57 protein-coding genes and 1 tRNA gene are annotated in these 56,731 nt (G+C 72.0%); 11 read left to right on the forward strand and 47 right to left on the reverse strand.

What is annotated here, in order from left to right; genetic code table 11:
• Positions 1-529 precede the first annotated feature (529 nt).
• From rlmN to JOD95_RS15545, 5 genes are all read right to left on the reverse strand, one after another.
• On the reverse strand, positions 530-1,774 hold the full coding sequence (rlmN, locus tag JOD95_RS15525) for a 23S rRNA (adenine(2503)-C(2))-methyltransferase RlmN (RefSeq protein ID WP_066653440.1): 1,245 nt from the start codon (positions 1,772-1,774) through the stop codon (positions 530-532).
• 41 nt (positions 1,775-1,815) lie between these two features.
• A complete protein-coding gene (locus JOD95_RS15530) occupies positions 1,816-2,766 on the reverse strand; it encodes a C40 family peptidase (RefSeq protein WP_066653438.1) in 951 nt (316 codons plus the stop codon).
• A gap of 182 nt (positions 2,767-2,948) precedes the next feature.
• Entirely contained in the window at positions 2,949-3,821 is an 873-nt protein-coding gene (locus JOD95_RS15535) for an alpha/beta fold hydrolase (RefSeq protein ID WP_209685978.1), read from the reverse strand.
• Positions 3,822-3,931: 110 nt separating this feature from the next.
• The gene (locus tag JOD95_RS17030) at positions 3,932-4,981 is read right to left on the reverse strand and encodes a helix-turn-helix domain-containing protein (RefSeq protein ID WP_209685980.1); all 1,050 of its coding nucleotides are present in this window, start codon (positions 4,979-4,981) and stop codon (positions 3,932-3,934) included.
• Complete coding sequence (locus JOD95_RS15545) at positions 4,978-5,145, reverse strand: hypothetical protein (RefSeq protein ID WP_158407739.1); 168 nt, start codon at positions 5,143-5,145, stop codon at positions 4,978-4,980. Before JOD95_RS15545 ends, JOD95_RS17030 begins: the two co-directional genes overlap by 4 nt.
• Before the next feature lie 385 nt (positions 5,146-5,530).
• Between JOD95_RS15545 and JOD95_RS15550 the strand changes: the two genes are divergently transcribed.
• From JOD95_RS15550 to JOD95_RS15560, 3 genes are read left to right on the forward strand one after another with little or no spacing between them, the layout of a single operon-like run.
• Entirely contained in the window at positions 5,531-6,256 is a 726-nt protein-coding gene (locus tag JOD95_RS15550; RefSeq protein ID WP_209685982.1) for a class I SAM-dependent methyltransferase, read from the forward strand.
• A 10-nt stretch (positions 6,257-6,266) separates the two neighbouring features.
• On the forward strand, positions 6,267-7,088 hold the full coding sequence (locus tag JOD95_RS15555; RefSeq protein WP_209685984.1) for a PmoA family protein: 822 nt from the start codon (positions 6,267-6,269) through the stop codon (positions 7,086-7,088).
• Between the two features lie 34 nt (positions 7,089-7,122).
• Positions 7,123-7,377 (forward strand): zinc-ribbon domain-containing protein, encoded by a 255-nt coding sequence (locus JOD95_RS15560; protein WP_209685986.1) that lies wholly within the window; start codon positions 7,123-7,125, stop codon positions 7,375-7,377.
• Positions 7,378-7,383: 6 nt separating this feature from the next.
• On the opposite strand, the gene JOD95_RS15565 is transcribed toward JOD95_RS15560, so the two are convergent.
• Entirely contained in the window at positions 7,384-8,811 is a 1,428-nt protein-coding gene (locus tag JOD95_RS15565; protein ID WP_209685988.1) for a GAF domain-containing serine/threonine-protein kinase, read from the reverse strand.
• A gap of 121 nt (positions 8,812-8,932) precedes the next feature.
• On the opposite strand from JOD95_RS15565, the gene JOD95_RS15570 reads away from it, so the two are divergent.
• From JOD95_RS15570 to JOD95_RS15580, 3 genes are all read left to right on the forward strand, one after another.
• The gene (locus JOD95_RS15570) at positions 8,933-9,451 is read left to right on the forward strand and encodes a tetratricopeptide repeat protein (protein WP_307810468.1); all 519 of its coding nucleotides are present in this window, start codon (positions 8,933-8,935) and stop codon (positions 9,449-9,451) included.
• Positions 9,452-9,578: 127 nt separating this feature from the next.
• A complete protein-coding gene (locus JOD95_RS15575; RefSeq protein WP_209685990.1) occupies positions 9,579-10,196 on the forward strand; it encodes a hypothetical protein in 618 nt (205 codons plus the stop codon).
• A 19-nt stretch (positions 10,197-10,215) separates the two neighbouring features.
• On the forward strand, positions 10,216-10,422 hold the full coding sequence (locus JOD95_RS15580; protein ID WP_209685992.1) for a hypothetical protein: 207 nt from the start codon (positions 10,216-10,218) through the stop codon (positions 10,420-10,422).
• A 60-nt stretch (positions 10,423-10,482) separates the two neighbouring features.
• Here JOD95_RS15580 and JOD95_RS15585 read toward each other — a convergent pair whose 3' ends face one another.
• From JOD95_RS15585 to JOD95_RS15625, 9 genes are all read right to left on the reverse strand, one after another.
• A complete protein-coding gene (locus JOD95_RS15585) occupies positions 10,483-10,671 on the reverse strand; it encodes a hypothetical protein (protein WP_066653419.1) in 189 nt (62 codons plus the stop codon).
• Positions 10,672-10,707: 36 nt separating this feature from the next.
• Positions 10,708-11,502, reverse strand: a complete 795-nt coding sequence (gene aqpZ, locus JOD95_RS15590) for an aquaporin Z (protein ID WP_081984767.1) — start codon at positions 11,500-11,502, stop codon at positions 10,708-10,710.
• A gap of 174 nt (positions 11,503-11,676) precedes the next feature.
• Positions 11,677-12,240 (reverse strand): hypothetical protein, encoded by a 564-nt coding sequence (locus tag JOD95_RS15595; protein ID WP_209685994.1) that lies wholly within the window; start codon positions 12,238-12,240, stop codon positions 11,677-11,679.
• Entirely contained in the window at positions 12,237-12,812 is a 576-nt protein-coding gene (locus JOD95_RS15600) for a DUF6286 domain-containing protein (protein WP_066653411.1), read from the reverse strand. Before JOD95_RS15600 ends, JOD95_RS15595 begins: the two co-directional genes overlap by 4 nt.
• A gap of 12 nt (positions 12,813-12,824) precedes the next feature.
• On the reverse strand, positions 12,825-13,157 hold the full coding sequence (locus JOD95_RS15605; protein WP_066653408.1) for a hypothetical protein: 333 nt from the start codon (positions 13,155-13,157) through the stop codon (positions 12,825-12,827).
• Entirely contained in the window at positions 13,154-13,345 is a 192-nt protein-coding gene (locus tag JOD95_RS15610) for a DUF2273 domain-containing protein (RefSeq protein ID WP_066656066.1), read from the reverse strand. Before JOD95_RS15610 ends, JOD95_RS15605 begins: the two co-directional genes overlap by 4 nt.
• Positions 13,338-13,802: an Asp23/Gls24 family envelope stress response protein gene (locus JOD95_RS15615; RefSeq protein ID WP_066656064.1), complete on the reverse strand. Its 465-nt coding sequence runs from the start codon at positions 13,800-13,802 to the stop codon at positions 13,338-13,340. Before JOD95_RS15615 ends, JOD95_RS15610 begins: the two co-directional genes overlap by 8 nt.
• Before the next feature lie 288 nt (positions 13,803-14,090).
• Positions 14,091-16,874 (reverse strand): non-ribosomal peptide synthetase, encoded by a 2,784-nt coding sequence (locus tag JOD95_RS15620; RefSeq protein ID WP_209685996.1) that lies wholly within the window; start codon positions 16,872-16,874, stop codon positions 14,091-14,093.
• A gap of 132 nt (positions 16,875-17,006) precedes the next feature.
• Complete coding sequence (locus JOD95_RS15625; protein ID WP_209685998.1) at positions 17,007-18,116, reverse strand: acyl-CoA desaturase; 1,110 nt, start codon at positions 18,114-18,116, stop codon at positions 17,007-17,009.
• A gap of 306 nt (positions 18,117-18,422) precedes the next feature.
• On the opposite strand from JOD95_RS15625, the gene JOD95_RS15630 reads away from it, so the two are divergent.
• The gene (locus tag JOD95_RS15630) at positions 18,423-18,671 is read left to right on the forward strand and encodes a hypothetical protein (RefSeq protein ID WP_209686000.1); all 249 of its coding nucleotides are present in this window, start codon (positions 18,423-18,425) and stop codon (positions 18,669-18,671) included.
• A gap of 12 nt (positions 18,672-18,683) precedes the next feature.
• Here JOD95_RS15630 and JOD95_RS15635 read toward each other — a convergent pair whose 3' ends face one another.
• From JOD95_RS15635 to JOD95_RS15665, 7 genes are all read right to left on the reverse strand, one after another.
• Positions 18,684-19,355, reverse strand: coding sequence for a DUF4166 domain-containing protein (locus JOD95_RS15635; protein ID WP_209686002.1), 672 nt, complete (start codon positions 19,353-19,355; stop codon positions 18,684-18,686).
• Positions 19,352-19,981, reverse strand: coding sequence for an SRPBCC family protein (locus JOD95_RS15640; protein WP_209686004.1), 630 nt, complete (start codon positions 19,979-19,981; stop codon positions 19,352-19,354). The genes JOD95_RS15635 and JOD95_RS15640 overlap by 4 nt, the downstream gene beginning before the upstream one ends.
• Before the next feature lie 80 nt (positions 19,982-20,061).
• Complete coding sequence (locus tag JOD95_RS15645) at positions 20,062-21,534, reverse strand: hypothetical protein (RefSeq protein WP_209686006.1); 1,473 nt, start codon at positions 21,532-21,534, stop codon at positions 20,062-20,064.
• A gap of 89 nt (positions 21,535-21,623) precedes the next feature.
• Positions 21,624-22,604 (reverse strand): GNAT family N-acetyltransferase, encoded by a 981-nt coding sequence (locus tag JOD95_RS15650; RefSeq protein WP_209686008.1) that lies wholly within the window; start codon positions 22,602-22,604, stop codon positions 21,624-21,626.
• Positions 22,605-22,726: 122 nt separating this feature from the next.
• Positions 22,727-22,800, reverse strand: a tRNA-Pro gene (locus tag JOD95_RS15655).
• 170 nt (positions 22,801-22,970) lie between these two features.
• Positions 22,971-23,579 (reverse strand): hypothetical protein, encoded by a 609-nt coding sequence (locus JOD95_RS15660; RefSeq protein WP_209686010.1) that lies wholly within the window; start codon positions 23,577-23,579, stop codon positions 22,971-22,973.
• Positions 23,567-24,397: an endonuclease/exonuclease/phosphatase family protein gene (locus JOD95_RS15665; RefSeq protein WP_209686012.1), complete on the reverse strand. Its 831-nt coding sequence runs from the start codon at positions 24,395-24,397 to the stop codon at positions 23,567-23,569. The genes JOD95_RS15660 and JOD95_RS15665 overlap by 13 nt, the downstream gene beginning before the upstream one ends.
• A 71-nt stretch (positions 24,398-24,468) precedes the next feature.
• Here JOD95_RS15665 and JOD95_RS15670 point away from each other — a divergent pair, with 71 nt between their 5' ends.
• Positions 24,469-25,983 carry a hypothetical protein gene (locus tag JOD95_RS15670; protein WP_209686014.1) on the forward strand — a complete coding sequence of 505 codons (1,515 nt, stop codon included), beginning with the start codon at positions 24,469-24,471 and terminating at the stop codon, positions 25,981-25,983.
• Between the two features lie 89 nt (positions 25,984-26,072).
• The gene (locus tag JOD95_RS15675; RefSeq protein WP_245172537.1) at positions 26,073-28,241 is read left to right on the forward strand and encodes an ATP-dependent DNA helicase RecQ; all 2,169 of its coding nucleotides are present in this window, start codon (positions 26,073-26,075) and stop codon (positions 28,239-28,241) included.
• Positions 28,242-28,497: 256 nt separating this feature from the next.
• On the opposite strand, the gene JOD95_RS15680 is transcribed toward JOD95_RS15675, so the two are convergent.
• From JOD95_RS15680 to JOD95_RS15795, 24 genes are all read right to left on the reverse strand, one after another.
• Complete coding sequence (locus tag JOD95_RS15680) at positions 28,498-29,367, reverse strand: oxidoreductase (protein WP_280916176.1); 870 nt, start codon at positions 29,365-29,367, stop codon at positions 28,498-28,500.
• A gap of 108 nt (positions 29,368-29,475) precedes the next feature.
• A complete protein-coding gene (locus JOD95_RS15685) occupies positions 29,476-29,724 on the reverse strand; it encodes a hypothetical protein (protein WP_209686016.1) in 249 nt (82 codons plus the stop codon).
• A 103-nt stretch (positions 29,725-29,827) separates the two neighbouring features.
• The gene (locus JOD95_RS15690; RefSeq protein ID WP_209686018.1) at positions 29,828-30,199 is read right to left on the reverse strand and encodes a hypothetical protein; all 372 of its coding nucleotides are present in this window, start codon (positions 30,197-30,199) and stop codon (positions 29,828-29,830) included.
• A gap of 308 nt (positions 30,200-30,507) precedes the next feature.
• Positions 30,508-30,975: a hypothetical protein gene (locus tag JOD95_RS15695; RefSeq protein ID WP_209686020.1), complete on the reverse strand. Its 468-nt coding sequence runs from the start codon at positions 30,973-30,975 to the stop codon at positions 30,508-30,510.
• Between the two features lie 631 nt (positions 30,976-31,606).
• Positions 31,607-33,106 carry a hypothetical protein gene (locus JOD95_RS15700; RefSeq protein ID WP_209686022.1) on the reverse strand — a complete coding sequence of 500 codons (1,500 nt, stop codon included), beginning with the start codon at positions 33,104-33,106 and terminating at the stop codon, positions 31,607-31,609.
• Positions 33,099-33,953, reverse strand: coding sequence for a hypothetical protein (locus JOD95_RS15705; RefSeq protein WP_209686024.1), 855 nt, complete (start codon positions 33,951-33,953; stop codon positions 33,099-33,101). The genes JOD95_RS15700 and JOD95_RS15705 overlap by 8 nt, the downstream gene beginning before the upstream one ends.
• A complete protein-coding gene (locus tag JOD95_RS15710; protein WP_209686025.1) occupies positions 33,950-34,378 on the reverse strand; it encodes a hypothetical protein in 429 nt (142 codons plus the stop codon). The genes JOD95_RS15705 and JOD95_RS15710 overlap by 4 nt, the downstream gene beginning before the upstream one ends.
• Positions 34,379-34,581: 203 nt before the next feature.
• The gene (locus JOD95_RS15715) at positions 34,582-34,878 is read right to left on the reverse strand and encodes a WXG100 family type VII secretion target (protein WP_058728075.1); all 297 of its coding nucleotides are present in this window, start codon (positions 34,876-34,878) and stop codon (positions 34,582-34,584) included.
• Between the two features lie 129 nt (positions 34,879-35,007).
• The gene (locus tag JOD95_RS15720) at positions 35,008-39,471 is read right to left on the reverse strand and encodes an FtsK/SpoIIIE domain-containing protein (protein WP_209686027.1); all 4,464 of its coding nucleotides are present in this window, start codon (positions 39,469-39,471) and stop codon (positions 35,008-35,010) included.
• Positions 39,472-39,529: 58 nt separating this feature from the next.
• Complete coding sequence (locus JOD95_RS15725) at positions 39,530-40,060, reverse strand: hypothetical protein (protein ID WP_209686029.1); 531 nt, start codon at positions 40,058-40,060, stop codon at positions 39,530-39,532.
• A 70-nt stretch (positions 40,061-40,130) separates the two neighbouring features.
• On the reverse strand, positions 40,131-40,730 hold the full coding sequence (locus JOD95_RS15730; RefSeq protein WP_066653329.1) for a hypothetical protein: 600 nt from the start codon (positions 40,728-40,730) through the stop codon (positions 40,131-40,133).
• A gap of 15 nt (positions 40,731-40,745) precedes the next feature.
• Complete coding sequence (der, locus tag JOD95_RS15735) at positions 40,746-42,269, reverse strand: ribosome biogenesis GTPase Der (protein ID WP_066653326.1); 1,524 nt, start codon at positions 42,267-42,269, stop codon at positions 40,746-40,748.
• Between the two features lie 122 nt (positions 42,270-42,391).
• On the reverse strand, positions 42,392-43,075 hold the full coding sequence (gene cmk, locus JOD95_RS15740) for a (d)CMP kinase (RefSeq protein WP_245172547.1): 684 nt from the start codon (positions 43,073-43,075) through the stop codon (positions 42,392-42,394).
• Between the two features lie 200 nt (positions 43,076-43,275).
• Positions 43,276-44,400 carry a prephenate dehydrogenase gene (locus JOD95_RS15745; RefSeq protein WP_144411261.1) on the reverse strand — a complete coding sequence of 375 codons (1,125 nt, stop codon included), beginning with the start codon at positions 44,398-44,400 and terminating at the stop codon, positions 43,276-43,278.
• 20 nt (positions 44,401-44,420) lie between these two features.
• Positions 44,421-45,176, reverse strand: coding sequence for a pseudouridine synthase (locus JOD95_RS16550; RefSeq protein WP_245172551.1), 756 nt, complete (start codon positions 45,174-45,176; stop codon positions 44,421-44,423).
• Positions 45,177-46,371: 1,195 nt separating this feature from the next.
• Positions 46,372-47,058, reverse strand: a complete 687-nt coding sequence (scpB, locus tag JOD95_RS15755) for an SMC-Scp complex subunit ScpB (protein WP_209686035.1) — start codon at positions 47,056-47,058, stop codon at positions 46,372-46,374.
• Positions 47,048-47,944 (reverse strand): ScpA family protein, encoded by an 897-nt coding sequence (locus JOD95_RS15760; RefSeq protein ID WP_209686037.1) that lies wholly within the window; start codon positions 47,942-47,944, stop codon positions 47,048-47,050. The genes scpB and JOD95_RS15760 overlap by 11 nt, the downstream gene beginning before the upstream one ends.
• The gene (locus JOD95_RS15765) at positions 47,928-48,806 is read right to left on the reverse strand and encodes a ParA family protein (protein ID WP_066653324.1); all 879 of its coding nucleotides are present in this window, start codon (positions 48,804-48,806) and stop codon (positions 47,928-47,930) included. The genes JOD95_RS15760 and JOD95_RS15765 overlap by 17 nt, the downstream gene beginning before the upstream one ends.
• A 110-nt stretch (positions 48,807-48,916) precedes the next feature.
• Entirely contained in the window at positions 48,917-49,750 is an 834-nt protein-coding gene (locus tag JOD95_RS15770) for an SseB family protein (RefSeq protein ID WP_209686039.1), read from the reverse strand.
• Positions 49,751-49,755: 5 nt separating this feature from the next.
• Positions 49,756-50,502 (reverse strand): bifunctional 1-(5-phosphoribosyl)-5-((5-phosphoribosylamino)methylideneamino)imidazole-4-carboxamide isomerase/phosphoribosylanthranilate isomerase PriA, encoded by a 747-nt coding sequence (priA, locus tag JOD95_RS15775; RefSeq protein ID WP_066653322.1) that lies wholly within the window; start codon positions 50,500-50,502, stop codon positions 49,756-49,758.
• Positions 50,503-50,611: 109 nt separating this feature from the next.
• Positions 50,612-51,247, reverse strand: coding sequence for an imidazole glycerol phosphate synthase subunit HisH (gene hisH / locus JOD95_RS15780; RefSeq protein ID WP_066653320.1), 636 nt, complete (start codon positions 51,245-51,247; stop codon positions 50,612-50,614).
• Complete coding sequence (gene hisB / locus JOD95_RS15785; protein ID WP_066653318.1) at positions 51,244-51,846, reverse strand: imidazoleglycerol-phosphate dehydratase HisB; 603 nt, start codon at positions 51,844-51,846, stop codon at positions 51,244-51,246. The genes hisH and hisB overlap by 4 nt, the downstream gene beginning before the upstream one ends.
• Positions 51,843-52,967, reverse strand: coding sequence for a histidinol-phosphate transaminase (locus tag JOD95_RS15790; protein WP_209686041.1), 1,125 nt, complete (start codon positions 52,965-52,967; stop codon positions 51,843-51,845). The genes hisB and JOD95_RS15790 overlap by 4 nt, the downstream gene beginning before the upstream one ends.
• Positions 52,968-53,065: 98 nt before the next feature.
• Positions 53,066-53,440, reverse strand: coding sequence for a LysM peptidoglycan-binding domain-containing protein (locus JOD95_RS15795; protein WP_066653310.1), 375 nt, complete (start codon positions 53,438-53,440; stop codon positions 53,066-53,068).
• Between the two features lie 235 nt (positions 53,441-53,675).
• Here JOD95_RS15795 and lexA point away from each other — a divergent pair, with 235 nt between their 5' ends.
• Positions 53,676-54,320, forward strand: coding sequence for a transcriptional repressor LexA (gene lexA / locus JOD95_RS15800; RefSeq protein ID WP_066653301.1), 645 nt, complete (start codon positions 53,676-53,678; stop codon positions 54,318-54,320).
• Positions 54,321-54,515: 195 nt separating this feature from the next.
• Here the strand turns inward: lexA and hflX are convergent, their stop codons facing one another.
• Complete coding sequence (gene hflX / locus JOD95_RS15805; RefSeq protein ID WP_209686043.1) at positions 54,516-56,054, reverse strand: GTPase HflX; 1,539 nt, start codon at positions 56,052-56,054, stop codon at positions 54,516-54,518.
• 61 nt (positions 56,055-56,115) lie between these two features.
• Here hflX and JOD95_RS15810 point away from each other — a divergent pair, with 61 nt between their 5' ends.
• On the forward strand, positions 56,116-56,730 hold the full coding sequence (locus tag JOD95_RS15810; protein WP_209686045.1) for a class I SAM-dependent methyltransferase: 615 nt from the start codon (positions 56,116-56,118) through the stop codon (positions 56,728-56,730).
• Position 56,731: the final 1 nt, after the last annotated feature.

Genomic DNA, 56,731 nt, shown 5'->3' on the forward strand with positions numbered 1-56,731 from the left:
CGACACCCGAAAGCGCCGAACCGAGTTGATTCTGACTGTTGACTGTCTACTGACAATCTTCAATCCAAAAGGAATTGTCTCCGACGACCACAACCGAAGCTGCGATCGCACGGGGTCAAAATAATTGGCATTGACAATGTGCACGCTGTTGAGTTCTCAAGGACCAGACGCACCCCCCACTCAGCACCACCACAGTGGCACCTCATCAGAGGGGCTGGAAGTTCGTTGCCGGGGAAGAACCGCGGCGGACAAGATCCCCAGGTGAACCCGGTGACCGTCTCGGCCGTTCCGTTCTCCGCCTCAGCGGCAACGAGTGATTACTCTACGCACGGCTCGACCACACCACCAACACCACCCACATCCCGGGCGTGTCGTCCCCCGACTTCCCCGAGGACTCGCGGGAGGAGGGGTACCGAGCCGCGGACCGACGGGTGCCGGACGGCGGTGGCACGCGTGCCGACGCGACCCGGGAACGACGGAAGGCACGGTGCGGACCCGCACCGTGCCTCCCGTCCGACCGATCGTCGACTCAGACGTCCGTCTCGTCCGCCGCGGCCAACTGGCCGCACGCGCCGTCGATCTCCTTGCCGCGGGTGTCGCGCAGGGTCGTCGGGACGCCCGCGGCGTTCAGCCGGCGGACGAACTCGTCCTGCACGTGGGGCTCCGACGAGGTCCAGACCGAACCGGGCGTCGGGTTGAGCGGGATCGGGTTGACGTGCACCCAGCCCTTGCCACGCGCGTTGAGCTTCTCGGCGAGCAGGTCGGCGCGCCAAGCGTGGTCGTTCATGTCCTTGATGAGGGCGTACTCGATCGAGACCCGTCGACCGGTCTTCGCGTAGTACTCGTACGCGGCGTCGATCGCCTCGTCGGCCTTCCACCGCGAGTTCACCGGGATGAGCTCGTCGCGGAGCTCGTCGTCCGGCGCGTGCAGCGACAGGGCGAAGGTGAGCGGGATGTCCTCGTCCGCGAGCTTCTTGATCGCCGGCACCAGGCCGACGGTGGAGACGGTGATGCCGCGCGCGCTCATCCCGAGACCGTGCGGCTGCGGGGCGATCATCGTGCGCACCGCCTCGATGACCCGCTTGTAGTTGGCGAGCGGCTCGCCCATCCCCATGAAGACGATGTTCGTGACGCGCTCGGCGTCGACGCGGTCCTGCCCGCCCTTCCGTGGGTCGCCCCCGAGTTCACCGGCGGCGATCGCGGCGTTCGCCCGGACGATCTGCTCGATGATCTCGGCGGTCGACATGTTGCGCGTCAGCCCTGCCTGGCCGGTCGCGCAGAACGGGCAGTTCATGCCGCAGCCCGCCTGCGACGAGACGCAGAGCGTGATGCGACCGGGGTAGCGCATCAGCACCGACTCGACCAGGGCGCCGTCGTGCAGCTTCCAGAGGAACTTGATCGTGTCGCCCTTGTCCGTCGCCAGACGCCGGGTCTCCGTGAGGAGCGGCGGCAGCATCCCGGCCACGAGTTCCTCGCGCTGGGCTGCCGGCAGGTCGGTCATCGTCGCCGGGTCGGACGACCAGTGCGTGAAGTAGTGCGTCGACAGCTGCTTGGCGCGGAAGCCGGGCAGGCCGAGCTCCTTGACCTTCGCGACGCGCTCCTCGATGGTCATGTCGGCGAGGTGCACCGGCGGCTTGCCGCGCTTCGGCGACGCGAACTGCAGGAGGGGTCGCCCCTCGGAGTCCTGCGCCTGGGTCCACCCCTCGGTGCGCGGGCGCACCTGCGGACGCGTGGAGCGCTGCTCCTCGAACGGGGTGCGGGTCTCGGTGGCCATCACTCCAGTTTACGGGAGGTGCGCAACTCCCCGTCGACGCGTCACTCCCCCGCGGGCAGCAGACGCGCGAAGTGGTGGGCGTTCGGGTACAGCGGCACGATGTCGACCGGGTCGCCGGGGTGCGGCGCCTGCAGCACGATGCCGTCGCCGAGGTAGATGCCGACGTGGTCCTCGTTGTCGAACACCACGAGGTCGCCCGGCAGGGCCTCGGACTGCGGGATCGTCGTGGCGACCGCGTCCTGCGACGGCACGTAGTGGACGAGCGGGATGCCGACGGCCGCGTACGCCACCATCGTCAGTCCCGAGCAGTCGATGCCGGAGTGGCTCGCGCCGCCCTCGACGTACGGGTCCCCCATGTACTGCAGCGCCGTCGAGACGATCGTGGCGCGCTTGCCGCCCGCCGACAGCACCTTCGAGATGGCCGCCTCGGCCTGCTGCGTGGTGACGCCGTACTTCGTGACGATCGTCGGGTAGGACACGATCGTCGTGGTGGTCGTCATGCCGTCCGTCTGCACGACGGGGACCTCGACGTCGCGGGCGACGGTGAAGGACTGCGCGTCGTCCGCAGCCGTGACGGTGGACGACGAGCTGCTCGTCGTGGTCGCCGGGGCCGCGTCCGCAGGGACCGCGAGCGTCAGCGTCGACGTCACGGCGAGCGCCGGTGCGAGCAGGATCGCCGCACGCTTGGCGTTCGCGGCGCGGCGGACGTGCCGCGGGTCGGCAGCCCGCTCGGCGCGGAGTGCTGCGGAGCGTGAGAGCACCGCGGCGCCGGCGACGGCGGTCGACGCGACCGGGCGCGGTGCGGCGAGCGCGACCGTGCGCGCGGGCTTCGCGGGCTGCACGAAGGAGGAACGGGCGACCGCGGGGCCGAGGGCGGCGCGACGGCCGCGGGGACGCCGCAGCTCCGCGGGTCCCGACGATCCGGGTGCGGTCGGCTCGGGTGCTGCCGACCGTGCGCCGTCGTGGGCTGCGGGCAGTGCGTGTCGTCCCATGGTTCCTTCCGCGATCGGGCGACGGGTGGTCGACCGGCTCAGGGAGATAACGTATTGGTCACGAAGCTGTGACCGCCAGGGCTGGAGCGTCCGGTTCCTGCGGTTCGTCTCAGCCTGCCGGGTCGGGCGCAGCCCTCCCCGAGCGAGCGGAGCCGGTACGCAGCGGTCAGGCGCGGCAGCGGTCAGGCGCGCTCGAGGTGGCTCCGGACGCGCTCCTGCACGCGGGCCGCGTCGTGGTGGTCCCAGAGCCCGAAGTGGGTGCCGCCGGGCAGTGTGAGGAGCTCGGCTCCGGGCACGGTCGCAGCGGCCCGGGCACTGTGCTCCATCGGGACCTCGGTGTCCGCGTCGCCGTGCACCAGGAGCGTCGGTGCCCGGACGGCCCCGAGCTCGAGGTCGTCCACCGCTCCGAGCACCCGCACGTCGTTGTCCCACCCCGGACGGTTGCGCCCGCCCGCGTTGCCGCTCGAGGACAGGTCGAGCAGGACCCGGCGCCGGGGCCGGTCGTGCAGGACGTCCGCGACGTGTGCGGTGAGTGCCCGCCCGCGCAGGGAGCTGACGCCGGCCTCGGCGGTGCGGACGACGACGGACGGCAGCAGTCGCGCGGCGGACGCGGCGAGCGCCGCACCGACCCGGGTGTACGCGACGACCCACTCGGCGAAGGACGGCTTCGGCGGGACCCACCGCGCGGACAGCCCGGCGACGACGACGAGCGTCCGGATCCGGTCCGGGTGGCGGACCGAGAACCGGTAGGCAGCCGGGCCGCCGCCGGACCACGCCAGCACGGCGACACGGTCGATGCCGAGCCCGTCGAGGAGCGCCGCGTACCGGTCGGCCTCGTCGTCGAGCGAGGGGTGGTCCGGCTCGAGGGTCGTCCCCGCGTAGCCCGGTCGTGCGAGGGTCACGACGCGGAAGCGGTCGGAGGGCAGGAAGCGGGCCATCGCCTCGGCGGAGGAGATCCCGCCGGGGGTGCCGTGCAGGACGAGGACCGGGGCGCCGGTGCCGCGCACGGCGACCGCGATCCCGTCGGTCCCGGTGCTCGGTGACGTCCGCTGCATCCCTGCACGCTACCCAGCGCAGCATGGGGCGGACCGGGGCTGCGCGGTGGACGCGCCGGGTGCCTCCCGACCGACCTGCGGATCCGGACAGGCGAGGGAGACGGGCGGGCTCAGCCCGGCTGGGACCCCCGCGTGCGACCGGGGGTCCCGGCGACCGCGATCATCCGTCGCTGCCCTCGCAGCGTCTCCCCCGGGTGCTCCCCGTAGCGCGCGGAGTACGCGCCGGAGAAACGCCCCATGTGCCGGAAGCCGCAGGAGGACGCCACGGCTCCCACCGAGGTCTCCCGTGCGTCGGCGAGCTGCAGCGCGATCCGGGCCTTGTCGAGCCGGAGGTCCCGGAGGAACGCGGTCGGCGTCGATGCCTCGTGCCGTTGGAAGGTCTCCTGCAGCGTCCGGACGCTGGACTCGGCGCCGGCGGCGATCTCCGCGGTGCTGAGCGGGCGGGCGAAGTGCGCGTACATGTACGCCTTCGCCCGCTCGAGCGTGGCGACGGAGCCGTCGGGGACACCGCCGTCGGGGTCGGGGCGGAACGCCTCGAGGACGGCCTCGGCGAGTCGCAGGTCCAGCACCGCCCGCTCTCCGTCGACCACGTCGACGTCGAGCATCGCACCGGCGAGCTCGCGGAGCGTGCGCTGCAACGGCGCGAGGCGGGCGGACGGCACGGCGGCCGGGAACGCCAGCGGCACGGGGACGGCCGCACCGCCGACGACCGCGACGGCCTCGAGGAAGTCCGCGTCGAAGTGCACCAGGTGCACGGTGCCGGGCGGCGCCGCCACCGAGAAGGGACGACCCGCCGGGCACATCACCGGGACGCCCGGGCGGAGCGTGACGCCGTCCTCGCGGTCCGGGTCGAGCACGACACCGCCCTCGACCGACCACGCGAGCAGGTACTGCCGACCGGGGTCGAGCACACCGCCGTGGTGCGCCGAGACCGACGAGGTCCGCAGGCTCACCCGCCCGTCCCCGGTGGCACGGTACCGGTAGCTGAAGGGGGCGTCCCCGTCGGGACGGCACCACAGGTCGTGGGCGTCGTACACGTCCTCGTGGAGTAGGCGGGCCCCGCCGGGTTCCGTGCCGCTGTGCACGACCTGTCGGACCGAGGTCCGGCGCTGCTCGGTCGACCGGTCCTCCGCGGGCGGGTCGACGGTCGCGGTGATCACGTGCGGTCGCCGCGGCTGGGTCCGCGGACCCGCCCCAGGTCCGCGAGCGACGGCGCCGGGGTGCCCTCGGGCACCGCCCAACCCCGTCGCGCGGCGCGGCGGAGGTGCCGGTAGGTGATGACGCGGACCGGTTCGACCCGCTCGTCCGTCTGGTACGTCGACATGTCGTGCTCCCTGCATCACGACCGCCTGGCGTCCTGCGCCGTCCGGAGTCCGGCCGGCAGGGTCGCGGGGTGGCGTGGTGTCCACCCTGGCGGCCCCCGCATGGCGTGGCCGCCGGACGATCTCGTCGTGCCGGCGACGGTACGCGCCGCCGGACGGCACCGCGGACACCGGACACCCAGGCCGCGCACTCCGGACGGAACGTCGTCGGCCGTCCGTCCGGTGTGCGACGGACGGGAGGCGCGTGGCGGGCGGCCGTGTGCCTCCCGTCCGGCGGCCACTCGCGACAGGCTGCCGTCGCCGGTCCGGGCCTGATCGCGGCGGGCCGCCGTTGCCGGTCCGGCAAGGATCCTTGCGGTGCGCTCCGGTGCGCGGTCGACTGGGTGGATGCGCACGCACGACGATCCCTCCGCCCCCGCCGACGCACACACCCCGGCCCGCCCCGACGGCACTCCGGGTGGGGGCGGCACGGCGCGCGACTGGTGGGAGGCCCGGTACGCCGAACGGGACGGGATCTGGTCGGGCCGGGTGAACGCGGTGCTCGCCGACGTGGTCGCCGGACTGCCGTCGGGTGGCGGCCGGGCACTCGACCTCGGGTGCGGTGAGGGCGGCGACGTCGTCTGGCTCGCGGAGCAGGGCTGGACGGTGACCGGTGTCGACCTGTCGCAGACCGCCGTCGACCGCGCCGACCGTGCGGCGCGGTCGGCCGGGGTGGCCGGACGGACCCGGTTCGTCGCCGCCGACCTGGCGACCTGGAGCCCGGCTCCCGACGAGCGGTTCGACCTGGTCACGGCGTCCTTCCTGCAGTCGTGGCCGGTCGGCATCCCCCGCGACGCGATCCTGCACCGGGCGACCACGGCGGTCGCTCCCGGCGGGCACCTGCTCGTCACCGCCCACGCCGCTCCGCCGCACCGCGACGTGCCCGAAGAGATGCGGTCCTACCGCTTCCCGACGCCCGAGCAGGACCTGGCGGCGCTGCGGCTCGACGACGGGTGGGACGTCCTGGTCGCCGAGGGCCGACCGCGATCGGCGACCGGACCGGACGGCGAGCGACACGAGACGGTGGACAGCGTGGTGCTCGTGCGGCGGCGACCCGCGGAGGTCGGCGCGTAGCGTCGGCGACGTGGGGACGGACAGCACGGAGGGCACGGGCGTGACGCACGGCGTCGTGGTACCGCTCGACGTCGCCGGGGTCCGGGTGGGCGAGCTGCACGACGGCGCGGACGTCCCGCCGGCCTGGGTGCCGCGGCCCTTCCTCCACCCGGTGCGGACGCTCGGCGGCGTGGTGCTCACCGACCGTCACCCCGAGGACCACCCCTGGCACTGCGGCCTCGGCGTCGCGTTCCCGGACCTCGACGGCGTCAACTGCTGGGGTGGACCGACGTACGTGGACGGTCCCGGCTACCGGTGGCAGGACGACCACGGCACCGCGACCGTCGGCCCCTCCGAGACGGACGGCGCCCGGGTGCGGCTCGGCACCGAATGGCGCGACCCGGCCGGCGCGCTGCTGCTCCACGAGGACCGCACGCTCGGCTGGCGTGCGACGCCGGACGGCTGGCAGCTCGAGTGGACGTCCACGCTCCGCGCGCCCGGTGCCCGACCTGTCGCGCTCGGCAGTCCGGCCAGCCACGGTCGCGCCGGTGCCGGCTACGGCGGCTGGTTCCTGCGGTTCGCCGCTTGCACGGACGTCGTGGTCCGCACCCCCGACGGCGCGGGCGAGCACCGCGTGCACGGTTCCGTCGCACCGTGGGTGGCCTGGACCGGTTCCTTCGCCGACGGACGGGCGCACGTGCTCGTCGAGGCGCTGGACCACCGCGATCCGTGGTTCGTCCGTGTCGCGGAGTACCCCGCGGTCGGTTCGGCGCTCGCCTGGCGCTCCCCCGTCGTCGTCCAGCCGGACGAGCCGCTCGTGCGGTCCTTCCGCGTGACGGCCTCCGACGGCTGACGATCCGTCTGCGCCGTCCGCGTAGCCTCGCGGTGTGTTCCTGATCTTCGGCACCCGCGGCTCCGACACCCTGCTCACCGTGGTCCGCTTCGTCTGCGGGGGGTGCGGCGTCCTGGCGGCGCAGCGGGTGGTGCGCCGCACGACGAAGCTCAGCCTGTTCTTCGTCCCGCTCGTCCCGCTGTCGCGCTCGCACCGCAACGAGTGCACCAACTGCGGTGCGGTGACCCGGATCACGGCCGAGCAGGCGGACCGGGCGATGACCTGGTCGGACGGCCGACCCGGCGCCTGACGCGGGTCAGCGCGCGCCGTCGAGCGGCAGTGCGTCGCTCGTCGTGCGCAGGGACTCCTGGCGGAGCTCCAGCTGCGTGGTGGCCAGCGCGGCGAGGTCGCGCAGGTTCGCCAGGTCGCCCTCGGACGCCTCACGCGGACGGACGTCGAGCACGGCGAGGGTCCCCACCGCGGTGCCGTCGTGCCGCAGCAGGGGCACGCTCACGTAGAACCGGATGCCGAGCGGCCCGGTGACGAGCGGACTCTGCCGCATCTCCGGGTGCACGGACCCGTCCGGGATCACCACGGGGACGGGTACCGGCGCGAAGCCGCTGCGGAAGCTGATGCTGCGCGCTGCCTCGTCGACCCCCTCGGCGATCCACGACTGCGACCACTCACGGTCCTCGTCGAGCACGTCGACCAGGGCGATCGGAGCGTCGAAGAGCCGTGCGGCCATCGCCACGGTGCGCTGCAGCGACTCCTCGGGCAGCGAGTCGAGCGTGGCAGGGCGGGCGTCCGCCGGGGCGGCTGGGGTCGACTCGGCGGGGCCTGCGTCGGCGGTCGCGGTCGCAGCGGGGGCGGCATCGGACCGGGCGCCGGTGGCCGCGGGGTCGGCTGCAGCGCTCTCGGTGATGACGACGTCGCGCAGCATCGCGACGAGGCGCGCGCCGAGGGGCCGTTCCGTCGGGTCCTGCGCCGTCATCGCGCGGAGCAGGTGCTTCCAGTGCTCCGGCAGCGGCTCCGGCACGACCGGGTCGCGCGACAGCCGGGCGATGGCGGACTCGACGAGCGACCCCGGGAACTCGCGGCGTCGCGTGAAGCACTGGAGCAGCACGAGACCGAGCGAGTACACGTCGCTCGCGGGACCGACGTCCGCACCCCGGGCCTGCTCCGGGCTGAGGTAGGCAGCCGTGCCCGTCGTGACACCGTCAGCGGTGAGCCGTTCGACCCCCGCGGCCAGGGCGATCCCGAAGTCGGTCAGCCGTGCCCGGGCCCGGTCGGAGCCGGTGCCGTAGTCCACGAGCAGGATGTTGGACGGCTTGATGTCGCGGTGCACGACGCCGTGCGGGTGGATGTACTCGAGCGCCTCGGCCATGTCGTAGCCGATCTCGGCGATGTGCTTCGCGGAGAGCGGTCCGACCTCGAGCCGCGCCTCCAGGTCCTGTCCGACGACGAGCGACATGACGAGGAAGCGTCGCGGACCGCTGCCGACGACGTCGACCACACCCGCGTCGAGCAACCCGACCAGCCCGTGGTGCTCGAGCGCAGCGAGGACGCCGAGCTCTGCCTCCTGCCGTGCCAGGTCGACGGAGCCCGGGTGGAAGAGCTTCACGGCGACGGGACGGTGCAGCACCTCGTCGGTGGCGCGGTACACGACGGACATGCCGCCACGTCCGATCTCCTGCTCGAGTCGGTAGCGCCCGTCGAGGAGCGGCGCGGCGTCGTCGTGTCCCATGGGTTCCTCGTCGTCCTGTCGGTGGGCAACGATGCATCTTCGCATCCCGGTGCCCCGGATGCGCGCAGGGGCACGTCCACCGGATGGTCGCGCGTCGCAGCGGTGCCGCTAGCGTGACCGTGTGAGCGACACCACGACCCCGCAGCCACGACCCTCCGACCCCCACTGGGAAGCACGCGTCGCGGCGCTGTGGGCGGACGACACCGTGGACGACGCTGCCCGGATCGACCGGATGCGCGAGCTCGCAGCGGTCGCACCCCACCCCGCGCTCGGCTCGTTCGAGCTCGGTGGCGCACACGACTCCGGCGGGCAGGAGGCCGCCGCGCACGAGCAGTACGCCGCGGCGACCGAGGCGGGGCTCGGCACCGTCGACCCCGATCGTGCCGCACGGCTGGTCGTGCAGCACGCGTCGACCCTCCGGAACCTCGGCCGGATCGACGATGCGATCGCGATGCTCCGCGACGCCCCACCGCACCCCGCGACCGGAGCGGCCCCTCGCGTCTTCCTCGCGCTCGCGCTGCACAGCGCGGGGCAGGTGGACGAGGCGCTCCGGGTGGCGATCGAGGCCGTCGAGCCGACACTCCCCCGCTACAACCGATCGGTGCGGGCCTACGCGGCCGCGCTCACGGGCGCGGACTGATCCGCCCTCGCCCAGCAAGCTGACTAGTTGCACGCTGGTCAATTGATATTAACACCTGATGTTTGACATCGACCGGCTCAGGATGGACAGTGGTCGGACCGCAGACGGCGGTACGAACGGGGAAGTCATGGCCAGATCGATCATCACCACTTGTGCACGATGGAAGCGCCTCGGCGTCGCGACGCTCATGGTCGCGCTCGTCGCCTCGGTCGCGTCGGTGTCACCGGCCCACGCTGCACCATCCGACCCTTCGGCTGCTTCCCTCGGGGCCGCCTTGTCGAGTGCGATCGGCAGCGACGGCGTCTTCGATGGAGATCGTGCGCGCGCAATCGGCGTGTCCACCGAGGCAGTCGATGCGTTCGCGACCGGACGGTCGCTGGTCGGTCTCGCCAGTCGGCACGCTGCGGTCGACCGCCAGCTCGTTGACGAGGTGGAACGGTCGACCGCCGTCGTGCGCGCCTGCGCCGGGAAGAATCGGTGGGACCACACCGGGATCCAGCTGAACGTCTACCTCAACTCTTGCAACACCACGAGACTGCTCGGCGTGCTCGGAGCTTCTGCGGGAGTCGCGACCGCCATCGGGATCATCACCGCCGCGACCGGTCTCGGAGGAGCTGCGGCAGGCATCATCGCTGCCGGTCTCGCAGTCGCCGGCGGCGTGCTGACCGCATGCTCGTCTCGCGGGCGAGGCACCGTCATCCACAACATCCCGCCGGGATCCGTGGTCTGGTGCAACAACCAATGACCAACGGCAGGAGAAGACCGTGTCCGGAGATCGCCTGAGGACCAGCTTGCTGTGCATCGCTGCACTCCTGTCGGGTGCAGGAACGACGCTGGCGCTCGTCGGCGCGTTCGTGATCCCTGCGGATCAACCGACCGCGACGTGGCTCACCGTCACGGCCCTGCCGTTGGTGCTGCTCGGAGTGGCCGCGCTGCTCGCCGCAGTGTTGCTCGGCCGTCGGCCCAGGTGAAGCAACGGACGGGAGGCGCGGTGCCAGCTGGCACCGCGCCTCCCGTCCGTGGTCACCCCGTCAGTGCGAGGCGGCCTTCTCGATCTTCTTGCGGAGCTTCGCGCGCTGCTTCCGCGCGTGCGGGTCGTTCCAGGCCTTGCGGATGGTCTCGGCCGTGCTCGTCTTCTTCACGACGGGCCGGTTCGACCGGGACCCGATCCAGATGCCGACCAGGGCGATGAGCCCGATGACGATGATGCGGTTGCGCATGCTGTTCTCCTTCTCTCGGTGGGTGACCTCGTGGGGTCAGCCGGTGATGCGGCGGCGACCGCCGACGCGGACGATCAGGCCGGCGACGACCGCACCGAGGACCGGCGCGACGATGAAGACCCAGAGCTGGGCGAGCGGCGTGGCCCCACCGTAGACCGCGGCAGCGACGGAGCGTGCGGGGTTCACGGAGGTGTTGCTCACCGGGATGCTCACCAGGTGGATGAGGGTCAGGGTGAGGCCGATGCCGATCGGGGCGAGGGCCTGGTACTCCTGCTTGGCGGTGATCGAGAGGATCACCGCGAGGAAGACCCCGGTGAGGACCGCCTCGGTCAGGAAGACGGCGCCGAGGCCGTACCCGCCCGGGCTGGCACTGCCGAAGCCGTTCGAGGCGAAGCCCGCGTCGTGCGCGGCCCGGAAGGCGCCGGCCTTCCCGGAGAGCACGATCGCGATGATGCTGGTCGCGGCGAGGCCGCCGAGGACCTGCGACACGATGTAGCCGGCCACGTGCCGCAGGTCCGTGCGCCCGGCGGCGAGGAGGCCGAGGGTGACGGCCGGGTTGAAGTGGCCGCCGGAGATGTGCCCGACGGCGGCGATGCCGGCGACGAGCGTCAGACCGAAGGCCAGTGCGACGCCGAGGAAGCCGACGCCGGACTGGTTGTCGGTGTCGCTCGGGAAGTTCGCGGCGAAGAGTGCCGTACCGACGCCGCCGAGCACGAGCAGGAAGGTGCCGAAGAACTCGGACAGGTAGCGGGCCAGCGGGCTCCACTCGGCAGCGTCCTCGCGACGCTGTTCCGAGGTCGATGCGCTGACGGCTCCGTGGTTGCGTGCCATGTGGGGTCTCCTCCTGGGTCTGCGGACGGGAGGCTCGGGTCGCCTCCCGGGTTCGGCTGCGGCTGTGTGGACGGCCGGTTCCGGGCACGGAACGGCCGGGGGACGTCGGGCGTCCCCCGGCCTGTGGGTGGTGCTGCGTGGTGCTGGTGGTGCTGCGTGGTGCTGGTGGTGCTGTTACTGGACGCGGGTGGTGCGTGCCAGTGCGGTGCGGGTGCCGCCGGTGAGGTGGACCAGGACCGGGATCTGTCGGCCGAGGGTCTGGTCGAGGGTGGTCAGGGCGTGGTCGACGGCGTCGAGGACGGTGACCGCGTCGCCGCCGCGGCGGACGTGGACCCGGATGCGTGCGGCGCGGGTCTTCTTGACCAGGTACGTGTCGACCTTCGCGGCGACGATGTCGTGGACACCGGTGAGTTCGTGGTCGATGACGTCTCGCACGAGGGCGACGTTCACGGTGACCTGGTCCTCGCCGGAGCGTTCCCGGACCGCGACGCTGGTGCCGCCGCCACCGCGAGTGAACACCACGATCACGGCGAGGACGACGACCACCGCGCAGACCGCGGCGATGATCCACAGCGCCTGGTCGGGCACGGTGACCTGCTGCGGCAGCGTCAGGTACGGCTGGAGGGCGTCGCGGACGGGTTGCAGGACCCCGGCGCCGATGGCGACACCGACGATGATGCTGATCAGGCCGATCAGGAGCAGCAGGACCCGGTTGACGCCGCGGTTGGTGGTGGTCATGCCAGGGTTCCCTTCTGTTCCACGGTGACCTGCACCGACGAGCCGTGCTTGCCGCCGAGGCGACCGAGCCGGTCCCCGACGGCGTGCTCGACGGCGCTGGCGTCGACGGGGATGCCGGACAGGGGCACCACGTGCACCTGGGTGCGGTGCCCACGCGCGGACGCGGTCGTGTTGGCTTCCGGGACGCCTGCTGCGTGGGCGGCGGCGTTCGCGGCGGTGGAGGCCAGGATGCGGGTGTCGATCACGACCGCACCACGGTCACGGTCGATCCCGGAGCGGGGCTGCCGGCCGGGCTTGAGGGCCAGCACGACCAGGACGATGCCGAGGATCACCAGGGCGGCGGCGATGACCTCGATGATGGTGGTGAACGCGGCGTCGGGCGTGAGGGCGGTGTCGACCACGGTCTGCGGGTCCGCCAGCAGCGGCTGCTGCCCGATGGCCTTCAGGACCGCTTCGGTGCCGATCCACGCCGCGACCAGTGCGACGACGACCAGGGTGATCGCGACCGCGGTGGACCGGGACCGGTGGATGCTGCGACGACGCAGCCGCTTCTCGAGCTGTTCGGTGCTCATGTGCTCTGTCTCCTACCGGACCCGGCCCTCGTGCGCACGCACGATCCCGGTCAGTTCGATGTGGGTCCGACCCACGTGACGGCCCGCCAACTCGCCCACCCTGCGACCCACCGCGTCAGCGGCGGCAGCGGCCGCGGCGACGATGTCGGCTTGTTCGCGCACGGGACCCGTGACGTCGAGGACGATGGACCCCCGGTCGTCGTCGAGTCCCACGCGCAGACGCTTCGCGGGCACGCCGAGCTGTTCGGCTGCGGCTGCCCGCGCCAGCGCCGTGAGCGCTCGTGCGGTGATCTCGACGCGGCCCGGGACGGCAGTCGCGTCGACTCCTACCGGGCCGGCGCTCACCGGGAGCTCCGGCGTCCGGTCAGCACGTCGGTCAGGGCACCGCGGTCGATCTTCCCGGTCGTGATCGCGGCCACGAGGGCACCGACCAGACCGAACACGATCACCAGGACGAAGCCCCAGAACCCGAACTGCAGTGCCACGACGGCGAGGATGGCGCCGATCAGCGCGCCGACGAGTGTGTTACTCAACGCGGGACTCCTTCTTGTCGTCGTTGTCGTCGTCATCACCCGGGATGAAGACGTCCTGGACGGTCACGTTCACCTCGGCGACCTCCATGCCCACGATCTGCTCCAGCGCACGGGCGACCGACGAACGGACACCGTCAGCGACCTGCTGCAGCGACACCGGGTACTCCGCGACGATCACGACGTCCGCGGCGACCTGCTTCTCGCCGACCTCGACCTTGACGCCCTGACCGTGGTCACGCTGCCCGATCGCGTCACGGATCGCGCCGATCGCACGGGCAGCGCCGCCGCCCAGCGAGTGCACCCCGTTGACCTCACGAGCGGCGATGCCGGCGACCTTCGACACGACGGTGTCGTCGATCGTGGTCTTGCCCGCAGTACCCGAACCGTTCTGGACGGCCGAGCGCGACGCCGCCGAAGCGGTCGCCGGAGTGGTCGAGGTGGTGGTGGTGTCAGCCATTGGTGTCTCCCTTCGAGGACCCGCCGGGACTCGTTCCCAGCGGTTGCTGTTCACGGATGAGACGGGCTGACACCGAGATTCGTCACGTCCCCCGTTCCGTGTCGGGCATTTCCCCAGGAAACGGACTTCGAGGGCCGTTCCTGTACCCCGATCTGCCACCGGAGTGCTCGTTGTGGTGCGCAACCGGACAGTGTCGGTGCGCTCCGGTCGGAAGACGCACGTCGACGACGGACGGGAGGCGCGACACCGGTCCGGTGCCGCGCCTCCCGTCCGTCCGTCCGCGCTCGCTCAGGGCGTCCCGCTCTGCCGGGCGACGAGCGCCGCCACCTCGGCGACGTGTGGTTCCCGCAGCACCGAGCTGTGCTCGGCGTGCACGCGCACCGCGTCCACCGGTCCCCGGAGGTACCGGGCCCACCGGGCCGGACCCGAGTCGTTGCCGTCGGCGACGACGAGCGTGACGGGGCCCGCGTACGGGCGCGGCTCCCACCGGCGGGACACGAGGAGCGCCTGGTCGAAGAAGGCCCGGAAGTGGCGCTGGCCCTGCCAGCGGACCACCCCGGCGCCGACGCCCCGGGCCCGGCGGCCGATGCGCGCGAACGGGGTGGCGGAGCGACTGCGGAGCGCACTCGTGCGCACGGCGAGCGGCCGGAGCACGCCGGGCACCGGACGCGCTGCCGGCCGGCCGAGGTCGAGCTGCCCGAACTCGACGGTGTCGGCCCGCTCGGAGGCCTGCTCGGGCAGGTGGGTGTCGAGCAGGACGACCCGGGCGACCTCGTGACCGGCACCGGCGAGCACCGAGGCCATCTCCAGGGCGACGAGGCCACCGAACGAGTGCCCGACGAGGGTGTACGGGCCGGAGGGCTGTACGACCCGCAGGAGCTCGATGTAGCGGCGGGCCATGGCCGGGATGCTCCAGTCCGGCACCGAGCGCCGCTCCAGACCGTGCTGCTGGAAGGCGAACACCGGACGGTCACCCAGGCGCCGGGCGAGCGGGACGAACGTCAGTGCCAGGGCTCCGGCACCCGCGACGCAGAACAGGGGGTCGGCGTCGCCCGGTGCACGCGCCGTCAGCGTCACGACGTCCGGGTGACCGGGGACCGCGGCGGCGCCGAGGCGGATCCGCGCGGTGAAGCTGCGCAGCGTCGGGTGCCGGAGGAGTTCCGACGAGGGGACGTCCACGCCGAGCCGGTCGGAGACGGCGGCGAGCATCTCCTCCGCCGAGAGCGAGTCGCCACCGAGTGCGGAGAAGTCGTTGTCGAGCCCGACCGCCGGCAGCTCGAGCGGCCCGACGGCGGGCAGCCCGAGCACCTCGGCCCAGATCTGCCCGACCGCGAGCTGCCACTGGTCGTAGGTGTCCTCGCCGAACGCCGCGCCGTCTCCGCCCACCGTGGTGCTGAGCGCGGGTGCCTCGGGCAGGCGGGTCCGGTCGACCTTGCCGCGCTCGTTCCGGGGCAGCGTCGTCACCGGGACGATCGTGGTCGGCACCATGTGGTCGGGCAGCAGGTCGCGGAGGGCCCTGCGGATCGCGGCCGGTGACGGCGAGCGGCGACCCGGGCGGCTCACGACGTAGGCGACGAGCCGGGTCGGCGCGGGTGGGGCCTGCACCGCGACGACCGCCGCTTCCTGCACCGCGTCGACGGTGCGGAGCGCCGCCTCGACCTCGCTCGGCTCGACCAGGTGCCCGCGCACCTTCGCCGCGTCGTCGGCGCGGCCGAGCAGCGTGAGCCGGCCCTGGTCGTCGAAGCGTCCGAGGTCACCGACCGTCCACGTCGGCGTGCCGTCCGCGGCGGTGCCCGCCCGGTCTGCGGTCGCGTCCGGCGCGCCCCAGTACCCGCTCGTCATGGCGTCGGAGACGCAGACGACCGCACCGCTCTCGCCGACGTCGGCCACGGAGCCGTCGGGTCGGCGGACCTCGATGCGCTTGCCCGTGACGATCCTGCCGGCGGGCACGCTGCGCTCGGGCACCGGGTCCCCCGCGCGGATTTCGTGCACGGCGTACACGGCGGTCTCGCTCGACCCGGTCTGGTTGCAGAACGACGCGCCGGGGCCGAGCAGCGGCCGCAGCGCCGTGACGTCCGTGCCCGTCACCGCCTCGCCGAGGGTGGCGACGACGCGGAGCGCACGCAACCGGTCGTCGGAGGGGTCGAGGGCGCCGGTGATCGACCGCAGCAGGTGCGGGGTGGTGTGCAGTGTCGTCAGGCGTGCGTCGCGGACCCAGGTGACGAGGCGGTCGACGCCGGTGCGACGCGGATCGGCGACGTGCAGGGAGGCACCGGCGTGCAGGGCCGACAGCACGAGCGTCAGCCCGGCGGCGAACCCGTGCGGGAGCACCGAGGCCACGCGGTCCGTCGGGACGAGCCGGAAGGCCTCCCGTTGGGCGACGCTGTCGACGACGAGCTGCCGGTGGGTCATCGTGACGCCCTTCGGCACCCCGGTCGACCCCGACGTGAAGACGACGACCGCCGGGTCGCGACCACCGCGTTCCCGGGCTCCCGGGACGACGGCGAGGTCGCCCTCGGTCGCGGCGGCGGTCCGGGCGTCTCCGAGCAGGTCGTCGAGGGACAGCACCCGGCCGTGCTCGGGGACGAGGGCCGCGGCGCGGTCGGCGTGCTCCGCGTCCGCGAGGACGTCGACGATGCCGGCGAGCGCCACCACGTGCTGCAGCCGGGCCCCGGGGAGGGACGGGTCGAGCGCGACGACGACACGGCCCGCGTGCAGGAGTCCGAGGAGGGCGACGACCGACCCGGCACCGTGCGCGACCATCGCGCCGACGGGGACGGGTGCACGGCCCTGCTCGACGTCGACCCCGCGGCCGGTGTGGTCGTCGGGGGTGAGCTGTGCGTCCAGGAGCAGGCCGAGGGCGCGGGCGGTGCGGTCGAGGGCACCGTGGGTGGTCTCGCCGTGCTCGTCGACCAGGGCGAGGGCGTGCGGGTCGCGGTCGGCGACGAGGGCCAGACCGTCGAGGACGGACGGCTCCGTCCCCGCGTGCGGCGCTGCCGCTCCGGGGTCCGCCGTCGGCTGCCGCGTCGTCGTCCCGTCGGTCGTCGCCGTCGTGTCGGTCGCCGTGGTCACGAGGCCCCCTTCACCGTGCGCGCGGACTGTGGTCGCCCGACGGTACCTCGGGGGTGCGCTCCGCAGTGGGGGCTGTGCGGCAACCCGCGCAGACCTGCGAGGTCCCGCAGCCCGCCGGCGCGGAGGACCGCGTCAGTGGATGCGGAGCTCGGCGACCATCGGGCAGGCGAATGGGTCGCGTGCGGCGAGACCGACCCGGTTCAGGTAGCGGACGACGATGCCGTACGACCGCAGCAGCGTCGTCTCGGTGTACGGCACGTCGAGCGTCTCGCAGTGGTCGCGGACCAGCAGGCGGGCCTGCTTCAGCGCCGGTCGCGGCATCGACGGGAACAGGTGGTGCTCGACCTGGTAGTTCAGGCCACCCATCAGGAACGACACCCACCAGCCACCGCGGATGTTCCGCGAGGTCCGGACCTGCCGGGAGAAGAAGTCGACCTTGGCGCCGTGCGCGATGGTCGGCATGCCCTTGTGGTTCGGGGCGAACGAGGCGCCCATCATCACGCCGAACACGGCGAGCTGCACACCGAGGAACGCGCACGCCATGCCGAACGGCAGGAACCAGAACACGACCGTCAGGTAGATGCCGAACCGGGCGACGAGCATGCTGCCCTCGAGCCACCGGTGCCGTGCGTCGGCCTTCGTCCCGGAGCCCGTCACGATCGACGTCACGGCGTAGCGGTGCAGGTTGAGACCCTCGAGCGTGAGCAGCGGGAAGAACAGCCAGCCCTGGAAGCGCAGGAAGGTCCGCATCAGCGGGCCCTTCGCCGCGGCGGCGTCCTCGGGCAGGAAGCGGATGCCGTCGGGCGCGATGTCGGGGTCCTTCCCGACGGTGTTCGGGTTGCCGTGGTGGCGGGTGTGCTTGTTCATCCACCACGAGTAGCTCAGGCCGACCATGAACGTGCCGAGCCACCGGCCCGCGTGGTCGTTCCACTTCTGCGACGCGAACACCTGACGGTGCGCGGCCTCGTGCGACAGGAACGCGAACTGCGTGAAGATGACCCCGAGCGCTCCCGCGACGATCAGCTGGAACCACGAGTCACCGAGGAACGCGAACGCCACCCAGGCCAGCGCGAGACCCGCGACCAGGCTGCCGAACAGGGACCAGTAGAAACCGGTGCGCCGACGGAGCAGGCCGTTCTCCTTCACCTGCGCCAGGAGCGCGGAGTAGGTGGACGTACCGTTGCGGCTGCCCGGACCGGGTCGGGTCCGGGTGTAACCGGGGGCGAGCGGGGTGGTCGTCATCGAGGACCGACCTTCTGTGGTGAGCGATCCTTCGACCGATCCGGAGAGTTCACGCATCCGCGCTTCCGGTGACAGTAGGTCACGGAACCGGGAGAACGCCTGGACGGCGCGCGCACGTCCGGGAAACGCAACCCGTGGCGGACGGGAGGCGCGGGACGACGCCGCCACGCGCCTCCCGTCCGGCGGCCGGTGGCGGTCCGCCGGGCACCCACGCGCGGCGACCATCGTTGCGGGATCGAGACGGCCCGTCACCCCGGTGCGTGCGAGCCTGGTCGCACCTGACCACGGGAGCGGACGGAGCACGCTGTGGACCGAGCGATCGCGTGGGTCGTGCTGGCACTCGTCACGGCCGTGCCGGCACTGCTCCTCGCCGTCACGCGGGTGAGCTCGTGTGCCGATGCGGCGCCGGGTGCGGGCGCGAGCCGGTGCACGAGCGGACCCGTGCTCGGGGTCGCCGGGTCGTGGGCCGCCGGTGCGGTCGCCGTCGTGGTCGTCGCGATCGCGGTCGTTCAGGTCGTGCTGGCGGTCCGTTCCGGCCGAGCGGCGACGGACTGACGCCCGGCCGTCTCAGGTCCGCGCTTCGGTGCGGACCGGCTTCAACCGGTCCGGTGCGTCGGTGGCGGGGGTCCACTCGCACGTGAACGTCCCGCGGTACCCGAACAGGAAGCCGAACACGCGGTTGTGCACCTCGAGGTCGACGTGGAACGCCTGGTCGTCCTCCGACCACCACTCGTGCAGGGTGGCGCGACCGCTCAGGAGCATCGGGAACCGGAACGAGACCGGCCCCTCGTGGAACCGCTGTGCGTCGGACGTCAGTACGAGCCCGCCCCGCTCGTCCACCGCCAGGTCGAGGTCGACCGCCAGGTGCTGGTGCGTGCCGAGGTAGTCGAGCACCCTGCCGTCGACGAGCACCATCGTCGCGTCGAAGCGCGCCGTGCGACCGGGCTTGGTCTCGTACGTCCGCACGAACGTCACCGTCTCGCGGCCGAGCTCGTCGCGGTACGGGTGGTTCTCGATCGTGAACGGCACGTCCTCCCCGACGTCGGGGACCAGGATGTTCCGGAGCCGTCCGATCTGCAGGAAGGGGACGGTCCACCACGGGCCGCGTCGGATCGACGACATGACGCCACGTCCGGTGCAGGCCTCGCCGGCGTCGAGGCCGACTCCGAAGCGTCGTCGCATCATCGGGTGGAGTCGCTGGAAGTCGGCGCCGAGCGCCTCCTCGAACACGGACGTCATCGGTCGTTCCTCGGGTCGGGCAGCGTCGCCAGCGTCGCCGGCGCGTCGTGCAGGTGGTCGGTGCGTCGGGCGCTGCCTGCGGGTGCCCGCAGCGTCCTGGAGGCTCGTGGCCGGTCCCGGCGCCAGGGCTGCAGGACCGATGTGAGCGGCCACGCCTCCGGTGCGGGTCCGCCCTCGAGCCAGATCCGGAGGCGGTCGAAGCTCCACGCGGTCGCCCAGCCGAGGAGCGGCCGGACGACCAGGTCCAGCGGCCCCCATCCGCCGTCGTAGTCGTAGCCGGTGATGAACCGCGTGCGCCCGTCGTCGGTCGGGACGTAGCGCCAGTAGCCCCGGCCCGTGCGGATCGGCGAGAGGCGGTCGGCGGTCCCGAAGCGCAGCGCCGACGTGCGCGATCCGTCCGGGCGGCGGCGTTCCCCGATGCTCACGCCGGTGCCGTGCACGTCGTGCAGCGGCGAGCGTCGGACGTAGCGGAAGTGCGTCGGTGCCCCGTCCTCCGCGCCCGCGGGCACGATCTCCGAGAACCGGACGTCCCAGCGCACGTGCTGCTCGGGGTCCTGCGTCGCGGCCCACACGCGGTCGAGGTCCGCATCGATGACGGTCTCGACGTAGATGCCCCTGGTCCCCACGTGCTGACAGTAGCGCCTGCGCGGCGGAGACCGGCGTCACGCCGGGGACGGGTCGTCGCGGCGGTGCCGTCGGTCGTGTATCAGCCGTTCCAGGCGTCCCGCAGCGCGCGTTCCAGGTCGGTGCGGTCCGATCCCCGCTCTTCCCCGTCACGGAGCGGTTCGGCCGTCAGCTCCCCGTCGCGGAGCGTCAACTCCGTCGTGCTGTCGGTGCCGCGGTCGCCGAGACTCACGTGCAGCCCGGTGCCGTCCGGCAGCACCGGTCGCAGGGCAGCGACGAACGCCGGCACCTGACCTGCGTCGGACAGCGTGGCCGCGACCGACTGGTTCGTGTCGAACTGCTCTGACGACGCCGGGAGGAAGCCCCGCAGCTCCGTGCCGACGTCGATCGACCGGCCCAACATCGCCGGGGAGCCGCTCACGGACAGACGGTCCGTGTCGTCCGCAGCGTCCCGGTCAGCAGCGTCGTCGTTGCCGTCAGCGGGATCGGCCTGCGGACCGACGTGGATCGACCCCACCGGATCGGCCGGAGCAGCGGCGGCGAGCGCTGTCGCCGTCGCGAGGACCTCGTCCGGGTCGTCGACCGTCACCCGCACCCAGGACGGCGTGAGCTCGACGGCAGCGACCCCCGGCCGCGCCGCGACCGCAGCGAGCCGGTCCGCCTCGGCGTAGTCGGCGGCGTCGGGCAGGTCGTCGTCGCCTCGGGGCTGGTCCTTCGTGACGATGCCGCCGTCCACGATGACCTGCGCGTCCGGTGCGGCCTGCTGTGCGAGCGCCGTCGCGTCCCCGACGTCGTCGAGGTCCGCGAGGTGCATCTGGAGACGACCCGGCGTGACGGAGGCGCGGGTCACCTCGTGCGCGGCACGCACACGCTCGTACGCGGTGATCTCGGGCGTCGGGTCACCGACGGTGTCGTCCGTCCCGGCGATGTCGTTCGCGATCCGCAGGTCCGGCACGTCGTCGGAGCGGATGACGTCCTGCTGCGCCGACGACCAGGACGCCGACGTCGACGCCGTGTCCCAGTCGGACGACGTGACGATCCGCCGGACCGACTCCCAGCCGGCCACCAGGTCATCGGCATCGCGGACGGTGAGTGCGATGCGACCTCCGCCGGTGCTGGAGGCGGTCGGAGCGTCGACGTCGCCACCGAGCCAGCGGTCGTCGCCGCGGAGCCGATCGACGACGGCGAGCAGTCGGTCGGTCTCGGAGGCGCGTTCCTCCAGGAAGAACCCGAACCCGTCGGCCTCCATCGAGCCGCGGTACGTCGTACCCGGGCCGGAGGCATCGCGGATCCAGCGTCCGACCTCGTGGGTCACGCGTCGGAGGTCGGCGTCGGACAGGTCGTCCTCGGTGGTCACGGTGACGGACGCTTCGCCGGCGAACGGCAGGTTGTTCGTGCCCGAACCGCGCACGGACCGCACACCGTCGACTGCCGACAGCTCGCGCTCGGCCTTCTCGGCACCCGCACTCCCCGCGTTGACGTTGCCGGAGCACCCGGTGAGCAGCAGGACCCCGGTCAGCGCGGCGGACCCCGTGCGTCGTCTCCCCCAGAGCATGGCGGGAGCGTACCGCAGCGGTCTGCGCCGGCCCTGTCGCCCTCCGTCCGGCGTCAGCAGCGGCTCCAGCGAACCGGGTCGGTCCTCGGTCACCTGACGGGCCGCGACCCCGGCATCCCGGGCCAGCCGTCCGGCGTCACCCAGGCCAACGTGGCGCAGACCGCCCGACCGCTGGCGAGGGCGCCACGCAACGAGGGGGTGTTGTCGGCGTGGACGTGTCCCCAGAGCACGTCGGCCTCCGTCGCCGGGAGCCGCCGTGCCAAGGCCCGGAGGACCGCCGGCCCGAGTCCCTGTCCGCGGTGGTCGTCGTCGAGCGCGATCTCCTCGACGACGAACCCGGTGAACCCGTACGCGTCGTCCCGAGCGGCGGCGACGACACCGGCGGCCCGTCCGTCGACCACGACCTCGATCAGCAGTCCCTGTTCGTCGGCGTCGCCGAGCCCGTCCTCGTCGGCGGGCGCCGCCCACTCGTCCAGGTCGGGCGTGACGCGACGGACGGTCTCGTAGATCGCGGCGACCCTCGGCGCCGCAGCCTCGGGCGTGGTCGGGACGAGTTCGACGGCGGGGGCTCCCGGCGTCTGCTCACGACCGGCGATCACCGACACCGGCCCCGCGACCAGGAGTTGGTCGGGTGCCACCGAGGACCCGTGTCCGGCCAGCGCGCGGACGCGCAGGAGGTCCCCGGGGAGTCGGACGCGGAAGCAGAGCGGCGAGAAGGCACGGGCGTCCTCGAGCACGGAGCCGAGCTCCGCCAGACCGGCTGCGTCGGGGCGCACGCTGGTCGCGATCACGTCGACGAACGGCTTCGACACGTCGCGGCCACGGAAGCGGATCCCGGTGAGGGCCCATCCGCCGGAAGACAGCTCGACGACCCGGTTCGCCCAGTCGAGCGGGTCCGGGACGGCGAGTCCGACGGCGTCGCGGACCGCCGCTCCCCACGAGGTGTCCCCCACCAGTGCGAGGTCGGGTCCGACCGTCCGCAGCAGGTCCGATCGCCAGTGCTCGTTCCAGCGGGCCAGGTGCTCCGGCGCCCACGGCACGAGGGCGGTGAGCAGATCGTCGTCGTCCATCCCGGTCGACGCTAGGAGGCCGAGCAGCGGCGGCGCAAGAGCGGCTGGCACCGCTCCCCCGTGCGGAACGCGGAGAAGCCCCCGGCGAGAACGTGTCTCGCCGGGGGCTTCATCGGTTTCGGTCGGGCTGACAGGATTTGAACCTGCGACCCCTTGACCCCCAGTCAAGTGCGCTACCAAGCTGCGCCACAGCCCGTGAGCTCTCACGAGCTCTGAGCCCCGAGAGGCTCGGAACTCCGTCTCCGGCGTTCCACCGCCCGCGTCCGACCGGAGCGCGAGCAGCCCGTCAAGCATAGCGGACGCCGGACCCTGCTCGTGCCACGGCGCGTCGCCGCCTCCACGGGAGCGATCGGTCGGGCCGGGCCGTCAGCCCTGCGGCGAGCGCGCTGGCTGCTGCACCACGTCCCGCTCGGCCGCCAGCCACGGCAGCGCGAGCCCGACCAGCAGCCCGCCGAGCCCGTCCGCGGCCAGGTCGCCGATCGTGTCGTCGTACCCGACGTAGATCGCCGAGTCGACGAAGTTGTGCCCGAGCCATTCGCACATCTCCCACACGGACCCGATCGCGAGCCCGAGGGTGAACACCAGGAGCGACACGGTCACGCGTCCGGCGTCCGGGGCGTGCGGCACGAGCCGGAGGTCTGCGGCGATCACCGCGAGCAGCGCCGCGAGCAGTCCGGTCAGGACGACGTGGATCAGCTTGTCCCAGAGGAACACCGACGTGTACCACTCGAGAGCGCTCGACCACCCGGCGACGAGCACGAGCACGCAGACGGCCAGGTCGAACGCCGGTCGGAGTCCGAGCATCCGCGGCAGGACCACCCCGAACAACGCGAGCGACATCACCGCGAACGACGTGCTCCCCCAGCCGATCGTGGCCACGGGGATGCTGAGGAGCGTCAGGACCCGCACCACGTCGGCCGGCAGGAACCGCCGGCGCAGGAAGGTCAGCCCGAGCGACCGCATCACGAGGTCCACCGCACGACGGCGTGCACGGCCGCGTGGTCGGACGGCCAGACACCGCCCGGTCGGCGCACGTTCACCGCGACCCGGTCGACGACGGCGTCCTCGGTCACGAGCACCCCGTCGATCCGCCGGCCGCCGACACGCGGCTCCCGGTAGTGCGGGTACGTCCCGTAGGCCTCCCCCACCTGCCGGGAGGCTCGTCCCCAGCTGTCGACGACCCCCGCTTCGGCCAGTGCTCGCCAGGGTGCCGACCCGGCCGGGCAGTTCCAGTCGGCCATCACGACGGCCGGCAGGCCGCGCTCGCGGACGATGCGCCCGAGCAGCTGCGCGCCGCGCAGCCGTGCCCAGGACGAGGCGACGTCGAGGTGCGTCGCGATCGCGGTGAACTCCCGCCCGGTGGTGCGGTCCGCGACGACGGCGCCGACGGCGTGCCGCGGGAAGGCCGTCGCCCAGGACCGTGAGCCCGGGCGCGACGGCGTCCGGGACAGCGCCCACGTGCGCCGCTCGACGACGTCGAGGCGCTCCCGGTCGAGGAACAGGCCGACCGCCTCGCCACCGCCACGCGCACCGCGACCGACGACCACGGGTTCCCAGCGTGACCCGAGACGGGCCGTGAGGTCCGCGGTCTGGGCGGGCAGTGCCTCCTGGACGGCCAGCACCGTCGGCTGCTCGCTGGCGACGAGCGCGACGACGGCGTCGCGGCGACGTTCCCACGCGTCGGCGTGACCGGGCGCGTGCGGCACCCGACGTCTGACGTTGAGGGTGGCGCAGTGCACCTCGGGGGCCACCACCGCCCCGATCGTCGGGTGGTCGTCCGGCGCGGATGGCATGCACCCTGTCTACGAGACGACACCTGTTGCGCTCACAGGGTGTCGTGACGGTCCCTCGTAGGGTGGCTCGGATGCGTTGCGCTCGTCCCACCCGTACCCTGCTCGCACTGTCGGTCGCCGGGCTCCTGCTCGGCGCTGCCGGCTGCACCTCCCACGACGACGCGCCGACGGTCGCGCAGCTGGCACGGTCCTCCGCCGACTCGGTGGACGTCGTGGCCCAGCAGGACCCGTCGGCGCGCTCCGTCGCCGCGAGCCGAGCGCTGTTCGCGTCGGCTCCCGGTGCGGTCGTGGCGTCGGCCTCCGACGCGGGTGCGGTGCGCGACGCGGCGAGCGCCGCGCGTGCGGCGCACGTCCCACTGCTGCTGACGTCCGACGGCGGCACGCCCTCGTCGACACCGTCCGCCGACGCAGGCGACGACGGTGACCGGGTGGCAGCCGAGCTCCGCCGGCTCGGGGCCGACTGGTACCAGGCCGAGGGCAGCGTGGCGGTCGACACCGACGTCCCGGAGCAGGACGCGCCGGAACGGGGCGACGTGCCCGAGGCGAGCGATGCCTCCCGTGCGGCGACCGTGGTCGTGTCCGACCGTCGGTCGGAGGCCGCAGCCGTGGCCACGGCGGAGGCTGCCGGCGCCCGTGTGGTCGCGATGCCGGACGGCGTGACCGACCCGGCTGCCGCCCCGGACGTCGTGTCGGCCCTCCACGACCGCGCGGAGCACCCGACCGTGCTGGTCGGCTCGGCGTTCGGCGACCTGCCGGACCCGCAGTGGACGGTCCGGGCGGCGGAGAGCGGTTGGCAGCTGCCGCACGGCGGGCAGCGGCCCTTCGACGGACACCGCTACGTGGCGCTGTACGGCGCTCCCGGCGCGCCGGTGCTCGGGGTGCTGGGCGAGCAGGACCCGGCGGCGACCGTGCGCCGCGCCGAGGGGACGGCGAAGGAGTACGACGGGCTCGGCGACGAGCCGGTGACGCCCGCGATGGAGGTCATCGCGACCGTCGCCGCCGGGGACGCCGGGGCCGACGGCGACTACTCGACCGAGCTGCCGGCGTCGACGCTGGAGCCCTACATCGACGCGGCGAGCGACGCCGGGATGCCGGTCATCCTCGACCTGCAGCCGGGGCGGTCCGACTTCCTGTCGCAGGCGAAGCGGTACGAGTCGCTGCTCGCGAAGCCGAACGTCTGGCTCGCACTCGACCCGGAGTGGCGACTGACCGCCGACCAGGTGCCCCTGCAGCAGATCGGCAGCGTCTCGGCGTCCGAGGTGAACGAGGTCTCGTCGTGGCTCGCCGACCTGGTGCGGTCGAAGGGGCTACCGCCGAAGGCGTTCGTCCTGCACCAGTTCCGGCTGTCGATGATCCAGGACCGGTCGTCGCTCGCGTCGCACCCGGAGCTCGACGTCCTCATCCACGTGGACGGGCAGGGCTCGCAGCCCGACAAGCAGGCGACCTGGAAGGCGCTGCACCAGGGCGCCCCGGAGGGCGTGCACTGGGGCTGGAAGAACTTCTACGACGAGGACACGCCGATGCTGTCGCCGCAGCAGACGATGGCCGACGTGCAGCCGACGCCGTCGCTCATCACGTACCAGTAGCGGGTCGCGTCTCGTCGCGTCCCGTCGTGGTGTCCACAGCCTGGAGGGCCGGGGCACGGTGCGTCGGCGGGTGCTGACAGCATGGGGTCATGTCTGGTCTCGGTGTCGGTTCGTCCGTCGGCTCACCTGCTCCTGCGGCGGCTCCGCCGTCCGCCGAGATCGCTGCGGAGGCACAGGAGGCCCTGGCCGCCCTGACCGGGCGACCGGACGCGGTCTTCCACCCCGGGCAGCTCGAGGCCATCTCGGCGCTCGTCGAACACCGGCAGCGTGCCCTCGTGGTGCAGCGCACCGGGTGGGGCAAGTCGGCCGTGTACTTCCTCGCGACCCTGCTGCTGCGGCGACGTGGCGGCGGCCCGACCGTGCTCGTCTCGCCGCTGCTCGCCCTCATGCGCGACCAGGTCGCAGCGGCCGCGCGGGCCGGCGTCCGCGCGGTGTCGATCAACTCGGCGAACGCGCACGAGTGGGCGGACACGCAGGCGGCCCTCGCGCGTGACGAGGTCGACGTGCTCCTCGTCTCCCCCGAGCGCCTCAACAACCCGCGATTCCGCGACGAGCAGCTGCCGACGCTGATCGCCCGGATGGGCATGCTCGTCGTCGACGAAGCGCACTGCATCTCCGACTGGGGACACGACTTCCGCCCCGACTACCGCCGGCTCGCCGAGCTCATCCGCTCACTCCCCCAGGGTGTCCCCGTGCTCGCGACCACGGCGACCGCGAACGAGCGCGTGGTCGAGGACGTCGCGGAGCAGCTCACCGCGGGCCCGAACGCTCCCGTCTTCACGATCCGCGGTTCCCTGGCGCGGGCGTCGCTCCGGCTCGGCGTCCTGACGCTGCCGGACGCCCGACAGCGCCTCGGGTGGCTGCTCGCGCACCTCGGCGACCTGCCCGGCAGCGGCATCATCTACACGCTGACCGTGTCCGGGGCCGAGGACATCGCCCGACTCCTGCGCGAGAACGGGTACGCCGTCCGCGCCTACACCGGGCGGACCGACACCGAGGAACGCGAGCAGCTCGAGCAGCAGCTCAAGGGCAACGAGCTCAAGGCGCTCGTCGCGACGAGTGCGCTCGGGATGGGCTTCGACAAGCCGGACCTCGGGTTCGTCGTGCACGTCGGCGCTCCCTCGTCGCCCGTCGCCTACTACCAGCAGATCGGCCGCGCCGGGCGTGCGACCGACAACGCCGACGTGCTTCTCCTGCCCGGACGCGAGGATCGCGAGATCTGGCAGTACTTCGCGAGTGCGTCGATGCCGACCGAGGCCCGCGCCTCCGCCGTCCTCGGCGCGCTCTCCACCGACACGGCGATGTCGACCGTCGCGCTCGAGGGCCTCGTCGACATCAAGCGATCGACACTCGAGCTCCTGCTCAAGGTGCTCGACGTCGACGGCGCCGTGCACCGTGTCGCCGGCGGCTGGGTCTCGACCGGGCAGCCGTGGCAGTACGACGCCGCCCGCTACGAGCGGGTCGCCGCCGCCCGCGAGGCCGAGGCCGCGTCGATGCTCGCGTACGAGTCCACCTCGGCGTGCCGCATGCAGCTGTTGCAGCAGGACCTGGACGACCCGTCCGCTGAGCCCTGCGGGCGCTGCGACAACTGTGACGGTGTCTGGTACCCGACGTCGATCTCGGAGTCGGACACCTCCGGTGCGGCTGCCGCGCTCGACCGGGTCGGCGTCGAGATCGCGCCGCGCGCGCAGTGGCCGTCCGGCATGGCCTCGCTCGGCGTGCCCGTGAAGGGCAGGATCCCGGCCAGCGAGCTCGTCGAACCGGGCCGCGCCGTCGCCCGGCTCACCGATCTCGGCTGGGGCGGGCCGCTCCGCGCGCTGTTCTCGGCCACCACTCCGGACGGACCCGTGTCCCGCGAGCTGGTCGACGGGTGCATTCGAGCCCTCAAGGACTGGCCCTGGGCCGAACGGCCGACCGGCGTCGTGGCGATGTCGTCGCGGTCGCGGCCGGAGCTCGTCGGGTCGTTGGCGCAGGCGCTGTCGTCCATCGGGCGGCTGCAGTTCCTCGGGACCCTCGGACGGAGCGGCGGGGAGCCCCGCGGAGACGGTGCGACGAACAGCGCCTACCGGCTGGCCGGGGTGTGGGACACCTTCGTGGTGGACCCGGAGCTGGCTGCGGCGTTGGCGTCGCACCAGGGGCCGGTGCTGCTCGTCGACGACCTGGTGGACAGCCGGTGGACGGTCACCGTCGCCGGGCGGGAGCTCCGGCGTGCGGGGGCGTCGGCCGTGCTGCCGTTCGCGCTCGCGACCGTGGCCTGACGCCGGCGGGGTCCGGCCGACCGTCCGTGGTCCGTCCGGAGGCGCGGGGTACGGGGGTGCGGGGTGCGGGGTGCGGGGTGCGGGGTGCGGGGTGCGGGGTGCGGGGTGCGGGGTGTGGGCTGCGGGGTGCGGGGTGCCCCCGCACAACCGGAAGCACGTCGTGCCGGGGATTCCCGTGGTGCGACGTGCTATCGGTTGTGCAGGCGACGGTGCGTGCCGACTCCAGCGTCGGCTCCGCCCGCATGCGCCGCTCGGGTCAGGCCGCGCCGATCGCGTCCAGCTCGCGGATCGCGTCCGCCGGCAGCGTGATGCCCGCGCCCTCGACGTTCTGCCGCAGGTGCTCCACGGATAACGTACCCGGGATGAGCAGGATGTTGTCCGAGCGCTGGAGCAGCCATGCGAGGGCGACCGACAGGCGCGACTCCCCCAACCGCTGCGCGACGGTGTCGAGCGCCTCGGACTGGATGGGCGAGAATCCGCCGAGCGGGAAGTACGGCACGTAGGCGATGCCCTCGGCCGCCGTGAGGTCGACGAGGTCGTCGTCGCCCCGCTGCGCCACGTTGTACATGTTCTGCACGCAGACCACGGGCGCGATCCGGAGGGCCTCGACGAGCTGCGCGCCCGTCACGGTCGACAGTCCGAGGTGGCGGATCTTGCCCTGCTGCTGCAGTTCGGCGAGTGCCTCGAACTGCGGTGCGATGCTGCCCGACTCCGGGGCGTCGAACCCGCCGACACGGAGGTTCACTACGTCGAGCTGCTCGAGACCGAGCCGCTCGAGGTTCGCGTGCACGTCCTCGACGAGCTGCTCGGGCTTCCGCGCCGGCGGCCACTGCCCCTTGTCGTTCCGGCGCGAACCGACCTTGGTGACGATGTGGACCTGCTCCGGGTACGGGTGCAGGGCTTCGCGGATGATCTCGTTCGTGACGTGCGGGCCGTAGAAGTCCGCGGTGTCGATGTGGGTGATGCCGAGCTCGACCGCCGTGCGCAGCACGCGGACGGCCTCGTCACGATCGGCCGGCGGGCCGAAGACGTGCGGGCCGGCGAGCTGCATCGCGCCGTAGCCGAAGCGGGTGACCTCGAGGTCGCCGAGGTCGTAGGTGCCACCGGGCAGGCTGATCGTCGTCATGGTTCGACGATGCTCCCGATCACTGCGGTGTGCCTGGCCCTGGTTGTCCCCTGGTCCGCATTCCCAGTGAGCAAAGAGACCAACCGCCGGGTCACGACGACGCGACGTTCATCGCACCAGATCCGCCTTGCCCGGCCACTCGCCGAAGTGTTCCTGTAGTTCAGAGAACGACACGATGACGGTACCCGGATCACTCTCATCACATCCGATGACTTTCCATCCAGATTGCTCGAGCGCGACCGCGAGCGGCGCACCGACGTGACCGCGCAGGACGACTCGAACGCCCGCGGCCGGCTCACCATCTCGTACCGTGCACGCGGCCTCGAGGAGTTCCTCGAACTCGGGAAAGTCCTTCACAGTGCTTGACGGTTGATCAGCTGCAAGAACGACGATCGTGGTCGGACCGAATGTCTGCGAGACTTCGCGGGATCAGCCCGTACCTGCCTCGCGCGATGTGGATCTATCTGTCAGCATCGACGGGCCAAGGACCGATCTGATCGTCAAGTGCTTGCTTGCCGAAGCTCGCTTGATAGGGAAGTTTCGCCAGGAGATCAGGATTCTTCGGGTATGCCACGTCCTTCCAGCCCGCTGCAACCGCGATAGGCCCGATTGCGACCTGTGGATTCGTTCTGATCCTCAGGATGACGCCGCGATCAGGCTCCTTGCCCTGCACAAACCATGCAAGCGGCAGAACTTCATCGACGAGCTGCGCCACCTTCTCCTCGGATGTGCCAGCTTCGGGAGCTGTGATCTGGACTGCGATCGCGTAGTGCTTCGACAAGCCGTCCGTGGTCTGCTCGTACTCGACCGTAGCTTCGGATACATCAGGCAAGCCCGTTGAGACGCTGCGCAACCTTGTCCTGCGATTGCGTCTCGGTGGAGTTGTCGTTCGACATGGAACATCCTCCTGATGCGAGAGAAACGGCAATCAGAATCCCCAGGACGGCGGCTTTCCGCATCGTCATCTCTCGGCCTGGTAGTCGGTCACGGTCTTGCTCCCGGAAAGGGATCGGCTGACATCCACCTCGGATTGCCGGTGAGCCGGATCGGATCCGGAATGTCGATGGGCGTCTTCGGCCATCATCCCGTAGCGCGTGGCCGCGTGTGCAGAACTCACACTGACGGCCCCTTCAGTCGTACTCAACTGCCCGGCCATGCCCCGAAGAGCTGCTCCATGTCCGACTCAGAGAACGTGATCTGATACCGCAGCCTTGGGTTGCTCGCGAACTGCGGGAGATGCGATTCCCGGGCCAGCGCGACGAGGTCAACCCCGGAGGTACGACCGACCGAGAGCGCGACTCCGTTGGTCAGCTCGTGCTCGTTCACGGACCACCCGATCCGCAGCAGTTCTCGGAGCGCCGCACTCTTGCTGCCCTCCTCGAAGCCCGGGGACGGGGTGAAGTTCACCGTCGTCCCCCATTCAGATGTGAAGCCGGAACGGTAGTTCCGCATCTCCACGGAGGCTTCGGTGACTCCTCGAATCGCCGCCGCATCAGCGGACGCCTGGTCGAGAGTCCGACCAGACTGAGCACCTGACGTGCACGAGCTGAGCAAGATCGCGAAACTCGCGAAGGCCGCGACCGCAAAGTGCCTTCTCTTGAAACTCATCTGTTGACCACCCGGTCATCGTGCAGATCGCACCGGGTCCGGCTACTGATCGGCCGTTACTGTGGTCTGCGTCCTTGAGCACCGCTGCGGACAGCAGCCCCACCGGCCTCGTTTGACTGGCTCGGCTCAGAGACCCTCTGGATTGACCGTTGGCGCTACCGCCGGCCAATCGCCCAGACGGTCCCTGAGGAGATCCGCCGGGATTATTGCGGAGGTCTTCCCAGGGAGCGCGGCACCCGTCTTCACCCAACCTGATCGCTCAAGCACCTTGCCGAGACTGACCTTGGGCGCCCCCTGCAACCCAATTCCAACTCCGTTGGCCAGTTCCCGATTTGCTTGTAGGGACCATCCAGTCTGGATTATCGCATCCACTTCCGCGTCGTCGATCGAGTCGGTTGTGGTCTTCGGGTCAAGAGTAAGGATGATCAAGGCTCGGTTGGAGTTGCTGGTGTCTAGTCCCGACGTGTTCCGCTCCACAGAGACCTCAGCAGCTTCCACGCCCGCGAGCGATCGCAGAAATTGCTCAGCCTCCTGGGTTGTCTGCCCCCGGGCGGCCGAGGCTCCCGAGCAGCCAGAAAGGAGGAGCGCCGTGGTTGTCAGCAACGACACGACGCTGCCCGCTTTCGCCCACTTACTTACCCGCACTTCGCTCCAATCGGTAGTCCTGGACCGTCTGTTGACCCTGCAGGAATCGATCAACTTCTGCCAAGCCGGGGCTGTCAGGATGTTGCCTTGCCATGATGGCATAACGCGAAGCGTTGTGCGCGGTTGCGAAGTCTTGCTCGCCCCCGTGGCCAGATAATGCGGGAGCTGGTGCACTGATCGTGTTCCAACCATCCCTTGAAGGATTTGTAGCCCCATCGAGACGCGCAACCGGGTCTTCGCGCGCTTCGAACGACGTCACCGCAGTGGAGTCGGGAATGTCCATCCGGCCGATCGGCGCACCAGCGGTAACGACTTGCTGCACGTTGAGACCCTGCGGATCCTCGGCAATGGCGCCTGCTGTGATACCGCCGAGACTGAATCCGGTGAGCATCACAGGAGCGTGACCGTCACGGATCTCCGGTATGCGGTCGAGCGTCGACCGCACCGTCTGAGCCAGCGTCGTCGAATCTCCGTAGCGCATTGCCAGGACATCCGAAGTCACATCATTTGGAACAGTACCCGCTCTTGGGTCCCATACCTGCGTGCTCGGAATCTGGACGACGAATCGCGGTCCACCCGGGCCATCAACACGCATCACGCGTAGATCCCCGTACTCCTTCGCTCCGATCCCGTCAATCTGTGCAGCACCAGCCCATAGTTCGTCGACACTCCGTGGCACGATGTTGCCGTTCTCGTCCGTCAGCAGCGGAGGTACGTAATCATCCTCCTCCGATTGCTGGGCACGACCGTACACGTCCGTGGCGATCTGATCGAGATCATTCTGCTTCTTGAGCGTGTTTCCGAGGTCGGAAGGACTTGTCGTCCCTGCTCCATCTTCGAACAAGCGCAAAGCACCGCCCTGATGTAGCAGCAACGACAGGAGGGCGTCATAACCAATGTCTCCGTGCGATCCCAATGCCGTCTCGAATGCTTTCAGGGACCAAGCGCTGAAGTTCGACGTGGAGAAGTTGTCGATGAATCTTCGCGCTACTTCCCCCGCAAATCCCCCAGATGTTCGCCAGCTCGAAGGATTACCTAGCGCGTCGCCCAGCGACACAACGAGCGCCCGACCCCCCTCCAGGAATGCCCCGGTTGCGAGCGACACTCCGAGTAGATCGACGACAGTCACCAGAGTGACCGGCAACCCCCCGATGAGCAAGGCCTGATCGACCGCTTCATCCGCGAGCGCCGCCGCCGCGGCCAGGGCGACCTCAGCAGCCTCGTACACCTTCGAGATCGACGCCGTGATGATCACGAGCGCCTCGCTGGAGACGATCGTTACGCTGAGCTGCGCCGAAGCGTTCATCACCGCGCCCTCGGCCGCGAGCGCCGTACCCGGCGACAGGATCGCCGAAGCGAGCAGGTCCCCGTCCACCGACAGCGCCCCGACCTTCGGTACGAGCGGCCCAGCGAAGGCGTTGAGCGCGGTGATCCCCGTGGTCAGGCGATCGATCTCCGCGTAGTCGACCTTGATCCCGTCAGACATCTCGATCCCTGATGAGTCCAGCGACGAGCCCGAGCAGATCCGTGCGGATCTCCTGGTCCGTTTGCGCCGTCACGGTGACCGTGCCGGCATCAGTGAGGAGTTCGGGCGTGACCTCCGAGCCACGCGCTCCCGCGTCGATCCCGACGCTCATCCGCAGCCATCCGCGGCGGGTGCCGAACCAGTCAGCGACGAAGACCGGGCCACGGTCAGCGGTGAAGGCCTTCACGCGGAAGCCGTGCTGCACGGGCTCGGCCAGGCCACGGAACAGGCCGACCGCATCGGTCGGGACGTGCAGTTCGTCGACGACGGCATCGAGCACCCGGGCGTCGCCGCGCTGGATGGCGTCGACCAACGCTTGCGAGGCAACCGTGCTGACCGTCGTCGTCCCACGGGCCGGGTCGGTGACCTCGAGCGACGGGATGAGTTCGACGAGTGACGACCACGCCTGGTCGAGCACCGTCCCGCGCAGGTGCGCACGGCTGCCGTCGCCGGACCGCGCGCCCTGCACGGTGAGGTGCGAAGCAGCGTCGCCCCCGATGACGGTCGAGTGCGCCCACGTCGTGTCGGGGGCCCAGGCGCTCACCTGGATGACGATCGAGCCGGCGTTCTGCAGTGCGAGCGTGAGCAGGAACGGCGCGTCGAGGTCATCCGACCACGACTCAGCGTCAGCGTCGGGCTGTCGCGTGAGCACCCCGCGCTCGACCAGCGCTCCCGTGGACTGCTGGTCCTGCGCCCCCGAGGGTACGAAGGACGGCAGGACGAGACCGGGCAGGTGCTCACGGACGGTGCGTAGCTCGTCGACGGTCAGGTCCCAGTCGATGACGTCGGTCGCCGGTGCCCCGCTCATCCGACGCCGTTCCGGATGGCGGCGCCGCGCACGTCGATCCAGTCCTTCGACCCGGACGGCGGCGGTGACGGCACCTGCGCGATGAACGACTTTGCGCTCGCGACCTGGCCGTCGGAGACCTGCTGGCCACCGAGCTCGTGGACGGAGACACGGACGTGGTCGGGCTCCCCCGAGCCCGCGGCACCGATCACCTGCATGAAGCCGTTGACTGCGTTCGACGCGACGTCCTTGACGGCGTTCACGACGTTCGCCGCCAGGTGCGCGGCCTGGTTCCAGAGGTCACGTGCGATGCGTTCGGCTTCCGCGATCTGTGCCTTCACGGCGTCGACTGCCTTGGCGTGCGCATCGAGTGCGTCTGCTGCCTCGTCGAGCAGCTGCGCCTTCTTGCCGAGCTCCGTGCCCGACTCCTGGACTCGACGACGCACGGCGTCGGCGGCCTTCCCCGCCGACGACAGCCCGTCGGCCTACGCCACGAGCGCGCTCGCTCGTGACCGCAGCCCGTCGGCGTCGTCGCGCAGCGCACGGGCCTTCGCCCGGAGCTGTGCCATCTCCCCGTACATGCTCTACCCCCAACGGAGGAGACGGCCGGCACCTGCAGCGCCGGCCGTCCCTGGTCCGGTCGTCCCGATCAGCGCCCGAGTCGCGATGCGAGCTGCTGGTCGACGTCGCCCAGCGTCTGCGCGGTCGTGCGGAGGAACTGCGCGAGGTCGTTGAGCCCGCCGATGGTGTTCTGCGCGCCGCTCGTGAAGCGGTTGTACGCCTCGTTGTAAGCACCGGAGGAACGGTCCGTCTGGAACCCGGCCTGGGTCAGCGACGCGATCTGTGCCTGCAGCTTCGACAGGGTCGCGTTGATCTCGTCACGCCCTGCGAGCAGACGGTCGGCGTTGCTGTTGAGCTCCTGGTAGGAGACGTTGATGTTGGCCACGTTGCACCCCTTCACGGTGGACTGGATCGCCAGCCCCTCCGGCGACCGCGACAACGGTAACACCGGTCCGGAACAAATCACCCATGCGATGTCCACACCCCCGTTCGAGGGGGACGAGCGGGTCCCCGATCAGGAGGACTCGGGGTCCCGAGCGACCTGCACGCGGGTGATCCGCCCGGAGTCGACCATGATGCCGCGCCCGACGGGGAAGTCGGTCCGGGTCACCCGCGGGAACGCCGTCCGGAAGAGCGTGAGCCCGTCGGTCTCCTCCGGTTGCAGGGCGATCCCGGCACGCGCGGTCTTCAGCTCGGCGAAGAGTTGCCACGCGTTCGGGGCCGTGACCGTGTCGGCCTCGGCGAGCACGAACACGCCAGCACGGCGGGCGGCCTTGATGAGCCGCGCGACCTGGCTCTCCGCGGGCAGCCCCTCGAAGTCACCGACGTTCTCGATCACGATCACCGGGTCCGGCCCGCTCGACGCACCGCTCTCGAGCGCGGTCGCGAGCTGCGAGGCGATGGCCTCGGCGTCCGTCGCGTCCTGCGCCGCCGACGCCCAGTCGGTGGCGTCGCGCAGCGTGGACCGCCTGCCGACGACCAGGTGCGCGGGTCGGTCCGGCCACGTCGCGCGCACGGACCGCAGGACGGTCCGCATGGTGGTCGAGCGTCCGGAGCCGAAGGGTCCCGTGACCACGAAGAGGCCGTCGGTCGGGATGCCCACCGGGCCGAGGGTGTCGTCCGCGAGGCCGATCGTCGGTCGCCCGGCCACGGCGACCGGCAGCGCGGCTCGATCGACGTCCTCGGGCAGTCGGCGGATCGGCGGGGCCTCCGCGACCCCACGGTGCAGCAGGTCGGCGGCGAGCTCGTCGACCGCCGCTGCCTGCGCGACGAGGTCGGCGCTGCCACCGGGCACCGCCACCTGGACCTCGTGCTCGTCGACGAGTCCCCTGCCGGGCACGGCGTCCTCGAGCACGTCCGCCGGCACGTCGGCCGCGTGGTACTCCATCTCGGTCGCCAGGCGGAGCACGATGCGCTCGCCGATCGCGGCCTGCAGGTTCGACGGGAAGGCCGCGATGCGGTCCGCACTCATCACCAGGTGCACGCCCAGCCCGCGCCCGGTCGCCGCGATCGCGACGAGCTGGTCGAAGACCGGCTGGGTGCCGAGGCGGAACTCGTACTCGTTGCGGAACGCCCCCATGCCGTCGACCAGGACGAGGATGCGCGGTTCGGCGATGCCGGTCACGTCGCGGTACTCGCTGAGGTTCGCGGCCCGGGCGGCCGCGAACCGCCCGGAGCGGTCGGCGACGGTCGACTCGAGGTCGGCCAGGAGGCGCGTGATCCGTTCGTCGTCCGGCCCGCTGATCACGGTGCCCACCGTCGGCAGCGCCTCGAGCATGCGCAGGCCACCACCGCCGAAGTCCAGTCCGGTGATCCGGACCGGGAACCGGTCCGCTGCGGCGGAGGCCGCCACCGCCACGGCGCGGAGCGCCGCGGACTTCCCGGCCCCGCCCGCGCCGAGCACGGCCACGTTGCCGGCCGCGTCGAGGTCGAGACGGAACGGGGTCTGCCGCTGGGACTCGGGCAGGTCGACCGTCCCGATCACGAGTGCCGACCCGTCGGAGGCGGGCAGTGCCTCCAGGCCGACTGCATCGGGCAGCTGGTCCAGCCACGGCTTCCGGGGGACCTCGAGGCCCTGCCGGTCCGCCGCGCGGACGATCGTGGCGGCGAGCCGCTCGATGTCGCGCGCCCGCGTCGAGTCGCGCGGTGCCCGCGGTGGACTCGGCCAGGTGCTGCCGGGGCCGAAGGGGAAGTCCTGCACGTCGACGTCCGGCTCGTGCACGACGTCGTCGGAGCGACCACCGAGGTAGGCGGTCTGGAAGTCCAGCACGCGTCCCGGGCCGATCTTGGCGGCCGCGCGACCGGGGGTGCCCGGGTCGAAGAAGGCGGCGTCGGCCACGCCGAGGACGTCCTCGCTGTCGACCGGGTCGGCGACGCGGAGGGCGATGCGGAGGTTCGTGTTCGCCCGGAGGGAGTCCTTGATGACCCCGCTCGGGCGCTGGGTCGCCATCACGAGGTGCAGTCCGAGGGACCGACCGCGCTGCGCGACGTCGATGACGCCGTCGATGAACTCCGGGATCTCGGTGGCGAGTGCGGCGAACTCGTCGATCACGATGACGAGCACGGGCGGTGCCGCCGGGTCACCGCGCTGCTCGAGCGTGACGAGGTCCTTCGCGCCACGGTCGTTGAGCAGGTGCTCGCGGTACCGGAGCTCGGCCCGCAGCGAGGTGAGGGCGCGGCGGACGAGGTGCGGATTGAGGTCGGTGACGAGCCCGACGGTGTGCGGCAGGCCGACGCACTCGGCGAACGCCGCGCCACCCTTGTAGTCGACGAGCAGGAACGTGAGTCGATCCGGCGCGTACTCGGTCGCCATGCCCATGATCCACGTCTGCAGGAACTCGCTCTTGCCGGCGCCCGTGGTCCCGCCGACGAGCGCGTGCGGGCCGTGGGCGCGGAGGTCGAGGGCGAGCGGCTCGCTCGGTCCCTGACCGACGACGGCACGGACGCCGCCGCTCTCGCGCCCGGATCCCGGTGACCACGCGGCAGTCAGGCTGTCGTTCTTCGACCACCGTTGGACGATCGCGGACGGGTCACCGGCGACGTCGCCCTCGTACAGGTCGACGAACGCCACGCTGTGCGGCAGGTCGGTCTCGTCGAGGACCCGCGCGCCGGAGTCCTGGATCGGGGCGATCGCACGGGCGACGGTCGCTGCTTCGATGCTGTCCACCCGGTCGAGCTCGTCGAGCACCACGGACTGCCCGGACCGGACGAAGCCGACCGTGGCAGACCCGCTCGTCCGGTCGAGCACGATGTGCGTCCGGCAGACGACGGGCAGTGCCTGCAGCGTGGGCGCGAGCCAGAGGACGTGGACGCCGAGGTCCGGGCCCTCCTCGGCCAGGGCGACGAGACGGGCACGGTCGGCGGGAGCCTCGGCGGTGACGAGCACGACGACGGCCGGCGTCGCGGGCAGGCGGTCGACGGACTCGCCGTGGTCCTCGTCGAGGGCGCGGGACTCGTCGATGCGCGACCGGACCTGCTCACCACGGCCCGAGCCGGCTGCACGGCGGGTCGCCACGAGTCCCTCGAGCTCGGCCAGCAGCGTCGAGGCGCCGGCGAAGTCGTGCACGAGCCCCGTGGACCGCAGTGGGCTGTAGGGCGAGTCGACGTGTGGGAGCCACTTCAGCCAGGACCACTGGTCGGTGGTGGTGCCGCCGGCGAAGGCGGTGAGCACGAGGTCCGCCGGGCTGTGCAGCCCCGCGAGCTGCACCACGAGCGACCGTGCGACGTCGTCCGCCGCCAGCCCGGTGCCGGCGACACCGATCGCGCCGGCACGTTCGAACGTCTCCACCACGGGCACCGGCCCGACCGTGGCGTACTCGTCGGCGAGTGCTTCGGCGCGGTTCCAGTCGTCGACGCTGCCGGAGTTCCTGGAGGGCAGCGTGACGGTCGACCGCGACGGCTGCGTGCCGGCACCGAAGCGGACCTCGAGGAAGGTGGTGTGCTCGGGCTTCCGGGTCCACAGCAGCGCCGAGCGGTCGCGCATCGCCGCCGTCACGACGGCCGGGGCCGGCGACTCGGCCGTCCGCGCCGCGATCTCCGTCGTGCGGGCCGCCGCCAGCCGCTCGCGCGAGTCGGCGAGCGACTCCTCGAACCGCTGGCGTTCGTCGCGGCGGCGCCGCCGGGCCTGGACACGCTGGTCGATCCACGTCCCGATCATGATGACCGGCGAGAGCGCGATGAAGATCAGCGTGTACGGCTGCTTCGTGACGAGGAACAGGACCGCGCCGAGGATGATCGGCGCGATGATCGCGATCATCGGCAGCCGGGGCTTCTCCCCCGGGACCGGGATCTCGGGCAGCGTGAACTGCCGGCCGCGGTGCGCTGGCTCGACGCGGGGCGAGCGGCTGAAGTCCACCTCGGGGACCGCGGACGCCGGGGTACCCGTGCCCGGCACGGACGGTGCGGCGGGCAGCGGTCGGATGCGCAGCGTGGTGTCACCGACCGAGACCGTCGTCTCCGGGTCGACGAACGCCCGCGCGACGAGCCGTCCGTCGACCTCGACCCCGTTCGCGGAGTTCAGGTCGACGACCTCGACCGTGTCGCCGATCGTGACCGTGGCGTGACGACGGGAGACCAGGTCGTCCCCGGCGAGCCAGACCTGGGCCATCGCGTCGCGGCCGATCAGGTTCACCCCTTCGGACAGGGTGTACTCGTTGCCGGCATCCGGCCCCGAGACGACGTGCGCCACGGCCGCGGGGGCGTCCTCGACGTCGTCGCCCCGGCGGCGGTCGGTCGCGGCGACGACCTCGACCCGGCAGCCGGAACGGAGCGACGACTCGTGCACCGTCGCGGACGGGTTGAGCAGGCGGGGCTGCGGTCGGTCGGGGAACCACACGCGCAGCGTCAGCGGGACGCCGTCGGCCGCCGTCCGCCCACGGGACAGCCGGTCGGCGAGCGAACCGATGGTCGCCGTCACGTCCGCCGTCACCACGACGTCGCGGTCTGCTCGTGGCCCCGCGATGGTCACCTTGAGTTTCACACACCACCCCCGTGCCGACCATCGTACGGGTGCACGCCGACCTGGGGACCGCCGTCGGTCAGTCCGTGGAGTGGTCCTCCCGCGGCGTGCGGACCGGCTTCGGGAACGTCGCGCGCATGTGGTCGCTCGTCAGCACGTCGCCGATGCCGATCATCAGGAGCGAGAAGAGGATCTGCTCGATGACCATCCAGAACGGGTAGAGCCCGGGGACGGCAGCGACGACCAGGGTCACGACCGGGAAGATCCTGCTGAAGAGCCGGAGGCGCTGGTACGCCCAGTAGTAGCCGAGCTGCGCCCGCCACGCGAACACGTAGAGCGTCAGGGTGATGAGGAGCACCACGGTCGCCCGGAACCAGACGGCCCAGGCCACGGTCTCCCCCGCACGGGTGAGCAGCACGGCGACGACGATCGCCGCGAGTCCGACCGCGGTCTCGGCGACGAGCAACCAGCGGATCCACCGGAACGAACGGACCGTGTCCGGGTGGGCGAGCATGTCCTCGCGGATCACGTAGTCGGCCTGTCGCCCACCGGCGAGACGGTCCAGGTGCAGCCGGCACCAGAGACGGTCGGCGAGGACGGGGAGACGCACACGTCAATGGTGCCGCATCCGGGACGTGTCCGAGGTGCGGGCCGGTCCTCGTCGGTCGACGCGGGTCCCCTCAGTCGGCGGGGACGAGCAGTGCGACGCCGAGCACCTCGTCGGTCTCGTCGTCCACCAGGGCCGCGGAACGGGTGTCCGCCTGGAGCGACGAGCCGTCGGTGATGAGCGAGAAGCCCCCGGACGTGTGTTCGTCGACGGAGGCCGTCACGACGCCGGGGGCGTGCGCGAGGGTGCTGCGGTCGGGCATCGCGTCCGGCGACAGGACGAGTCGGACCGCGCGCGTGCCCGGCGGCGAGGACAGGTCGTCGATCCGGACCGCCACGGACGACTCGTCGATGCGCTCGATCCGGACGGTCGCGGCGATCCCGTCGACCAGGGGCACCACGGTGCCGGAGACGGGCAGGACCCGGCCGACCCAGTCCTCGACGCTGCGCGGGACGTCCGGTCGTCGGTCGGCACCGGGGATCGGAGCGCCGAGGGCGTTCGACACCCCGAGCGGTCCGGCTCCCTCCGGTGCCGTCGACGCTCGGTCGGTGGCACGTGCGGTCCGCACGACGTCGTCGTCACCGGTGACGAGCCAGGCGGCACCGACCCCGGACACGACGACGGCGAGCGCCAGCAGGCCCGCCAGGGGGCCTCGCCGTGCTCGCCGTGCCACGTCGTCGTACGACCGCTACGTGCGCTTGCGGCGCTCGCGCACCCGCATGTTGACGTTGATCGGCGTCCCCTCGAAGCCCCACACCTCGCGCAGACGACGCGTGATGAAGCGGCGGTACTGCGGGTCGAGGAACGCCGAGGTGAAGAGCACGAACGTCGGCGGCTGGCTCGACGCCTGCGTCCCGAACAGGATGCGGGGCTGCTTGCCGCCGCGGACCGGGTGCGGGTGCTCCTGCACGAGCTCGGCGATGAAGGCGTTGACCTTGCCGGTCGGGATGCGGGTGTCCCACGACTCGAGTGCGGTCTCGAGCGCCGGGACGAGCTTCTCGAGGTGACGACCCGTCCGGGCGGAGATGTTCACGCGCGGCGCCCAGGCCACGTGCGCCAGGTCCTGCTCGATCTCGCGCTCGAGGTAGCGACGCCGGTCGTCGTCGAGCAGGTCCCACTTGTTGTAGGCCAGGACGAGTGCCCGACCGGACTCGAGGACCAGGTCGATGATGCGCAGGTCCTGCGTCGAGATCGGCTCGGTCACGTCGAGCACGACGACGGCGACCTCGGCCTTCTCGAGCGCCGCGGTCGTGCGGAGCGACGCGTAGAAGTCCGCGCCCTGCTGCAGGTGCACGCGCTTCCGGATGCCGGCGGTGTCGACGAAGCGCCAGACGCGCCCGCCGAGCTCGATCTGCTCGTCCACCGGGTCGCGCGTGGTGCCCGCGAGGTCGTTGACGACGACGCGCTCCTCGCCCGCCGCCTTGTTCAGCAGCGAGCTCTTGCCGACGTTCGGGCGCCCGAGGATCGCGACGCGACGGGGGCCGCCGACCTCCTGCTTGGCGACGGCCGACGTGTCGGGGAGCGTCGTGATGATGAGGTCCATCAGGTCCGCGACACCGCGGCCGTGCAGCGCCGAGACGGGGTGCGGCTCGCCGAGCCCGAGGTTCCAGAGCTCGAAGGCGTCGAGGTCACGGCGGTCGTCGTCGGCCTTGTTCGCCACGACGATGACCGGACGGTCGGTCCCGCGGAGCATCTTCACGACGTGCTCGTCGGTGGCGGTGATGCCGACCGTGACGTCGACGACGAAGAGCACGGCGTCGGCCAGGTCGACGGCGACCTCGGCCTGGGCGGCGACCGAGGCGTTGATGCCGCGGGCGTCGGGCTCCCACCCGCCGGTGTCGACGAGCGTGAAGCGCTTGTCGTTCCACTCGGCCTTGTAGCTCACGCGGTCGCGGGTGACGCCGGGGACGTCCTGCACGACGGCCTCGCGTCGACCGATGATGCGGTTGACGAGCGCCGACTTGCCGACGTTCGGCCGCCCGACGATCGCGAGCACCGGGTACGCGGGCAGGTAGTGGACGCCGTCCTCGCCGAGTTCGCCGGCGTCGAGGAGCGCGACGTCCTCGTCGTCGAGCTCGTACTCGTCGAGCCCGACGCGGAGCGCGTTCGCACGCTGGTCCGCCTCGGCGTCGTCGAGTCCGGCGAGCCGTTCACCGAGCGCGTCGTCGTACTCCGGGAAGTCGTCGTTGTCGTGGCTGTCCTGCTGGGCCATGGTGGGTTTCCTCGTGTGCGACCGGAGCCGCGGTGTCGGTGGCCGGTGCCGGCCGGGCCGGTTCCCCGGCCGTGGTGACCGGGCAGCCCGGTCGTGGTGACCGGGCGGCGCCCGGTCGTGCGTCAGTGCGTGGCCGCTCGGGCCAGGTCGACGACCGCCTGGACGGTCTGGTCGAAGTCGAGGTCGGTGGAGTCGAGCGTCGTGACGCCGTCGGCGGCGTTCATGAAGTCGACGACCTTCGCGTCCGCCGCGTCTCGACGGGCGAGTGCGGCGGAGGTCTCGGCGGCTGACTGCGTGGTGACCTCTGCCGAGCGCCGAGCCATCCTAACCGACTCGTCGGCGGTCAGCAGGATGCGGACCTCGGCATCGGGTGCGACGACCGTGGTGATGTCGCGCCCCTCGGTGATGATGCCCTGCGCGTCGGCCTTCCGCATGACCTGCCGGAAGAGCTGCACGAGCTTCTCGCGGACCTCGGGCAGCTTCGCGATGTGCGCGACCGCTGCGGTGACCTCCGGCGTGCGGATCGCGTCGGTCACGTCGGTGTCGCCGACGCGCACGAAGTACTCGTCGGGGTCGGTGCCGATCGCGTAGTCGAAGGTGTCCCAGCTCGCCACGACGGCCGCGGGGTCGTCGAGGTCGACGCCCTGCTGCAGTGCGTGCCACGCCAGGGCGCGGTAGGCGGCACCGGTGTCCTGGTACCCGAAGCCCAGCGCACGGGCCGCGGCGCGCGAGACGCTCGACTTGCCGCTGCCCGCGGGTCCGTCGACCGCGATGACGGTCTTCGCCACGAAGGCGCCCTGCGGCAGACCGGACGGGACCGGAGCGCTGGTCGAACCCGGCTCGCCGCCGGGGGTGCCCAGTCCGCCGGCCGGCCCGCCGAGCGCGCCGCCGTCGGCTCCGCCGGCCGCTCCGTCGCCCGGCGGCGTCGGGGTGGGCAGGCCGGCGTCGGGACCCTCGGGACCCCCGGTGACACCGGACTCGTTCACGGTGACCTGCGTGTCGTCGTTCATGCCCATGCTGCTGCGATCCTCCATCCGCGCCCCTCGAGTTCCTCGACGAGTCGCTGTTCCTGCTCGGGCACGACCGACACCTCGACGATGCCGATCGGTGCGCCCGGTGAGTGCTCGAGGCGCATGTCCTCGAGGTTGATGCCGATCTCCCCGATGAACTGCAGGAGTGCGGCGATCTGCCCCGGGGTGTCGTCGACGAGGACGACCACCTGGGCGAAGCGCTTGGTCGTACCGTGCTTGCCGGGGAGCCGCTCGACCCCGCGGTTGCCGGCGGCGATGGTCTCGGCGATCGTCCGGGGGGATCCCTGGCCGTCCGGGTCGTCGAGCGCGCGGAGGACCCGGTCGAGGTCGTCACGCAGGTCCGTCAGCACCGGCCGGATGTTCGCGGCGTTCGCCCCGATGATCTGCACCCACAGGCCGGGGTCGCTGGCGGCGATCCGCGTGACGTCGCGGACACCGCCGCCCGCCAGGTCGAGCGACCCGTCGGGGGCTTCCTGCAGCCGCGCGGCCATCAGGGTCGAGACGAGCTGCGGCGCGTGCGAGACGTACGCGACGGCGAGGTCGTGGGAGTCCGGCTCCATCGGGACGACCGTCGCTCCGACGTCGAGGGCGAGGTCCTCGACCACCGCGGCACGCTGGTAGGAGATGGCGTCGTGGCCGGCGATCACCCACGGGCGTCCGACGAACAGGTCGGCCCGCGCCGCCGTCGGTCCGCTGCGCTCCCGGCCCGCCATCGGGTGCGACCCGATGTACCGGCTGACGTCGGCGCCCGATGCCCGCAGGCGTGCGAGCGGCCCGGTCTTCACGCTCGCGACGTCGGTCACGACCGCGCGCGGGAACGCGACGAGCTCACGCTCGACCACCGCTGCCACCACGTCCGGCGGGACCGCGACCACGATGAGCTCCGGCTCGTCGCCGTCGGCCGGTCGACGACCCGCGCCGTAGTCGACGGCGAGCGCCAGCGCGGCCGGTGAGACGTCGTCGAGTACGACGTCGACGCCCTTCTCGCGCAGGGCGAGCCCGATCGAGGCGCCGAGCAGCCCGGCGCCGACGACCCGCACGGGTCCGCGCAGCCGCCGGTCGATGTCCGGTTCGGCGAGCGGGGCGGGGGCGTCGGTCACGGGCCTCAGCCTACCGAGCGTCAGTCGGCAGCCTCCTCGTCGGCGTCGCCCTGTGCAGCACCCTTCGCGTCGCGGGCGATGCGGAGGAGCGCCCCGAGCTCGACCGTGGACAGCTCGCGCACCCTGCCGATCGGCAGCGATCCGAGCTGCAGCGGGCCGAACGACCGGCGCACGAGCTCGAGCACCGGGTGGTCGACCGCGTCGAGCATGCGTCGCACGATCCGGTTGCGCCCCGAGTGCAGGGTGATCTCGACCAGGGACTCACCGCGAGCGGACTCCAGCAGCCGGACCTTGTCCGCGGCGATCGGTCCGTCCTCGAGCTCCACCCCGTCGAGCAGCCGCTGCACCGTCGCCGGGTTCACGTTGCCCGCGACCTTGGCGATGTAGGTCTTCGTCACGCCGAACGACGGGTGGGCCAGCACGTGTGCCAGGTCGCCGTCGTTCGTCAGCAGGAGCAGCCCGGACGTCTCGGTGTCGAGCCGACCGACGTTGAACAGGCGCTCCTCGTACCGGTCGACGAACTCCGACAGGTCGCGTCGACCGCGCTCGTCCTGCAGGCTCGACACGATCCCGACCGGCTTGTTGAGCAGCACGTACCGCCGGGAGCTGTCGACCTGCACCGGCACGCCGTCCACCGCGATCGCGTCCGTCTCGGGGTCGACGCGGCGTCCGAGGGCGTCGACGACCTCACCGTTGACGGTGACGCGACCCTCGACGATCAGGTTCTCCGCGACCCTCCGGGACGCGATGCCCGCAGCGGCGATCACCTTCTGCAGACGCTCGCCGTCGGCCTGGAGGCTCGGGGCACCCCCGGCGGACGACCCCGCCTCGGTCGCGTCCCAGTCGGGGATGATCGGACGTTCGGGCGTGCCCTCCACCGGGACGCCGTGCTCGTCACGAGCGCCCTCCGGGCGCGGCGTCGTCCCGCGCTCCGCGCTGCTCGGCACGCGTCCCCGCGCGCCCGCGCCCGGCCGGTCACCGTTGCGTGCGGTGGTCGTGCCGCCGACGTAGCGACGGCCGTTGTGCCAGACGGTGCTCGGTCGGCCGTCGGGGGTTCGGCGGTCCTCGCGCGCTGGGTCACGGCGGTCGTCACGGCGGTCGTCCCGGCGGTCGGCGCTGCGGTCCGGTCGGCTACCGGCGTCGCGACGGTCTGCGCCGCGGCGGTCGTCCTCGCGCCCGCGGTACCCACCACGCTCGCCACCGGGACGTTCATCGCGGCCGCGGTACCCACCGCGCTCGCCACCGGACCGGTCGTCACGGCCGCGGTACCCACCGCGCTCGCCACCGGACCGGTCGTCACGGCCGCGGTACCCGCCGGAGCGGTCGTCTTCGCGACGGACGAACCCGCCGCGGTCGTTGCTGCGCTGGTCGGTGTCGCGGCTCACGAACCGTCCGCGGTCACCACCGGATCGCTCGTCCCTGCCGCGGTACCCGCCACGGTCAGCACCGGAACGGTCGTCGCGCCCGCGGTACCCACCACGCTCACCACCCGAACGGTCATCGCGCCCGCGGTAGCCGCCCTGGTCCGAGCCGCCGCGGTACCCACCACGCTCGCCACCCGAACGGTCATCGCGCCCGCGGTACCCGCCCTGGTCCGAGCCGCCGCGGTACCCACCACGCTCGCCACCCTGCCGGTCGTCACGCCCGCGGTACCCGCCCTGGTCCGAGCCGCCGCGGTACCCACCACGCTCGCCACCCGAACGGTCGTCACGCCCGCGGTACCCGCCACGGTCACCACCGGCCCGGTCGTCGCGCCCGCGGTGGCCGCCGCGGTCGCCACCCGTCGGACGCTCCTCGCGTCCGCGGTACCCGCCACGGTCCTCACCGGACCGGCCGTCCGCACGGCCGGGACCAGCGGCGCGGTCGCGCCCCGCGCCTCCAGACCGACCCGAGCCGGAGCGGTCGGAACCGCGACCGTACCCGCCGGAGCGTCCGTCGGATCCCCCTCGGGACCCACCTCGTCGTTCGTCCTCAAACGCGGCCATCGGGGATCCCTTCGTTGTGCCCGAAACCGTCCGCGCCGTCCTCCAGCAGAGGCGAGACCAGCGGCAGTTCGTCGAGCGAGTTGATGCCGAGCTGCTGGAGCAGCAGGTCGGACGTGACGTAGTTGACGGCCCCGGTCTCGGCGTCGGTGAACGACTCCTCGATGAGCCCCCGGGCGACGAGCGTGCGGACGACACCGTCGACGTTCACCGCTCGGATCGAGGCGATCTGCGACCGGGTGATCGGCTGCTTGTAGGCGACGACCGCGAGGGTCTCGAGCGCGGCCTGCGACAGTCTTGCCGGCCGCTCGGCCTCGACGAACTGCTCGACGACGTCGTCGAGCTCGCGCCGCACGTAGAAGCGCCAGCCGCCGCCGACCTCGCGGAGCTCGAAGCCGCGACGGACGGTGCCGTCGACACCGTCGAAGTCGGCGACGAGCCGCTCGATCGCCTGTCGGACGGCGGGCACCGGCGCGCCCACCGCGGCACCGAGCGACACGAGCGACTGGGGCTCGTCGGCGATCATCAGGATGGCCTCGAGCTGCCGGTCGACCGGCAGGTCCGGGTGCGGGGTGTGCTGGGCGTGCAGTTCCTGCTCGACCGCGCGGGCCTCGGCGACCTCGTCCGCTCCCCCGGGCTCGGCACTCGACGCGGCGGCACGTGTGTCATCCGTCATAGTCGGCTCCCAGGTTCGCGAGGCTCTCGTCGGACCAGTCCTCGGCGGTCCAGCGGAGTGTCAGCTCCCCCAGCGGTTCGAACTGCTCGAACGAGATCGACGCGTTCCGGTACAGCTCCAGGATCGCCAGGAAGCGAGCCACAACGATACCCGTCTCCGAGACGCCGGCCACCAGCTCACGGAACGACACGTCCTCGTCGCCGCGGGTCCGGAGGATCGACACGACGATCGCGGCCTGCTCCCGGATGCTCACGAGCGGGGCGTGCAGGTGGTCCAACCCCACGGTCGGGATCTCCCGCGGTGCGAAGGCCAGCGTCGCGATCGCGGCGAAGTCCTGCACCGACAGCGTCCAGACGAGCTCCGGCGTGCGGGCGCGGAACCGTTCCTCGAGGCGGACCTTGCGGACGTGCCGGCGGGACTCCTGCTGCCACCGTGCCCCGAACCACTCCGCGGCCTGCTTGAACGCCCGGTACTGCAGGAGACGTGCGAAGAGCAGGTCGCGGGCCTCCAGCAACGCCACGTCCTCGGCGTCGACGAGCTCACCCTGCGGGAGCAGCCCGGCGATCTTCAGGTCGAGCAGGGTGGCCGCGACCACGAGGAACTCACTGGCCTCGTCGAGCTCGTCGGCGGACTCGGCCTGGCGGACGTACTGGATGAACTCGCCGGTGACGGCGCCGAGGGAGACGTCGGTGATGTCGAGCTCGTGCTTCGTGATCAGCGAGAGCAGCAGGTCGAAGGGGCCGTCGAAGTTGCGCAGTCGGACCCGGAAGCCCGGGGCGGTCGTGGTGCCCGCGGGCGCGCCGTCGACGGCGCCGCCGTCGGCGCTGCGGTCGGCCGGCGTCGTCGGGTCGGCCGACGACCTCGGTGGGTCAGGCGACGGCGCCACGCTCGACGAGCTCCCTGGCGAGCGCCCGGTACGCGTGCGCCGCGGCGTGCTCCGGCGCCGTCTGCGTGATCGGTCGCGCCGAGACCGTCGCGTCCGGGAACTTCACCGTCCGGCTGATGACCGTGTCGAGCACGTGGTCGTCGAAGGTCTCGACCACGCGCTCCATGACCTCGCGCGAGTGCAGCGTCCGCGAGTCGTACATGGTCGCGAGGATGCCGTCGAGCCGCAGCGCCGGGTTGAGCCGGTCACGCACCTTGTCGATCGTCTCGATGAGCAGCGCCACGCCACGCAGCGCGAAGAACTCGCACTCGAGCGGGATGAGCACACCGTGTGCTGCCGTCAGGGCGTTGACCGTCAGCAGGCCGAGGGACGGCTGGCAGTCGACCAGGATCAGGTCGTAGTCGTTCGACACCTTGCGGAGGACGCTCGCCAGGATCTGCTCGCGGGCGACCTCGTTGACGAGGTGGACCTCGGCGGCGGACAGGTCGATGTTCGCGGGGATGACGTCGAGCATCGGCACGTTCGTCTGGCGGATGACCTCGCGCGGGTCCTTCACGGAACCCATCAGCAGGTCGTAGACCGTGGGCACGTCGTGGGTGCGGACCCCGAGGCCGGCGGACAGGGCGCCCTGCGGGTCGAAGTCGACGGCGAGGACCCTGCGGCCGTACTCGGCGAGCGCGGCGCCGAGGTTGATCGACGTCGTGGTCTTGCCGACGCCGCCCTTCTGGTTGCAGAGCGCGATGATGCGAGCCGGGCCGTGGCCGTCGAGCGGCGCGGGCACCGGGAACTGCCGGACGGGCCGACCGGTGGGGCCGACCGGGGTCTGCTCGGAGCCGGGGGTGGTCGTCGGGTTCGTGCTCACCCGGTCATCGTACCGGCGTGGCGCCAGCGGCCCCGGTCGCACCGCCGCACGGGCCGCAGCGGGCGGGACGGCGCCGGGCCGTGCCTCCCGGCCGCACGGTCGGTCCTGCGTCAGGCGGGTCGCAGCGCCACGCGCATGCTGTCCACCCGGTCCGCGATCACGGCGTCCGCCGTCCACCGCTGCTGCAGCCGGCCGACGAGCGCCTGGACGGCAGCCTGGTCGAGCCCCGGGTGCAGCGCCAGCCCGACCGTCAGCTCGGCACCGGCGAAGCGTCCGAGCGGGTCGCCCGGCGACAGCTCGACGCGTGCGACGGCGGACTCGTCGACGACGGAGGCGGCGAAGGCCTGCCCGACCTCGGCGTCCTCGAAGCACGGCGTCCACGGCAGGTCCTGCCCGATCGCCCACACGGCGGGTCGACGGAGCACGAACTCGGTCGGCGCGGTCGGGTCCAGCACGACGAGCTGCGTCTCCTCGCTCGCCGCAGCCATCGCCACCCGGCGTGCGTCCGCGGGGACCGGTCGGGCGGTGGCGTCCCAGGACCGCATCGCCTCGGCGGACGTGAACGCCGGCATGACGCTGCGCCCGTCGGGGCCGGCGACGGTGACGATCGACAGCTCCTGGGTCTTGTCGACGAGCTTCCCGTCGGGGGTGTGCCCGACGTCACCGGCCTCGGCCACGAGCGGGATGAGCAGTCGTGCGCCACGCAGGGCCTCGACGACCTCGCGCTGCGACCCGCCCTGCTGCAGGGCGGTGATCGCGGCGACGAGCGCCGGGTCCGCCAGGCCGTCGTCGTCGGCGTAGACGTCGTCGTGGGCGTCGAAGGTCCGTCCCGCCCACGGGTTCCCCGCCGAGTCCGCGGCACCGCCCGGGGTGTGGGTGCCGTCGTGCGCGCCCGACGCCGGTGCCTCGGGCCCGGTGCCGCGACCGTTCGAGATGCCCGCCACGGTGCCTACTCCGAGGCGATGTCGAGGGCGGCCGGCAGCGTGAAGGCGCCGGAGTACAGCGCCTTGCCGATGATGGCGCCCTCGAGACCGTGCGGCACCAGCTCGCGCAGCGCTCGGAGGTCCTCGAGCGTCGAGATGCCGCCCGAGGCCACCACGGGCTGGTCGGTGCGGTCGCAGACCTCGCGCAGGAGCTCGACGTTCGGCCCCTGCAGCGTGCCGTCCTTCGTGACGTCGGTCACCACGTAGCGGGCGCACCCGGCGGCCTCGAGCCGGTCGAGCACCTCCCACAGGTCCCCGGCGTCCTCGGTCCAGCCGCGGCTCGCCAGCGTGGTTCCGCGGACGTCGAGTCCGACGGCGATCTGCTCGCCGTACTCGCCGATGACGCGCGCAGCCCACTCGGGCTTCTCGAGCGCCGCGGTGCCGAGGTTGACGCGCGCAGCACCGGTCGCGAGCGCCGCCTCGAGCGAGGCGTCGTCGCGGATCCCGCCGGAGAGCTCGACCGAGACGCCCTCGACCTCGCGGATCGCCTTCGCGATGACCGCCCGGTTGTCACCGCGCCCGAACGCCGCGTCGAGGTCGACGAGGTGGATCCACTCCGCACCCTGGTCGCGCCAGGTGCGGGCCGCGGCGACGGGGTCGCCGTACGAGGTCTCGCTGCCGGCCTCGCCCTGCGTGAGGCGGACGGCCTGGCCGTCGACGACGTCGACGGCGGGCAGCAGGACGAGGGGCGGGGTCGAGGTGAGGTCGGTCATGGTCCTGTCGGTTCTCGGTGGGGTGTGGTGCGGCCGCCCCGGTGGATGCCACGGCCGGGAGGCGCGGCTCGCGTCCGTCAGGCGGTCGTGCGCCCGGTGGACGGCCGGGTCAGAGCGAGTCGACCCAGTTGCGGAGCAGCCGGATGCCCGGCTCCCCCGACTTCTCCGGGTGGAACTGCGTGGCCGTCAGTGGGCCGTTCTCCACGGCGGCGACGAACCGCTGCCCGTGCTCGGCCCAGGTCAGGCGCGGCGCACGGAACGGGCCGTAGGCGTCGAGCGGGAAGTCCGTCACGCCGTACGAGTGGACGAAGTAGAACCGTTCGTCGTGCAGGCCGTCGAAGAGCACGGAGTCCTCGGGGGCCTCGACCGTGTTCCAGCCCATGTGCGGCAGGACCTCGGCACGGATCTCCTCGACCGTGCCCGGCCACTGGCCGAGCCCCTCGACGTCCGCACCGCGCTCGACCCCGCGGGCGAACATGACCTGCATGCCGACGCAGATGCCGAGCACCGGTCGCCCGCCGGCCAGACGGTGGTCGACGATCTCGCCGCCGCGGACGCCCTCGAGCTGGTCGACGACGGCGGCGAACGCGCCGACACCCGGCACGAGCAGACCGTCGGCGCGGAGCGCGGCCTGCTTGTCGGCGGTCAGGGTGACGTCGGCGCCGGCGCGCTCGAGCGCCTTGGCAGCCGAGTGGACGTTGCCCGATCCGTAGTCGAGGACGACGACGTTCGGCTTCGCGGTCACAGCTTCCCCTTCGTGGACGGGATGCCGTCGACCCGCGGATCGAGCTCGACGGCGCGGCGCAGCGCGCGCGCGAAGGCCTTGAACTCGGCCTCGGCGATGTGGTGCGGGTCGCGGCCACCGAGCACACGGACGTGCACCGTGATGCCGGCGTTGAACGTGATCGCCTCGAACACGTGGCGCACCATCGAACCGGTGAAGTGCCCACCGATCCGGTGGAACTCGAACCCCTCGGGCTCACCGGAGTGCACGAGGAAGGGACGACCGGAGACGTCCACCACGGCCTGGGCCAGGGCTTCGTCGAGCGGGACGAGCGCGTCGCCGTAACGGCCGATGCCGGCACGGTCGCCGAGGGCCTGCTTCAGGGCCTGCCCGAGCACGATGCCCGTGTCCTCGACCGTGTGGTGCACGTCGATGTCGGTGTCGCCCGTCGAGCGCACGCGGAGGTCGATGAGCGAGTGCTTGCTGAACGCCGTCAGCATGTGGTCGAAGAAGGGCACGCTCGTCGAGACGTCGGACGAACCGGTGCCGTCCAGGTCGAGCGAGAGCTCGATGCTCGACTCGCTCGTGCTCCGGCTGATCGAGGCGGTGCGGGCGGTCATGCGTCAACCCTAACCGGCGGCTGGGCGGCGGCCACGCGGCGCATGCCCTCGAGGAACGCGGTGGTCTCCTCCTCCGTCCCCGCACTCACGCGCAAGTGGTTCGGGATGCCGAGGTCGCGCACGATGACGTCCTGGTCGAGCAGGGCCTCGAACGCCGCGTTCGGGTCGGCGACCCCGCCGAACAGGACGAAGTTCGACCAGGTCTCGTACGTGCGGTACCCCATCGCCCGGAGCTCCGTGACCATCCGGTCACGCTGCTGCTTGATGTCGTCGACCATCGCCAGCATCGCCGGGGCGTGCCGGAGCGCGGCCACCGCCGCCGCCTGCGTCAGCGCGGACAGGTGGTAGGGCAGCCGCACCAGGCGGAGCGCGTCGACCACGGCGGGGTCGGCCGCCAGGTACCCCACGCGGGCTCCGGCGAAGGCGAAGGCCTTGCTCATCGTGCGGGAGACCACGAGCCGCGGACGGCCGGGCAGCAGCGTGACGGCGCTCGGGGCGTCCGAGGGCATGAACTCGGCGTAGGCCTCGTCCACCATCACGATGCCGTCCGTCGCGTCGTAGGCCGCGCGGATCGTCTCGATGTCGAGCGGGGTGCCCGTCGGGTTGTTCGGGCCGCACAGGAACACGATGTCGGGTCGGTACTCCCGGATGGCCGCGACGACCGTCTCCGGCGCGATGCGGAACTCGTCGTCGCGCTGCGCGGGGATCCAGCGCGTGCCGGTGCCGGACGCGAGGATCGAGTGCATCGAGTACGTGGGCGGGAACCCGAGCACCGACCGGCCCGGGCCACCGAACGCCTGCAGGAGCTGCTGCAGGACCTCGTTCGACCCGTTCGCCGCCCACAGGTGCGCAGGGGTGAGCTGCTGCCCGGCGGAGAGTCCACCGTTCAGGTAGCCCGCAAGGGACTCCCGGAGCTCGGTGAACTCGCGGTCGGGGTAGCGGTTCACGGTCGCCAGGGCCTGCCGGATCGAGGCGACGATGTCCTCAGCGACGGCCTCCGGTACGGGATGCGTGTTCTCGTTGACGTTGAGCTGGACGCGCACGTGCTTCTGCGGAGCCCCGTACGGGCTCTGCCCACGGAGGTCGTCACGGATCGGGAGGTCTTCGAGCGTGGTGTCCACCGACCCATCGTAGGCCGGGACCCCCGACGGCGACCGGCCGTCCGGACGGTGGTCAGGCGAGCGCCGACCGGACGGTCGTCAGGCGAGCGCCGACCGGATCAGTTGCCCGCGGTGTACTTGACCGGGATCGCGATCTGCTCGCCGGCCTGCAGCGTCGAACCGTCGAGGGCGTTGAGGCTCACGACGTCCTGCACGAAGTCGCGGGGGTCGGCCTGCGGGGCGGTCTCCTCTGCCAGCTGCCACAGGGTCTCACCCGGCTGCACGGTGACCGTCTCGAAGTGCACGGGAGCACCGGCACGCGAGGAGTCGCCGGCAGAGGCCTGTCCACCGTTCAGCACGGAGAGGGCGACGACGAGGAAGACCGGGAGGGCCGCGACGGTCGTCAGGACGATGCGGCCGCGGCGCGTGATGCGCAGGCGGGTGCGGACGGCGGGCGTCGCGGTGCGCTGGTCAGCGATGGCGATGGTGCTCATGTCGTTCTTGCCTTCCCGTTCGGAGGAACCGAAGTCGTGTACCGAACATAGTTTCGAATGCAACCTCGCACAAGTCCCAGGAAGAGATCTGTGCGCGATTTTCTGCCGACACGCTCGAACAGGTGTTTGTCCGGCCCGGAGCGGTCGGATACTGTTTCGATCGACTGGGACGAGTCAAGCGGGGACCACTGACATTCCTGCCCGACCGCCCGGCACCGACGAAGGGCGAGACGACGTGGCGGACGAACTGCGGGTCCAGAAGCCGTTGACGGCGAAGCAGCAGGCGATCCTCGACGCGATCCGCGCGTCGATCGCCAGCCGGGGCTACCCGCCGAGCATGCGGGAGATCGGCGACGCCGCCGGCCTCTCCTCGCTCTCGAGCGTCTCCCACCAGCTCGGCCAGCTCGAGCTCGGCGGCTGGATCCGTCGTGACCCGAACCGTCCGCGCGCGCTCGAGGTCCTGGTCGACGAGCCGACCCCCGACGTCGAGACGCCCGATGTCGACGCCACGACGCTGGTCCCGCTCGTCGGTCGGATCGCCGCCGGTGTGCCGATCACGGCCGAGCAGCACGTCGACGAGATCGTCCCGCTCCCCCGGCAGCTGGTGGGCACGGGTGACCTCTTCATGCTCAAGGTCGTCGGCGAGTCGATGATCGACGCAGCGATCTGCGACGGCGACTGGGTGGTCGTCCGGTCGCAGCAGACCGCGGACAACGGGGACATCGTCGCCGCGATGCTCGACGAGGAAGCAACCGTCAAGGTCTTCCGCCAGCGCGACGGCCACACGTGGCTGCTCCCGCGCAACTCCGCGTTCGAACCGATCCTCGGCGACGCGGCCACCGTCCTCGGCAAGGTCGTGGCGGTCTTGCGCTCGATCTGACGCCGGAACAACGCGGAGCAGCCCGCGCCACGGAATCCCGTGGCGCGGGCTGCTCCGCGTTGTGCGAAGTCACGCCGCACCGTCCGACGGCGCGACGTGAGCAGGCGACCGCACCATACCACCCAGGGGCCGGACCGGCGCGCCGGAGCCGGCCCGTGCCTCCCGGCCGGGGGTGTGGCGCGACCGCCTGCGGGACTACGCCGTCGCGACCGGCGTGACCACGTACGGGTCGAGCTCCGCGACCTGGCGCTGGAAGACGCGCACCCGCAGGCGGGTGCCGTCCTCGACGTAGTCGGTCGTCTCGACCGATCCCGCGTCGTGCAGCGACGACACCAGGTCGCCACGGTCGTACGGGATCACCACCGTCAACTCGACGTCCGGTTCTGGCAGCCGTGCCTCGATCGCGGCGAGGAGCTCGGGCACGCCCTCGCCAGTGCGGGCGGAGACGAACACCGCGTCCGGCACGAGTCCGACCAGCACGAGTCGCTGCGCCTCGTCGATGAGGTCCGCCTTGTTGAACGCGACCACCTCGGGGATGTCCCGCGCTCCGACGTCACCCATGACGTCGCGGACCGTCGCGAGCTGCGCGGCGGGGTCGGGGTGCGACCCGTCGACCACGTGCACGATGACGTCGGCCTCGCCGACCTCCTCGAGCGTGGAGCGGAAGGCCTCGACCAGCTGGTGCGGCAGGTTCCGCACGAAGCCCACCGTGTCGACGAACGTGAACTCGCGGCCGGCGCTGCTCTCGGTCCGGCGCACCGTGGCGTCGAGGGTCGCGAACAGCTGGTTCTGCACCAGGACACCCGCGCTCGTCAGGCGGTTCAGGAGCGAGGACTTGCCGGCGTTGGTGTACCCGGCGATCGCGACGCTCGGCACCTCGTTGCGGTGCCGGTCGGCGCGCTTGGCCTCCCGGGCCGGTCGGAAGCCCGCGATCTGACGGCGGAGCTTCGACATCCGCGTGTTGATGCGCCGGCGGTCGAGCTCGATCTTCGTCTCACCCGGACCACGGGAGCCCATGCCGGCACCGCCGGAGACCTGGCCACCGGCCTGGCGGGACATCGACTCACCCCAGCCGCGCAGACGCGGCAGCAGGTACTGCAGCTGGGCCAGCTCGACCTGGGCCTTGCCCTCGCGCGTGGTGGCGTGCTGGCTGAAGATGTCGAGGATCACGGCGGTCCGGTCGATCACCTTCACCTTCACGACGTCCTCGAGCGCTCGGCGCTGGGAGGGGGCGAGCTCCGTGTCCGCGACGACCGTGTCGGCGCCGGTCGCCTTGACGACCATGGCGAGCTCCTCGGCCTTGCCCTTGCCGAGGTAGGTCGCCGGGTCGGGGTTGGGCCGGCGCTGCAGGAGCCCGTCGAGGACCACGGCACCGGCGGTCTCGGCCAGGGCGGCGAGCTCGCGGAGGGAGTTCTCGGCGTCCTGGGCGTCGCCCTGGGGGTACACGCCGATCAGGACGACCCGCTCGAGCCGGAGCTGCCGGTACTCGACCTCGGTGACGTCCTCGAGCTCGGTGGAGAGCCCGGTGACGCGCCGCAGGGCGGCGCGGTCCTCGCGCTCGTACTGGTCGCCGTCGCCGGACCAGCCGTGCTCGTCGACCGATCGTGTCTGGATGGCCTGGGCCGGAGCGAAGATCGCCGACGTGGCCCGGGTCTCGGCATTGCGGAGGACGCGTTCCACGACACCCTCGGCGCTGTCGTCGGATCGTCCGTCGTTCATGGTGGTTTCCGTCATCTTCTCCACAGGGTACCGCCGCCACGCCCGGGACACACGGGCTCGCCGGTACGGTTCTTCCATGGCGAACGAGCACTACTTCTCCGCGAACCCCTCGTCGGAGGCCCGTGAGCGACAGGTGCACGTCACGCTCGCCGGACGGTCGCTCACGCTGTCCACCGCCGCGGGCGTGTTCAGCCCGGACGGTGTCGACCGCGGCACCAGGGTGCTGCTCGGCTCCGTGCCGCCGCCCGCGCCCGAGGGCGACCTGCTCGACATCGGCTGCGGGTGGGGGCCGATCGCGATCACGATGGCGCTCGAGTCGCCGGACGCCCGGGTCTGGGGCGTGGACGTCAACGAGCGGGTCCTCGGTCTCGCGCAGCGCAACGCCGTCGCAGCCGGGGTGTCGAACGTCACCGTCGGGCTGCCGGACGAGCTCCCGGCGGACCTGCGCTTCCGCACGATCTGGTCCAACCCGCCGATCCGGGTGGGCAAGGACGAACTGCACGCCATCCTGCTGACGTGGCTGCCCCGGCTCGAGGTCGGCGGGGACGCCTGGCTGGTGGTGTCGAAGGACCTCGGCGGGGACTCCCTGCAGCGGTGGCTCGGGGACGCACTCGGGGACGGGTTCGCGGTGTCGCGGGCCACGACCGACAAGGGCTTCCGCGTGATCCGGGTCCGCCGGACCGCCGAGTAGC

It is taken from the genome of Curtobacterium sp. 1310 (genome assembly GCF_017834105.1).
GTDB lineage: Bacteria > Actinomycetota > Actinomycetes > Actinomycetales > Microbacteriaceae > Curtobacterium.

Coding starts and splice junctions, on each gene's coding strand:
- rlmN (WP_066653440.1), bottom strand. CDS start 1,774: ATGGCCACCGAGACCCGCACCCCGTTCGAGGAGCAGCGCTCCACGCGT.
- JOD95_RS15530 (WP_066653438.1), bottom strand. CDS start 2,766: ATGGGACGACACGCACTGCCCGCAGCCCACGACGGCGCACGGTCGGCA.
- JOD95_RS15535 (WP_209685978.1), bottom strand. CDS start 3,821: ATGCAGCGGACGTCACCGAGCACCGGGACCGACGGGATCGCGGTCGCC.
- JOD95_RS15545 (WP_158407739.1), bottom strand. CDS start 5,145: ATGTCGACGTACCAGACGGACGAGCGGGTCGAACCGGTCCGCGTCATC.
- JOD95_RS15550 (WP_209685982.1), top strand. CDS start 5,531: ATGCGCACGCACGACGATCCCTCCGCCCCCGCCGACGCACACACCCCG.
- JOD95_RS15565 (WP_209685988.1), bottom strand. CDS start 8,811: ATGGGACACGACGACGCCGCGCCGCTCCTCGACGGGCGCTACCGACTC.
- JOD95_RS15575 (WP_209685990.1), top strand. CDS start 9,579: ATGGCCAGATCGATCATCACCACTTGTGCACGATGGAAGCGCCTCGGC.
- JOD95_RS15585 (WP_066653419.1), bottom strand. CDS start 10,671: ATGCGCAACCGCATCATCGTCATCGGGCTCATCGCCCTGGTCGGCATC.
- aqpZ (WP_081984767.1), bottom strand. CDS start 11,502: ATGGCACGCAACCACGGAGCCGTCAGCGCATCGACCTCGGAACAGCGT.
- JOD95_RS15595 (WP_209685994.1), bottom strand. CDS start 12,240: ATGACCACCACCAACCGCGGCGTCAACCGGGTCCTGCTGCTCCTGATC.
- JOD95_RS15600 (WP_066653411.1), bottom strand. CDS start 12,812: ATGAGCACCGAACAGCTCGAGAAGCGGCTGCGTCGTCGCAGCATCCAC.
- JOD95_RS15615 (WP_066656064.1), bottom strand. CDS start 13,802: ATGGCTGACACCACCACCACCTCGACCACTCCGGCGACCGCTTCGGCG.
- JOD95_RS15625 (WP_209685998.1), bottom strand. CDS start 18,116: ATGACGACCACCCCGCTCGCCCCCGGTTACACCCGGACCCGACCCGGT.
- JOD95_RS15635 (WP_209686002.1), bottom strand. CDS start 19,355: ATGACGTCCGTGTTCGAGGAGGCGCTCGGCGCCGACTTCCAGCGACTC.
- JOD95_RS15645 (WP_209686006.1), bottom strand. CDS start 21,534: ATGCTCTGGGGGAGACGACGCACGGGGTCCGCCGCGCTGACCGGGGTC.
- JOD95_RS15650 (WP_209686008.1), bottom strand. CDS start 22,604: ATGGACGACGACGATCTGCTCACCGCCCTCGTGCCGTGGGCGCCGGAG.
- JOD95_RS15665 (WP_209686012.1), bottom strand. CDS start 24,397: ATGCCATCCGCGCCGGACGACCACCCGACGATCGGGGCGGTGGTGGCC.
- JOD95_RS15670 (WP_209686014.1), top strand. CDS start 24,469: ATGCGTTGCGCTCGTCCCACCCGTACCCTGCTCGCACTGTCGGTCGCC.
- JOD95_RS15675 (WP_245172537.1), top strand. CDS start 26,073: ATGTCTGGTCTCGGTGTCGGTTCGTCCGTCGGCTCACCTGCTCCTGCG.
- JOD95_RS15680 (WP_280916176.1), bottom strand. CDS start 29,367: ATGACGACGATCAGCCTGCCCGGTGGCACCTACGACCTCGGCGACCTC.
- JOD95_RS15695 (WP_209686020.1), bottom strand. CDS start 30,975: ATGAGTTTCAAGAGAAGGCACTTTGCGGTCGCGGCCTTCGCGAGTTTC.
- JOD95_RS15700 (WP_209686022.1), bottom strand. CDS start 33,106: ATGTCTGACGGGATCAAGGTCGACTACGCGGAGATCGATCGCCTGACC.
- JOD95_RS15705 (WP_209686024.1), bottom strand. CDS start 33,953: ATGAGCGGGGCACCGGCGACCGACGTCATCGACTGGGACCTGACCGTC.
- der (WP_066653326.1), bottom strand. CDS start 42,269: ATGGCCCAGCAGGACAGCCACGACAACGACGACTTCCCGGAGTACGAC.
- scpB (WP_209686035.1), bottom strand. CDS start 47,058: ATGACGGATGACACACGTGCCGCCGCGTCGAGTGCCGAGCCCGGGGGA.
- priA (WP_066653322.1), bottom strand. CDS start 50,502: ATGACCGACCTCACCTCGACCCCGCCCCTCGTCCTGCTGCCCGCCGTC.
- hisB (WP_066653318.1), bottom strand. CDS start 51,846: ATGACCGCCCGCACCGCCTCGATCAGCCGGAGCACGAGCGAGTCGAGC.
- JOD95_RS15795 (WP_066653310.1), bottom strand. CDS start 53,440: ATGAGCACCATCGCCATCGCTGACCAGCGCACCGCGACGCCCGCCGTC.
- hflX (WP_209686043.1), bottom strand. CDS start 56,054: ATGACGGAAACCACCATGAACGACGGACGATCCGACGACAGCGCCGAG.
- JOD95_RS15810 (WP_209686045.1), top strand. CDS start 56,116: ATGGCGAACGAGCACTACTTCTCCGCGAACCCCTCGTCGGAGGCCCGT.